Source organism: Bradyrhizobium sp., assembly GCF_016219575.1.
Classification (GTDB): domain Bacteria; phylum Pseudomonadota; class Alphaproteobacteria; order Rhizobiales; family Xanthobacteraceae; genus Bradyrhizobium.
On record NZ_JACRMG010000013.1, the window covers coordinates 55,014 to 112,409 of the forward strand.

General features: G+C 64.4%; 49 protein-coding genes (2 of these 49 running past the window's edge). 16 read left to right on the top strand and 33 right to left on the bottom strand.

The annotated features are described in order from the left end of the window. Nucleotides 1-347, bottom strand: partial view of an aminotransferase class IV gene (locus tag HZB49_RS13030; protein WP_291611903.1) — the 5' end (the start) only. It extends 598 nt beyond the left edge of the window; only the first 347 of its 945 coding nucleotides appear in the window; its start codon is at nt 345-347; its stop codon lies off the left edge, out of view. Nucleotides 348-457: 110 nt separating this feature from the next. After that, nucleotides 458-1,228, bottom strand: coding sequence for a glucose 1-dehydrogenase (locus HZB49_RS13035; RefSeq protein WP_291611906.1), 771 nt, complete (start codon nt 1,226-1,228; stop codon nt 458-460). Between the two features lie 375 nt (nt 1,229-1,603). Here HZB49_RS13035 and HZB49_RS13040 point away from each other — a divergent pair, with 375 nt between their 5' ends. Beyond that, nucleotides 1,604-2,791: an acetyl-CoA C-acetyltransferase gene (locus HZB49_RS13040; RefSeq protein WP_291611907.1), complete on the top strand. Its 1,188-nt coding sequence runs from the start codon at nt 1,604-1,606 to the stop codon at nt 2,789-2,791. Nucleotides 2,792-2,944: 153 nt separating this feature from the next. Next, nucleotides 2,945-4,702 (top strand): arsenical pump-driving ATPase, encoded by a 1,758-nt coding sequence (arsA, locus tag HZB49_RS13045; protein ID WP_291611909.1) that lies wholly within the window; start codon nt 2,945-2,947, stop codon nt 4,700-4,702. 89 nt (nt 4,703-4,791) lie between these two features. Here arsA and boxA read toward each other — a convergent pair whose 3' ends face one another. From boxA to HZB49_RS13075, 6 genes are all read right to left on the bottom strand, one after another. Continuing rightward, the gene (boxA, locus tag HZB49_RS13050; RefSeq protein ID WP_291611911.1) at nt 4,792-5,991 is read right to left on the bottom strand and encodes a benzoyl-CoA 2,3-epoxidase subunit BoxA; all 1,200 of its coding nucleotides are present in this window, start codon (nt 5,989-5,991) and stop codon (nt 4,792-4,794) included. A 22-nt stretch (nt 5,992-6,013) separates the two neighbouring features. Then, the gene (boxB, locus tag HZB49_RS13055) at nt 6,014-7,462 is read right to left on the bottom strand and encodes a benzoyl-CoA 2,3-epoxidase subunit BoxB (RefSeq protein WP_291611913.1); all 1,449 of its coding nucleotides are present in this window, start codon (nt 7,460-7,462) and stop codon (nt 6,014-6,016) included. Nucleotides 7,463-7,554: 92 nt separating this feature from the next. After that, nucleotides 7,555-9,243: a 2,3-epoxybenzoyl-CoA dihydrolase gene (gene boxC, locus HZB49_RS13060; RefSeq protein ID WP_291611915.1), complete on the bottom strand. Its 1,689-nt coding sequence runs from the start codon at nt 9,241-9,243 to the stop codon at nt 7,555-7,557. Between the two features lie 97 nt (nt 9,244-9,340). Beyond that, nucleotides 9,341-9,865 carry a DUF309 domain-containing protein gene (locus HZB49_RS13065; RefSeq protein WP_291611916.1) on the bottom strand — a complete coding sequence of 175 codons (525 nt, stop codon included), beginning with the start codon at nt 9,863-9,865 and terminating at the stop codon, nt 9,341-9,343. Nucleotides 9,866-9,886: 21 nt separating this feature from the next. Continuing rightward, nucleotides 9,887-10,699, bottom strand: a complete 813-nt coding sequence (locus HZB49_RS13070) for an alpha/beta hydrolase (protein WP_291611918.1) — start codon at nt 10,697-10,699, stop codon at nt 9,887-9,889. Nucleotides 10,700-11,018: 319 nt separating this feature from the next. Next, the gene (locus HZB49_RS13075; protein ID WP_291611920.1) at nt 11,019-12,560 is read right to left on the bottom strand and encodes a benzoate-CoA ligase family protein; all 1,542 of its coding nucleotides are present in this window, start codon (nt 12,558-12,560) and stop codon (nt 11,019-11,021) included. A gap of 121 nt (nt 12,561-12,681) precedes the next feature. On the opposite strand from HZB49_RS13075, the gene HZB49_RS13080 reads away from it, so the two are divergent. After that, nucleotides 12,682-13,590, top strand: a complete 909-nt coding sequence (locus HZB49_RS13080) for a helix-turn-helix transcriptional regulator (protein WP_291611923.1) — start codon at nt 12,682-12,684, stop codon at nt 13,588-13,590. Between the two features lie 6 nt (nt 13,591-13,596). Here the strand turns inward: HZB49_RS13080 and HZB49_RS13085 are convergent, their stop codons facing one another. Beyond that, nucleotides 13,597-14,382 carry an IclR family transcriptional regulator C-terminal domain-containing protein gene (locus tag HZB49_RS13085; protein ID WP_291611925.1) on the bottom strand — a complete coding sequence of 262 codons (786 nt, stop codon included), beginning with the start codon at nt 14,380-14,382 and terminating at the stop codon, nt 13,597-13,599. A gap of 124 nt (nt 14,383-14,506) precedes the next feature. Between HZB49_RS13085 and HZB49_RS13090 the strand changes: the two genes are divergently transcribed. Together HZB49_RS13090 and HZB49_RS13095 are read left to right on the top strand one after the other, a co-directional pair. Continuing rightward, nucleotides 14,507-15,865 (top strand): aromatic ring-hydroxylating dioxygenase subunit alpha, encoded by a 1,359-nt coding sequence (locus tag HZB49_RS13090; protein ID WP_291611926.1) that lies wholly within the window; start codon nt 14,507-14,509, stop codon nt 15,863-15,865. A 117-nt stretch (nt 15,866-15,982) separates the two neighbouring features. Beyond that, complete coding sequence (locus HZB49_RS13095; protein WP_291611928.1) at nt 15,983-17,419, top strand: glutamine synthetase family protein; 1,437 nt, start codon at nt 15,983-15,985, stop codon at nt 17,417-17,419. A 144-nt stretch (nt 17,420-17,563) separates the two neighbouring features. Here the strand turns inward: HZB49_RS13095 and HZB49_RS13100 are convergent, their stop codons facing one another. The 5 genes from HZB49_RS13100 to HZB49_RS13120 form a co-directional block, all read right to left on the bottom strand. After that, on the bottom strand, nt 17,564-18,277 hold the full coding sequence (locus HZB49_RS13100) for an ABC transporter ATP-binding protein (RefSeq protein WP_291611930.1): 714 nt from the start codon (nt 18,275-18,277) through the stop codon (nt 17,564-17,566). A 6-nt stretch (nt 18,278-18,283) separates the two neighbouring features. Continuing rightward, nucleotides 18,284-19,051, bottom strand: a complete 768-nt coding sequence (locus tag HZB49_RS13105) for an ABC transporter ATP-binding protein (RefSeq protein ID WP_291611932.1) — start codon at nt 19,049-19,051, stop codon at nt 18,284-18,286. Next, nucleotides 19,044-19,991, bottom strand: a complete 948-nt coding sequence (locus tag HZB49_RS13110) for a branched-chain amino acid ABC transporter permease (RefSeq protein WP_291611934.1) — start codon at nt 19,989-19,991, stop codon at nt 19,044-19,046. The genes HZB49_RS13105 and HZB49_RS13110 overlap by 8 nt, the downstream gene beginning before the upstream one ends. Next, nucleotides 19,988-20,905 carry a branched-chain amino acid ABC transporter permease gene (locus HZB49_RS13115; protein WP_291611936.1) on the bottom strand — a complete coding sequence of 306 codons (918 nt, stop codon included), beginning with the start codon at nt 20,903-20,905 and terminating at the stop codon, nt 19,988-19,990. Before HZB49_RS13115 ends, HZB49_RS13110 begins: the two co-directional genes overlap by 4 nt. Nucleotides 20,906-21,124: 219 nt before the next feature. Continuing rightward, nucleotides 21,125-22,297 (bottom strand): ABC transporter substrate-binding protein, encoded by a 1,173-nt coding sequence (locus tag HZB49_RS13120; RefSeq protein ID WP_291611938.1) that lies wholly within the window; start codon nt 22,295-22,297, stop codon nt 21,125-21,127. Between the two features lie 509 nt (nt 22,298-22,806). On the opposite strand from HZB49_RS13120, the gene HZB49_RS13125 reads away from it, so the two are divergent. From HZB49_RS13125 to HZB49_RS13135, 3 genes are all read left to right on the top strand, one after another. Then, the gene (locus HZB49_RS13125) at nt 22,807-23,046 is read left to right on the top strand and encodes a hypothetical protein (RefSeq protein WP_291611940.1); all 240 of its coding nucleotides are present in this window, start codon (nt 22,807-22,809) and stop codon (nt 23,044-23,046) included. Between the two features lie 220 nt (nt 23,047-23,266). Next, nucleotides 23,267-24,538, top strand: coding sequence for an NAD(P)/FAD-dependent oxidoreductase (locus HZB49_RS13130; RefSeq protein ID WP_291611942.1), 1,272 nt, complete (start codon nt 23,267-23,269; stop codon nt 24,536-24,538). A gap of 173 nt (nt 24,539-24,711) precedes the next feature. Beyond that, the gene (locus HZB49_RS13135; RefSeq protein WP_291612234.1) at nt 24,712-26,292 is read left to right on the top strand and encodes a tannase/feruloyl esterase family alpha/beta hydrolase; all 1,581 of its coding nucleotides are present in this window, start codon (nt 24,712-24,714) and stop codon (nt 26,290-26,292) included. Nucleotides 26,293-26,403: 111 nt separating this feature from the next. On the opposite strand, the gene HZB49_RS13140 is transcribed toward HZB49_RS13135, so the two are convergent. The 4 genes from HZB49_RS13140 to HZB49_RS13155 form a co-directional block, all read right to left on the bottom strand. Continuing rightward, nucleotides 26,404-26,823, bottom strand: coding sequence for a cytochrome c (locus HZB49_RS13140; RefSeq protein WP_291611944.1), 420 nt, complete (start codon nt 26,821-26,823; stop codon nt 26,404-26,406). Between the two features lie 169 nt (nt 26,824-26,992). Then, nucleotides 26,993-28,204, bottom strand: coding sequence for an ABC transporter substrate-binding protein (locus tag HZB49_RS13145; protein ID WP_291611946.1), 1,212 nt, complete (start codon nt 28,202-28,204; stop codon nt 26,993-26,995). 27 nt (nt 28,205-28,231) lie between these two features. Next, complete coding sequence (locus HZB49_RS13150) at nt 28,232-28,555, bottom strand: 2Fe-2S iron-sulfur cluster-binding protein (protein ID WP_291611948.1); 324 nt, start codon at nt 28,553-28,555, stop codon at nt 28,232-28,234. A 10-nt stretch (nt 28,556-28,565) separates the two neighbouring features. Then, nucleotides 28,566-29,789 carry a cytochrome P450 gene (locus HZB49_RS13155; RefSeq protein WP_291611950.1) on the bottom strand — a complete coding sequence of 408 codons (1,224 nt, stop codon included), beginning with the start codon at nt 29,787-29,789 and terminating at the stop codon, nt 28,566-28,568. A gap of 80 nt (nt 29,790-29,869) precedes the next feature. Here HZB49_RS13155 and HZB49_RS13160 point away from each other — a divergent pair, with 80 nt between their 5' ends. Further along, nucleotides 29,870-30,397 (top strand): MarR family transcriptional regulator, encoded by a 528-nt coding sequence (locus HZB49_RS13160; protein WP_291611952.1) that lies wholly within the window; start codon nt 29,870-29,872, stop codon nt 30,395-30,397. Between the two features lie 244 nt (nt 30,398-30,641). On the opposite strand, the gene HZB49_RS13165 is transcribed toward HZB49_RS13160, so the two are convergent. After that, nucleotides 30,642-31,832: an ABC transporter substrate-binding protein gene (locus tag HZB49_RS13165; protein ID WP_291612236.1), complete on the bottom strand. Its 1,191-nt coding sequence runs from the start codon at nt 31,830-31,832 to the stop codon at nt 30,642-30,644. 239 nt (nt 31,833-32,071) lie between these two features. Between HZB49_RS13165 and HZB49_RS13170 the strand changes: the two genes are divergently transcribed. Then, entirely contained in the window at nt 32,072-32,476 is a 405-nt protein-coding gene (locus HZB49_RS13170) for a MarR family transcriptional regulator (RefSeq protein ID WP_291611954.1), read from the top strand. A 9-nt stretch (nt 32,477-32,485) separates the two neighbouring features. On the opposite strand, the gene HZB49_RS13175 is transcribed toward HZB49_RS13170, so the two are convergent. Further along, entirely contained in the window at nt 32,486-34,339 is a 1,854-nt protein-coding gene (locus tag HZB49_RS13175; protein WP_291611956.1) for a feruloyl-CoA synthase, read from the bottom strand. A gap of 183 nt (nt 34,340-34,522) precedes the next feature. Here HZB49_RS13175 and HZB49_RS13180 point away from each other — a divergent pair, with 183 nt between their 5' ends. Next, nucleotides 34,523-35,002, top strand: coding sequence for a MarR family winged helix-turn-helix transcriptional regulator (locus tag HZB49_RS13180; RefSeq protein WP_291612238.1), 480 nt, complete (start codon nt 34,523-34,525; stop codon nt 35,000-35,002). Between the two features lie 132 nt (nt 35,003-35,134). Here HZB49_RS13180 and HZB49_RS13185 read toward each other — a convergent pair whose 3' ends face one another. Continuing rightward, nucleotides 35,135-36,277 carry a hypothetical protein gene (locus HZB49_RS13185; RefSeq protein WP_291611958.1) on the bottom strand — a complete coding sequence of 381 codons (1,143 nt, stop codon included), beginning with the start codon at nt 36,275-36,277 and terminating at the stop codon, nt 35,135-35,137. Nucleotides 36,278-36,632: 355 nt separating this feature from the next. On the opposite strand from HZB49_RS13185, the gene atzF reads away from it, so the two are divergent. Then, the gene (gene atzF / locus HZB49_RS13190; RefSeq protein WP_291611960.1) at nt 36,633-38,426 is read left to right on the top strand and encodes an allophanate hydrolase; all 1,794 of its coding nucleotides are present in this window, start codon (nt 36,633-36,635) and stop codon (nt 38,424-38,426) included. Nucleotides 38,427-38,529: 103 nt separating this feature from the next. Here the strand turns inward: atzF and HZB49_RS13195 are convergent, their stop codons facing one another. The 10 genes from HZB49_RS13195 to HZB49_RS13240 form a co-directional block, all read right to left on the bottom strand. Further along, on the bottom strand, nt 38,530-39,261 hold the full coding sequence (locus HZB49_RS13195) for a GntR family transcriptional regulator (protein ID WP_291611962.1): 732 nt from the start codon (nt 39,259-39,261) through the stop codon (nt 38,530-38,532). Then, nucleotides 39,258-39,659: an oxalurate catabolism protein HpxZ gene (gene hpxZ, locus HZB49_RS13200; protein ID WP_291611963.1), complete on the bottom strand. Its 402-nt coding sequence runs from the start codon at nt 39,657-39,659 to the stop codon at nt 39,258-39,260. Before hpxZ ends, HZB49_RS13195 begins: the two co-directional genes overlap by 4 nt. A 1-nt stretch (nt 39,660) precedes the next feature. Continuing rightward, nucleotides 39,661-41,058, bottom strand: a complete 1,398-nt coding sequence (locus tag HZB49_RS13205) for an AtzE family amidohydrolase (protein ID WP_291611965.1) — start codon at nt 41,056-41,058, stop codon at nt 39,661-39,663. A 7-nt stretch (nt 41,059-41,065) separates the two neighbouring features. Then, the gene (locus tag HZB49_RS13210; protein ID WP_291611967.1) at nt 41,066-41,248 is read right to left on the bottom strand and encodes a DUF4089 domain-containing protein; all 183 of its coding nucleotides are present in this window, start codon (nt 41,246-41,248) and stop codon (nt 41,066-41,068) included. A gap of 20 nt (nt 41,249-41,268) precedes the next feature. Beyond that, a complete protein-coding gene (locus HZB49_RS13215; RefSeq protein WP_291611970.1) occupies nt 41,269-43,083 on the bottom strand; it encodes an ABC transporter ATP-binding protein in 1,815 nt (604 codons plus the stop codon). A 300-nt stretch (nt 43,084-43,383) separates the two neighbouring features. Then, nucleotides 43,384-44,289, bottom strand: a complete 906-nt coding sequence (locus HZB49_RS13220) for an ABC transporter permease (RefSeq protein WP_291611972.1) — start codon at nt 44,287-44,289, stop codon at nt 43,384-43,386. Between the two features lie 9 nt (nt 44,290-44,298). Beyond that, nucleotides 44,299-45,312, bottom strand: a complete 1,014-nt coding sequence (locus HZB49_RS13225) for an ABC transporter permease (protein WP_291611975.1) — start codon at nt 45,310-45,312, stop codon at nt 44,299-44,301. Between the two features lie 248 nt (nt 45,313-45,560). After that, nucleotides 45,561-47,180, bottom strand: a complete 1,620-nt coding sequence (locus HZB49_RS13230; RefSeq protein WP_291611977.1) for an ABC transporter substrate-binding protein — start codon at nt 47,178-47,180, stop codon at nt 45,561-45,563. A 295-nt stretch (nt 47,181-47,475) separates the two neighbouring features. Further along, a complete protein-coding gene (locus HZB49_RS13235) occupies nt 47,476-49,269 on the bottom strand; it encodes an adenylate/guanylate cyclase domain-containing protein (RefSeq protein WP_291611978.1) in 1,794 nt (597 codons plus the stop codon). Between the two features lie 162 nt (nt 49,270-49,431). After that, nucleotides 49,432-50,850 carry a caspase family protein gene (locus tag HZB49_RS13240; protein ID WP_291611980.1) on the bottom strand — a complete coding sequence of 473 codons (1,419 nt, stop codon included), beginning with the start codon at nt 50,848-50,850 and terminating at the stop codon, nt 49,432-49,434. Between the two features lie 222 nt (nt 50,851-51,072). On the opposite strand from HZB49_RS13240, the gene HZB49_RS13245 reads away from it, so the two are divergent. The 3 genes from HZB49_RS13245 to HZB49_RS13255 all read left to right on the top strand — a co-directional run bounded on the left by HZB49_RS13245 (nt 51,073) and on the right by HZB49_RS13255 (nt 52,993). After that, entirely contained in the window at nt 51,073-51,618 is a 546-nt protein-coding gene (locus HZB49_RS13245) for a hypothetical protein (protein ID WP_291611983.1), read from the top strand. 95 nt (nt 51,619-51,713) lie between these two features. Beyond that, entirely contained in the window at nt 51,714-52,061 is a 348-nt protein-coding gene (locus HZB49_RS13250; RefSeq protein WP_291611984.1) for a hypothetical protein, read from the top strand. A gap of 212 nt (nt 52,062-52,273) precedes the next feature. Then, entirely contained in the window at nt 52,274-52,993 is a 720-nt protein-coding gene (locus HZB49_RS13255; RefSeq protein ID WP_291611986.1) for a hypothetical protein, read from the top strand. Here the strand turns inward: HZB49_RS13255 and HZB49_RS13260 are convergent. Both HZB49_RS13260 and HZB49_RS13265 read right to left on the bottom strand, forming a co-directional pair. Continuing rightward, complete coding sequence (locus tag HZB49_RS13260) at nt 52,990-53,646, bottom strand: tetratricopeptide repeat protein (RefSeq protein ID WP_291611988.1); 657 nt, start codon at nt 53,644-53,646, stop codon at nt 52,990-52,992. The genes HZB49_RS13255 and HZB49_RS13260 overlap by 4 nt on opposite strands. Next, nucleotides 53,636-55,429, bottom strand: a complete 1,794-nt coding sequence (locus HZB49_RS13265) for an ABC transporter ATP-binding protein/permease (protein WP_291611990.1) — start codon at nt 55,427-55,429, stop codon at nt 53,636-53,638. The genes HZB49_RS13260 and HZB49_RS13265 overlap by 11 nt, the downstream gene beginning before the upstream one ends. Before the next feature lie 527 nt (nt 55,430-55,956). Between HZB49_RS13265 and HZB49_RS13270 the strand changes: the two genes are divergently transcribed. Further along, a protein-coding gene (locus HZB49_RS13270; RefSeq protein WP_291611992.1) for a type 2 lanthipeptide synthetase LanM family protein crosses the window boundary here: on the top strand, nt 55,957-57,396 show its 5' portion. Its footprint extends 1,791 nt past the window's final position; 1,440 of the gene's 3,231 nt are visible here — the first part of the coding sequence; the start codon lies at nt 55,957-55,959; its stop codon lies off the right edge, out of view.

Genomic DNA, 57,396 nt, shown 5'->3' on the forward strand with positions numbered 1-57,396 from the left:
TTGGGAACGCCCCGGGTGCAGGTCATTTGCACATAGGCATTGCGCAAACCCGAGCGACGAACGCATTCGTGAAGGATGGCCTTCAGCTCATCCTTTGACTCCTTGATGGACATCCTGAAGCCCGCCATCGAGCGATGGAACCGGTCGATGTAGTTATCGAGACGGAAGAAGCGGCCGTTCCAGACATGGACGACATCATAGGTGGCGTCAGAACGGACAAATCCGCGGTCCGTCATTGGAATAGAGGCGTTCTTCAGAGGCAGGTATTCGCCGGCGATGTACGCCACGCCCTGCGAGAAGTCGGCCGCGTTGTAAAGTTGCGAGGCGGCGCTGGGGATGATGCTCATTCGAAGACCTCTGGTTCAATCCGCAACTCGTGGGTGATGGTGCTACGAGGCATCCACTGAAGCCGCCAATGGCGACAAAGCCGGCACGTTATCGGCTCTCCGAGACAGGCCTAGGCCGCGAAATATCCGCCGTCGACGACTTGCGAGGCGCCGGTCATGAACGACGCCTTGTCCGAGCACATCCAGACGACTGCTTCCGCTATCTCTTCAGGACTGCCCATTCGGTGCATCGGGACCTTCGCCAGTATTTCGTCGCCGCGCGCTTCCATCGTATCCTTTGTCATCGGTGTGGCGACATAGCCGGGATTGACGCAGTTCACCCTGATGCCGTCCTGCGCGTATTCCATTGCCGCAGTTTTCGTCAGACCCACCACGCCATGCTTGGCTGCGACGTAGTGGGCAGATGTGGGCAGACCTACCAGGCCCGCAATCGATGCAGTGTTGACGATTGCACCCCCGTTCCCCTGCGCGATCATCTGCCTGATCTCGTGCTTCAAACACAGGAACACGCCGGTGAGATTGACGGCCAGCATTGCGTCGAACGATGTCCGGCTCAGTTCATGTGTGCGCTGTCCTGCCGGGCCGACGGCGCGTCCACTGATTCCCGCATTGTTGAATGCACAGTTGATTTGTCCGAAGGCGGCGACCGCACGCGCAACCATCGCGGCCACGTCGTCCTCTCGGGTAACGTCGCCGCCCATGGCGATCGCCTGGCCGCCGGCCGCGTTGATCAGTTCGACAGTCGCCGATGCGCTCTCTTCGGCGCGGTCGGCTACCGCCAGGCGGGCGCCTTCCCGCGCCATGGCCAATGCCGTGGCTCGTCCGATCCCCGATGCACCACCCGTCACCAGCGCCACTTTTCCATTCAAGATGCCTGTCATACCAAAATACCCAATTTCAAAGTCACGCCGCGTCCTGCGGATCCCACCCGATGCTCTCGAACCAAGCGTAGGCGTTTTTCAAAGCCGATCAAGCAGCCAGGCTCTGCGCGGGCTGCCTGTGTCCGCTCTCCCCTTGATGCGACGTCGCGCATCTGGGTGGCTTCAGAGCCAAGGTCGCGAGCGACCGGACTCAAAGTGGACTTCTCGTGAGATCCGAAAAAGCTCCAAGAGCGGACCTTTTTCACCCCGTTTTTTGTTGCATTTGCAGGCCGTGTGTTGCCCAGGTCTATTGATCCATCGCAACAAAGCGTCCTGTCAGGGCTCTACTAACAACTCCCAATTGCCCACGATGCACGCCGCAAGGGAGAGATACTGATGGCCCACAACGAAGTCGTAATTTGTTCACCCGTGCGCACCGCGATCGGTACCTACGGCGGGACCTACAAGGAAATGCCTGCGACCGACCTTGGCGCTGCGGTTGTCAGGGGGACACTCGAGCGGGCGAGATTGCAGCCCGGCGAGGTTGGCGCTGTCGTCATGGGCAACGTGATTCAGGCGGGCAACAAGATGAATCCGGCCAGACAGGCTGCCATAAATGGTGGCGTCCCCGTCGAGGTGCCCGCGATGACAGTTAACCGTGTTTGCGGCTCAGGTGCGCAGGCTATCGCCAGTGCTGCGCAGGAAATTATGCTCGGTTTCATCAATAGCGCAGTTGCCGGCGGCATGGAGAACATGGATCGAGCGCCCTATCTGATGAACTCCGGGCGCTGGGGTTACCGCATGGGTGATGCGCAGATATTCGATTCGATGCTGATGGACGGGCTCAACGATGCCTTCTCAGGCCAGCACTCCGGCTGGCATACCGAGGACCTCGCACGATCCCATCAGATCACCCGAGAAGACCAGGACCGCTGGGCGGAGCGCTCACAGAAGCGGTTCTCAGCGGCTCAATCGGCGGGCAAATTTGCAGCGGAAATAGCGGCGGTCGAAGTGTTCTCACGAAAGGGTCCGGTAAAATTCGACAAGGATGAACACAACCGGCCCGAGACTACGTTAGATAGCCTGTCAAAGCTCAAGCCGGCTTTTCGCAAGGATGGGACCATCACAGCCGGCAACGCACCCGGACTCAATAGCGGAGCTGCGGCCATGGTCGTGGCCGACAGAACCTGGGCGGAGAAGAAAGGCCTGCAACCGACGGCGCGCCTTGCGGCCTACGGCATCGGCGCCGTCGAGCCCGGCATGTTCGGCCTTGGCCCCGTACCCGCAGTGAAACAGGCGCTCGACCGCGCCGGCTGGAAGATCGGCGATGTCGGTCGCATCGAGATCAATGAGGCATTTGCGGCCATCGCCCTCGCGGTCACGAAGGATCTTGGACTTTCCCCGGACGTGGTCAACGTGGAAGGTGGGGCGATCGCGCACGGTCACCCGATAGGCGCGTCAGGCGCGGTGCTGACGACGCGCTTACTGCATTCGATGAAGCGCGATGGTGTCAAGAAAGGCATCGTGACGCTCTGCATCGGCGGCGGCCAGGGAATCGCGCTTGCGCTCGAAACCTTAACCTGAGCGGCTTCTTGATTTGGCTTCTACATTAGCCGATTGGGCGCGCCAGTCCGTTGGCGCGCTCTGGTGAACTGGGTCGGAACCGTTTGCAGGACACGCCGGGGGTTTTCCAGGCGGTCATCTCGCATCGACGCGCCGGCATCAGGAAGGATATTGATGCTTCGCCTGCGCGCACTGGATGCTCCGACCCCATTTCTTTTTTTCACCGGCAAGGGCGGCGTCGGCAAGACATCGCTGGCTTGTGCCACCGCCCTCGGTCTTGCCGACCGCGGTTCGCGCGTCCTCCTCGTCAGTACCGACCCTGCGTCGAATCTCGACGAGATGCTGGAAGTCAGCCTGACCGACAGACCGGCGCCGGTGCCGAACGTGGCCGGGCTCTTCGCGATGAACATCGATCCGGAAGCAGCAGCCGAAAGCTATCGAACCCGCGTGCTCGAACAGCTTGGGCCTGCGGTTACGCCCGACGAGAAGTCGACCATACGCGAGCAACTTTCCGGCGCTTGCACCACCGAAATCGCCGCCTTCGACGAGTTCGTAGGACTACTGGATGGCGATATGGCAGGCTTCGACCATATCATCTTCGATACGGCGCCGACCGGCCACACGTTGCGGCTTCTCAGCCTGCCAAAGGCCTGGACAGGCTTTCTGAAGGACAACGACCGGGGGGCATCCTGCCTCGGTCCACATTCGGGTCTGAAGATGCAGGAGGACCGCTTTCGCAAGGCGCTTCAAGCGTTGGGCGATCCCAAGCGGACCACCATCATGTTGGTCACTCGCGCAGACCGGAGTGCGGTCCGCGAAGCGGCCAGGACTTCGGGCGAACTCGACGCACTCAATCTCTCGAACCAGACACTTGCCGTAAACGGGCGCTTTCGCGCCACGGACCCGACCGATGCCGTGGCAGTTGCCCTTGAGCGGGATCAGAACGAGGCGCTGGCCTCGATGCCAGCGTCGCTGACGAAACTGCCGCGAGACGAAATCCCATTGTTTGGCTTTGACATCGTCGGTCTCACGGCGCTCAGAGCGGTATTGTCGTCATCCAGCCCACCCCCTGCGAATGCAACCAGCGAACAAGTTGCCAAGCCGGCTGACTTGCCGGGCCTCGGCCGGTTGGTCGATGACATTGCCCAGGGCAAGCATGGCCTCATCATGGTGATGGGCAAGAGCGGCGTCGGAAAGACGACGATTGCCGCTGCCATTGCCGTGGGACTCGCCAAGCGCGGGCATGCCGTCCACCTCAGCACGACCGATCCCGCAGCCCACGTCAATTTCGTCGTCGATGGCGTGATGCCGGGCTTGACGGTGGACCGGATCGATCCCCGGCTCGAGACGGAACGTTACGTCGCGAAGATACTGGCGAGCCGTGGCCGAGACCTGGACGAGCAGGGCAAGGCGCTGCTGCTTGAGGACCTCGCTTCGCCATGCACCGAGGAGGTCGCCGTATTCCATGCCTTCTCGCACGTTGTCGCGGAAGCCCGAAGCGCCTTTGTGGTGCTCGATACGGCTCCGACGGGCCATACCCTGCTCCTGCTCGACGCGACCGGCGCTTATCATCGCCAGATGACGACCCAACTGAACCCCAGCGGACCGGGGCGCATCGTTACGCCGCTGATGAGGCTGCAAGACCCCACCCACACCCGGGTGATCCTGGTGACCCTGCCGGAGACAACACCGGTTTCAGAGGCCGCTGCTCTTCAGGAGGATTTGCGGCGCGCCGGCATCGAGCCCTTCGGCTGGGTCATCAACAAATGCCTCATCGCTTCGGGAACTCACGATCCCTTGCTGCGGTTGCGGCTCGAGCGAGAGAGGGCACAGATTGCTCGCGTACAGAACGGACTGGCAAAACGCGCATTTATGATCGGTTGGCGAAACAAGCCTCCGATCGGCGTGGGAGAGCTTCAGGCGCTATCTTGATCGAGCCCGATTCCCTGATGATGTCGGCATTGGATTATTGACGGCGATTTTGGCCTACGGCAGCGCCGCAGTACCGATAGCCCGCGATCTCAATACGTCTCGACGTGATAGCGGCCGTCTTCGCGCATCGCGGCCTTGAGCGGCGCCCAGTCGATCGCGGCGCCGCGGCAGACGTCGGCGAAGGCTTCGTCCACGCCGCTCTCCATGCCCTTCAGGCCGCAGATGTACACGTGCGTGCGCGGGTCGTTCATCAGCGCGGCGACGGTTGAGGCTTCCGAACGGATCCGGTCCTGCACGTAGACGCGGGGCTGGCCGGGCACGCGCGAATAGCAGAAATACTTGCCGAGCAGTTTCTCCGGCACCTTCTGCAACGGGCCGAAATAGGGCAGCTCCTCGGGGCGCCGTGCGCCGAAGAACAGCAGCAGCCGCCCCGGTGCATCCGGCATGGCGCGGCGGCGGCGCTCGGTGAAGCCGCGGAACGGCGCCGAGCCGGTGCCGGTGCAGATCATGATGATGTTGGCGGCGGGATCGTTCGGGTGCAGGAAGGTCGCGCCGAACGGGCCGGTGATCTCGACCCTGGCACCGCGCGGCAGGTCGCAGAGATAGTTGGAGCAGACGCCGCCGGGCTCGCGCTTGACGGTGAGCGCTAGATTGTGGGCGTTCGGCTTCTCGCCGTCGCGGGAGCTCGCCACCGAATAGAGCCGCACGTTATGCGGCTTGCCCTCGGCGGTGGTGCCGGGCGCGACGATGCCGATGCTCTGGCCTTCCAGCACCGGGAACGGCTGATCGCCGAAGTCGAGGATGATGTGGCGCACGTCGGCGTCGGCATCGGCATGCGTAAGGCGGAAGTTGCCGGTCACCGTCGCTTTCAGCGGCTTGCTGCGGTTGTAGAGATTGACGGTCGGCTTGCTGGCGGAGTGCGGCGCCACCGGCTTGCCGCCGAGACCCTTGCGGGCTTCCTCGAGCAGGCTGTCGATCTCGTTCTCCAGCGCCTCCACCGCGCCGGAGTCCGCGGCCGATATCTCCTGCTGCGGCGGCAATTCACTCCAGGAGAACTGCTCCTCGAGCGAGTAGGGTTTTGCCACAACGCGCCAGTTGTCGATCGAGCCGGTCGGGCACGGCGAAATGCAATCCATGCAGTTATTGCAGATCGCCGCATCGACCACGTAGTTGTTGCCGTCATGCGACACCGCATCGACCGGACATGTCTCTTCGCAGGTGTTGCAACGAATGCATATCTCGGGATCGATCAGGTGCTGCTTCAGCAACTCTCCAACCGGCGCGTTCATGAGCCTTGTGCCCTGACGAGGTTCAGCAGTTCTCGATCTTCACATATTCGAAGTCGCCGGGCTTGTTGTCGATACCGACCCTGGGCGGCGCGATCCAGCTGGCATACTGGCCGGGCTCGGACTGCGGCTGCATCAGCGAACTGATGAAGTCGCCGTCGGCGACGGAAGGCAGGTAGTTGTCGCGCTGCCTGCTCCATTCAGCATCGCTGATGATGACGCCCTTCGGCGTCGCCTGGATGTCCCTGAATTCGCCGATCTGACGGTGGAACGCGGTGTGCGGCAGGTCGAGGCGGAAGTTGACGCCGGTCTTTTCGATCACCTTGTTCCAGCGTTCGACGCCCTTGGCGCAGTCTTCGGAGTAGTCGTCGCGCAGGCGCATGTTGAGCGCGGTCAGCGCCGGCTCGTTCACCATGGTGATCTTGCCGTCAACCAGCTTGGCGACGGGATAGGTGGCGTTGGTGAGACGGTGATCGTCGTCGATCTTGGTTTCCATGAAACGGCCCTTGAGGCCGGCATTGTAGAAGTTGGCGGCGTTGGTCGAGATCTCCGAGCCGAACAGGTCCAGCGTCAGCGAATAGTGCATGTTCAGCTTCTTCTGCACGGTCGGCAGGTCGATGACGCCGAGCGCACGGATCTTCTCGATGTCGTTGGGATCCTCGATTCCCGCGGCCTTCATCGCCTCGCAGGTCCGCTGCAGCACGCGGCCGACGCCGGTCTCGCCGACGAACATGTGGTGGGCTTCCTCGGTCAGCATGAAGCGGCAGCTGCGCGACAGCGGGTCGAAGCCGGACTGCGCCAGGCTTTCCAGCTGCATCTTGCCGTCGCGATCGGTGAAGTAGGTGAACATGAAGAAGGACAGCCAGTCCGGCGTCTTCTCGTTGAAGGCACCGAGCATGCGCGGGCTATCCGCATCGCCCGAACGGCGGCGCAGCAACTCGTCGGCTTCCTCGCGGCCGTCGCGGCCGAAATATTTCTGCAGGAGATAGACCATCGCCCAGAGATGGCGGCCTTCCTCGACATTGACCTGGAACAGATTGCGCATGTCGTAGAGCGAGGGCGCGGTCTTGCCGAGATGGCGCTGCTGCTCCACCGAGGCGGGCTCGGTGTCGCCCTGGATCACCACGAGGCGGCGCAGCATCGCACGGTATTCGCCGGGGACTTCCTGCCAGGCCTTCTCGCCCTTGTGCTGGCCGAAATTCACCAGCCGGCCTTCTTCCTGCGGTGCAAGCAGGATGCCCCAGCGGTATTCGGGCATGCGAACATAGTCGAACTTGGCCCAGCCCTTGGGATCGACGCTGACGGCAGTGCGCAGGTAGACGAGCGACTCCTGGAAACCTTCCGGCCCCATGTCGTTCCACCAGTCCAGATAGCCGGGATGCCAGCCCTCCAGCGCCTTGAGCACCTGGCGGTCCTCGGTGAGATTCACGTTGTTGGGGATCTTGGTCGAGTAGTCGACGTTCATGTAATTCATGGTGTGCTCCTCGGCTTTGCGAATGGCGAGTAGCGAATAGCGAGTAGTGAATGGAATGAAGCCATTCGCTATTCGCCACTCACTATTCGCGCCTACACTCTCGTCATATCGAACTTTGCCTTCACGCCGGTGCCGTAGCGGCGCAGCGCGCCCTCTTCCCCAACCGCGTTGGGACGCTGGAAGATCCAGTTCTGCCAGGCGGTGAGGCGGGAAAAGATTTTCGATTCCATAGTCTCGGGCCCGACGAAGCGGAGGTTGGCTTCCATGCCGGTGAGGCCGTCGGGCGAGAACGACGTGCGCTCCTCGAAGAACACGCGCACCTCGTCGTCCCAGTCGACGTCGTCGAGCGCGAAGGTGACGAGGCCGAGTTCTTCGGCTTCCTCGGCGTCGACGGCCTCGCCGATCTTCGCCTTGGCGCGATCGAGATCGGCGGGATCGGCCTGGAAGCGCGATTCGAGGCGCGTCAGACCGTGGCTCATCGGATAGGGCCCGAAATTCATGGCCGACAGCGTGATCTGCGGCGCGGGACGGTTGTCGCCCCGGCGCGAGCCGATCAGCATGTAGGAGCGGTCGGCGGCGAATACGAGTTCGGCCAGCGTGCCGACGAAGCAGGAGCCGGGCTCGACCAGCGTCACCAGCGTGCGCGAGGTGACGTCGATGCGCTTGAGCACGCGCTTCCAGTAATGCCTGATCTCGTTGACCAACCAGTGCGACTTGTTGGCCTCGAGGAAGGCGTCGGCCGCCAGCACATTGGCGGCCTCGCCATGCGACTTGAACACCAGCATGGCGATTTCGAGCTCGTTGATGCGCAGATGCAGGATGGCATCGTCGAGCTCGCGCGCAACCTGCAGCGGCCAGAACGAAGCGCCCTGTGCCATCATGCCGTCGATATCGGTCGGCGGAGCCGCTTCGGGCGCCGCGATCGTGATGGTCGCGATGCGCTGCTCGCGGTTGATGTCGACGCCGACGAAGCCGTAGCGCAGGCCGTTGGCATCGACGGTCCGCTTCAGCGGGGAAAGCTGGATGCCCTTGCCATTGCCGTTGCGCGCTGACTTGGCGGCGAATTCTTTTGCGCGGTCGGCAATCCTGGCTTCCAGCTTGCTGTTCGGCGCGATCTCGTCGACCAGGCGCCATGCGACGGCGCGCTTGCCCTTGATGCCTTCCTCGATGGTGCAGAAGAAATCGGCGTGGTCGCGGCGCACCTTGCGCTTGTCGACGACGCGCGTCAGCCCGCCGGTGCCCGGCAGCACCGCGAGCAGCGGCACTTCAGGTAGCGAGACCGCGGCAGAACCGTCATCGGCCATGATGATGTGGTCGGTGGCGAGTGCCAGCTCATAGCCGCCGCCGGCCGCCGTGCCGTTGACCACGGTGATGAAGCGCTGGCCGGAATTCTCCGAGGAATCCTCGAGGCCGTTGCGGGTCTCGTTGGTGAATTTGCAGAAATTGACCTTGTGGGCGTGGGTGGAGCCCGCGAGCATGCGGATGTTGGCGCCGGCGCAGAACACGCGGTTCTTGCCCGAGCGCAGCACCACGACCTTGACCTCGGGATGCTCGAAGCGCAGCCGCTGCACGGCGTCCGCGAGCTCGATGTCGACGCCGAGATCGTAGGAATTGAGCTTGAGCTGGTAGCCCTCGAACAGGCCGCCATTCTCGTTGACGTCCATGGTGAGCGTGGCGACGTCGCCCTCGACGTCGAGCTTCCAGTGCTTGTAGCGCGACGGGTCGGTCTGAAAATCGATGAACTTCGCGCCGCCTGCGAGCACGCGGTCTTCGCCGGCCATGGGCCTCACCCCTAGTGCATTGTGTTAATGATTGGATGCACAATAGTGCATGTTCTGGGGCGCGTCTAGTGAAAAATTAGAAAATATGCACTTTGGTTCATGTTCGGCCGATAACCGAAAAGGCCACCCAATCGGCCTTGGTCAGCTCGGATTTGGCGGTTTTCGCCTTCAGGAGCGTGGCGAGCTCGACGGTCGGGAAGCCGTCGGCAAAGCCGTCGCCGGCCGCCGTCGCCTTGCGCGCGGAAAGCGTGTGGAGTTCGGCCAGCGCCTCGCTGAACAGCCGCCCCGCCGCGTGCGGCTTCTGCATGCGCAGGCGGAGATTGCCGTTGGCGATCTGGATGCAGGCGCGCAGCAGGATGCGCTCGCGCCCGCCTTGCGGCGCGGCGGCCCATACCGCTTCCAGCACCTCCTGCGCTTCCCAGAAATAGCCGCGGTCGTTCAGCGTCATGCCGTAGCGCAGCGCCGGATGGCGCGCCGGCACATAGTCGCGAAAGCGCGAGGGCACCAGCGACTTCGCCTTCCACAGCGTGTCGTGATCGGCGTCGTCCTCTTCCATCTCGCCGGGAATGTAGGCCCATTGCGGCAGCGGCAGATCAGGCGATTGATGCGACGGCGTGTTCATCGGCACGCGCCCGCGATTGAATCAGGCCGCCCGGCCCTGCGAGCCCTCGTCCTGCAATACAGCTCTTGCGAATCCCGTGATCGCATCAAGCGTCGCCTCTGGCGCTTCCCGATACGGCGAATGTCCCGCTGCGGGAATGATCGTCGCATCGACCGGACAATAACACTCTTCCTTCGCAATCTCGACCTGACGCATGGTGCCGTACTGGTCGCGCTCGCCCTGGACGATGGCAACCGGCACACGGATATAGGCGAGATACTCGGAAATATCCCAGTCGCGGAATTTCGGATCGAGCCAGGCGCCGTTCCAGCCATAAAAGGCGTTGTCCACATCCTTGTGCCAGCGCGCCAGCTTCGTCCTCAGCTCCGTGGTCTCGTAGGCCTGTTTGATCCCGGCAATGGACTTCACCGAGACATCCTCGACGACAAAGTGCGGTGCGATCAGCACGATACCCTTGACGCGGTGGTCCTGGCGCGAGCCGGCATAGATCGCCGCAATCGAGGCGCCGTCGGAATGGCCCAGCAATAGGCCTTGGCGGAATCCGATCGCATCGAGCACTGCCGGCAGCACGTCGGTGGCCTCGATGTGCATGTACTCCAGCGGGCGCGGCAGCGCCACCGGACTCGAATTGCCATAGCCCGCGCGCGAGAAGGCGAACACGCCGCAGCCGGTCGCGCCCTGCAGCCTGTCCGGAAAATCGCCCCACAGCCCGACCGAGCCGAGCCCTTCATGCAGCATCACGATGGTGGGCGCGGCATCGGGCGCCGGACCGATCATGCGGTATTCGAGATCGGCGGCGCCGATGCGCAGGAAGCCGGTGGGAGAGAGGGTCATGCGAGGCTTCGCGCTTCCAACGCTGCGCGTGATGTCGCGTTGGCTCTGTCACTGGTGAGGGACGCACCGGCGGAAGGGTTCCCTCCCCCCTTGCGGGGGAAGGTTAGGGAGAGGGGTACCGCTTGCTCCGCTGCGCGAGAGGGAGCGAAAGCAACGTTCTTCGAACTTACGTTTTCACGAGGTTCGTGGAAGTGGCGGCGACCTAGGTCTGACGTCAGCGCGCGGGGCTTACCCCTCTCCCCAACCCTCCCCCGCAAGGGGGGAGGGAGCCTGTCGAGCGTGCTCACCTGACGGAACTGCATGCGGCTTCTCACCGACCTCAGTGCTTCGCCTCGCCCTCGCGCAGCTTGTAGCGCTGGATCTTGCCGGTTGCGGTCTTCGGCAGGGAGTCCACCACGTCGATCCAGCGCGGATATTTCCACGGCCCGATCTTCTGCTTCACATGCTCCTTCAGCGCCTCGTAGAGATTGTCGGTCTGGCTGCCGGCGCGCAGCACCACGTAGGCCTTCGGCTTCAACAGGCCCTCCGGATCGGCTTCGGGCACGACGGCGGCTTCCAGCACAGCCGGGTGCGTGATCAGCGCGCTCTCGACCTCGAAGGGCGAGACCCAGATGCCGGACACCTTGAACATGTCGTCGGCGCGGCCGCAGAAGGTATAGCGGCCGTCGGCATCGCGAACGTATTTGTCGCCGGTGCGGGTCCAGTGTCCCTGGAAGGTGTGCCGGCTCTTGGCGCGCTGGTTCCAGTAGCCTTCGCCTGCCGAGGGCGCCTCGACCAGCAGTTCGCCGATCTCGCCGTCCGGCACGTCGGCGCCGTCATCGCTGACCAGCCGGACCTTGTAGCCGGGAACGGGACGGCCGGAGGTGCCGTACTTGATGTCGCTGGGCGAGTTCGACAGGAAGATATGCAACAGCTCGGTCGAACCGATGCCGTCGAGGATGTCGACGCCGAAGCGCGCCTTCCAGGCAAGGCCCACGGATTCCGGCAGCGCCTCGCCGGCGGACGTGCAGATGCGCAGTCTCGTCCCTGCCCGCTCGTTCTTCGACGCCTCGTCGTTCAGCATCGCCGCAAACAATGTCGGCGCGCCGTAGAAGATCGTCGGATTGTACTTGCTGAGCAGCGCAAACATCAGCGCCGGCGTCGGCCGCTCCGAATTCAGCACCGTGGTGGCGCCGACCGACATCGGGAAGGTCAGGGCGTTGCCGAGCCCATAAGCGAAGAACAGCTTTGCCGCCGAAAGGCAGACATCGTTCTCCTTGATGCCGAGCACCTGCTTTGCGTAGGTGTCGGCGGTGGCCTGCAGATTGGAGTGAACGTGGCGCACGCCCTTGGGCATGCCGGTCGAGCCCGAGGAATAGAGCCAGAAAGCCGGCTCCTCGGCATGGGTCTCCACCGTCGCAAAGGAATCGCTCTCCTTGGCCAGTTCCTCGGCGAGCAGCTTGTGGCCGAATGCATTCTTGCCGGCCACCACCACGCATTCGAGGTCCGGCAGGTGGCCGACGACGTCCTTCACCACCGGATACAGCGCCTCGGAGACGAACAGCACGCGGGCGCGGCTGTCGGAAAGCACATAGGCATATTGATCCGCCGTCAGCAGCGTGTTGAGCGGCACCGGCACCACGCCGGCGCGGATCGCGCCGAGAAACACGATCGGGAAATCGACGGTGTCGAGCATGATCATGGCGACGCGCTCCTCGCGGCGGACGCCGAGGCGGCGCAGCAGGTTGGCGGCGCGGCGGCTCTGCCGCTGCAATTCGCCATAGGTGAGCTCGGAAACGGTGTCGGTGAAGGCGAGCTTGGCGCCGCGGCCCTCGTCGACGTTGCGGTCGAGCAGCCAGGTCACCGCATTGTATGTGCTCATGCCGCGCTCCTGATGATCACGCGTGCCATGACGCTCCTCCCGGCTTGTTTGGAATTATAATGCACATAAAATCCACAGGGTCGCTTGCTGTCAACCCTTTTCGGCATTATGTTGCAGAAACATGGCCGAAAAACCCGATCCCGAAACCGGATTTCTCGAACAGCTCGGTCAGCGGGTCCGCACCACGCGCTCGCTGCGCGGCATGTCGCGCAAGGTGCTCGCCAAGGTCAGCGGTATTTCCGAGCGCTACATCGCGCAGCTCGAGAGCGGCAAGGGCAATGTCTCGATCGTGCTCTTGCGCCGCGTCTCGCAGGCGATGGGCGCGCATATCGAGGATCTCATTCCCGACGGCGAGCCCAGGCCCGACTGGCCGGTGATCCGCGATCTCCTGCGCAAGGCGACGCCTTCGCAGATCGCGCAGGCCAAGGACATTCTTTCAGGCTATGGCGCGAGCGTGCATCGCGCACCGGCTTTTGCCGGCATCGCGCTGATCGGCTTGCGCGGCGCCGGCAAGTCGACCCTCGGCAGGATCCTGGCAAAGAAACTCGGCTGGAGCTTCGTCGAGCTCAACAAGGAAGTCGAAACGCAGAACGGGCTTTCGGTCGCCGAGATCATCGCGCTCTACGGCCAGGAAGGTTTTCGCCGCATGGAGCAGGCCGCGCTGAAGCAACTGCTGGCGCGCAAGGAACTGATGGTGCTGGCGACCGGCGGCGGCATCGTCTCGGAGCCGCTCACCTTCGACCTGATCCTTTCGTCGTTCTACACGATCTGGATCAAGGCCGATCCGGAAGAGCACATGAGGCGCGTGCGCAAGCAGGGCGATCTCAGGCCGATGGCCGACGACCGCTCGGCGATGGCGGAGTTGCGCAACATCCTGGTCAGCCGCGAGCCGCTCTATTCGCGCGCCGCGGCGGTAGTGGACACCGCGGGCTTGTCGGTGGATGCCGCGGCGGCGCGGCTGGTCGATTCGGTGCGGCCGGTGCTGCAGAACGAGGCGCGGTCGTTCGGACTGCGCAGCGTCGCGGTCTGATAGCGCTCAGAGCAGCTTGTCCTTCACATCTTCAGCCCCCTCCCGCAGCAGGGGCAGGAAGCGATCGGTCAGTTCGCGCAGCGGTACACGGTCGACATGGGCGCCCATGTTGATGGCGGCGACGATCGTCCCGTCGTAGCGGCGGACCGGGACGGAGATCGAGCGGAAATGCGGCTCGGCTTCGCGGTCGACCAGCGAATAGCCTTTTGAGCGATCAGCCACGATTGTCTTCAGCAGCGCCTTGGGATCGGTGACCGTGTGCGGCGTCAGCGCCTCGCGGCGCATCGCTCTCAGTCGCCTGGCGAGTTCATGATCTTCGAACCGGCCGAGCATGGCGCGGCCGACCGAGGTGCAGAACGCCGGCAGGCGGTAGCCGATGTCGAGGCCGGTGGAGAAGACGCGCGCCGGGCTGCCGCGGGCGATGAAGACGACCTCGTCGCCGTCGAGCAGCGCGAGCGAGGATATTTCCTGTGCGGCGCTGGAGATGCGATCGAGCACCGGTTGCAGCACGGCGACGACCTGGTTCGAGCGCAAATAGGCGCCCGCGAGCGTCAGCACATGCGGCGTCAGCTTGAAGAGCTTGCCGTCGCTGGCAACAAAGCCGCCGCGCTCCAGCGTGAACAGGATGCGGCGCGCAGTGGCGCGCGGCAGCTCGGCAGCGCGGGCGACGTCGCTCAACGTCATCGGGCCGCTCAGATTGCCGAACGCCTGCAGCAGGCGCAGCCCGCGGTCGAGGCTCTCGACGAAATCGGTGGCGCGCTCCTCGCCCTCTTCGCGTTTCAGCTTTGGCATGTCGGTCCGTCGATGATGCCTGCAAACGGAAATATTGTGCTTGCGGCGTTGCCAACGCATGTCATAATTCGCCCAATTGTTCAATAGACGAACAACGTTCGAATGCTCGAAAGGGACCGCCGCCATGATGAGCCAGGAACAGAACGACCAGATCACCCGCATCGGTCCGAAAGATCCCTGCGGCAAGCTGATGCGGATGTACTGGCAGCCGGCGGCGCTGGTCGATGAACTGGAGGGACCGCGGCCGGTGCGGCCGGTCAAACTGCTCGGCGAAAACCTCGTGCTGTTCCGCGACGAGCAGGGCCGCTACGGCCTGATCGACCGGCACTGCGCGCATCGCGGCGCCGACCTTGCCTTCGGAAGGCTGGAGCAAGGAGGCTTGCGCTGCGCCTTTCACGGCTGGCTGTTCGACGCAACCGGCCAGTGCATCGAGACACCGGCGGAGCCCGTGGACTCGCAACTGTGCAAGGGTATCCGGCAGCGCTCCTATCCCGTGGTCGAGAAGGCCGGCATCCTCTGGGCCTATCTCGGCGAAGGCACTCCGCCGGCGTTTCCGGAGATCGACGCCTTCGTCGCGCCCGACAGCCACACCTTCGCCTTCAAGGGCCATTGGGGCTGCAACTGGCTGCAGGCTCTCGAAGTCGGCATCGACCCGTCGCACGCCTCCTACCTGCATCGCTTCTTCGAGGATGAAGATACGTCGACCGCCTACGGCAAGCAGTTCCGCGGCGCCTCTGCCGGCAGCGATCTGCCGATGACAAAAATCCTGCGCGAGTACGACCGGCCGATCATCAATGTCGAGCACACCGAATATGGCCTGCGCCTGATCACGCTGCGCGAGCTGGATGCGGAACACACCCATGTGCGCGTCACCAACCAGCTTTTCCCGCACGGCTTCGTCATTCCCATGAGCACGGAGATGACGATCACCCAGTGGCACGTGCCGGTCGATGACGAGAACTGCTACTGGTATGCGATCTTCACCAGCTACACGAGCCCGGTCGACAAGAAGAAGATGCGCGACCAGCGGCTCGAGATGTATGAATTGCCGGACTACAAGTCGCGCAAGAACAGGACGAACGACTACGGCTTCGATCCGCACGAGCAGCAGACCGCGACCTATACCGGCATGGGCAGCGACATCAACGTGCACGACCAGTGGGCGGTGGAATCGATGGGCGCGATCCAGGACCGCACCCGGGAGCATCTCGGCCAGGGCGACAAGGCCATCGTGCAGTATCGCCGCCTGCTGCGGCAGGAAATCGAAAAGGTCGCCGGCGGAGAGAAACCGATGCTGCATCTCGACGAGGCGCATGCCCGCGCGATCCAGGGTCCGGCGACCATGGACGGCATCGGGCCGACCACGGGCTGGGAAATCTACTGGATGGAAGTCGACGTGAAGCGACGGCGCGGCGCGCCCTGGGCGGCGCCGGTGCCGCGCGAGATCGCCGGCAAGGTGAAGCATCTTACGGCGGCGGAATAAATCTGGCACCGTCATTCCGGGGCGGCTCGCAGAGCCGAACCCGGAATCTCGAGATTCCGGGTCTGGTCCTTCGGACCATCCCGGAATGACAAAAATGGGCACTAGGGGAATACCGCGTTGAGTTTTGTCGAGCGCCACGGCCTGTGGTCGGCCGAGCAGAAGGAAGCCGCTGGCCGGTTGCGCCGCATTGTCGAGGAACGCGAGCTGGAGGTGATCCGCCTCGCCTTCCCGGACCAGCACGGCATCTTGCGCGGCAAGACGCTGGTGGCGGCGGATGCGCTGGCCACGCTGGAAAGCGGCTGCTCCATCACCACGACGATGCTCGCAAAGGACACCTCGCACCGCACGGTGTTTCCGGTGTTCACCGCCGGCGGCGGCTTCGGCATGAAGGAGATGGAAGGCGCGGCCGACGTGCTGATGGTCGCCGACCCCACCACCTTCCGCGTGCTGCCGTGGTCGCCGGCCACGGGCTGGCTGTTGTGCGACGTCTATTTCGCCGACGGCCGTCCAGTGCCGTTCGCGACGCGCAATCTCTATCGCGGCGTGATCGAGAAGCTGGCCGAGCGCGGCTATGATTTCGTCGCCGGCCTCGAGGTCGAATTTCACCTCTTCAAGCTCGACGACGCCAGGATGGCGCCGGAGGATGCCGGGCAACCCGGCAATCCGCCGTCCGTCAGCCTGCTCTCGCACGGCTATCAATACCTGACCGAGCAGCGCTACGACCAGATGGAGCCGGCGCTGGAGATCATCCGCCGCGACGTGCTGGCGCTGGGGCTGCCCTTGCGTTCGGTCGAGGTCGAGTTCGGACCCAGCCAGTGCGAATTCACCTTCCGACCCACCCTAGGTCTCGCGCCCGCCGACAACATGGTGCTGTTCCGCTCCGCCGTGAAGCAGATCGCGCGGCGGCACGGCTATCACGCCACCTTCATGTGCCGGCCGAAAGTGCCGAATGTTTTCGCCAGCGGCTGGCACCTGCACCAGTCGCTGGTGTCGCGCGCCACCGGTGAGAATGCGTTCATGGCGAAAGACAAGGGTGAGGCGCTGAGCGCCTTCGGCAAGCATTATCTCGCAGGCCTGCTCGAACACGCGCGCGCCTCGACCGTGTTCACGACGCCGACCATCAACGGCTACAAGCGCTACCGCTCCTATTCGCTGGCGCCGGACCGCGCGATCTGGGGCCGCGACAATCGCGGCGTGATGATCCGCGTGCTCGGCGGCACGGGCGATGCCGCGACAAGGCTGGAGAATCGGATCGGCGAGCCGGCTGCGAACCCGTATCTCTACATGGCCTCGCAGATTCTCTCAGGGCTCGACGGCGTCGACCGCAAGCTCGATCCCGGCCCGTCGGCCGACGCGCCCTACGAGACCAAGGCCACGCTGTTGCCGAAGAGCCTGCGCGAGGCGGTGTACGCGCTCCACGACGACCCCTTCTTCCGCGACGCGCTGGGCGCTGACTTCGTCGACTATTACGTCCACATCAAGAACGCCGAGATCGAGCGCTTCCAGGCCGAAGTGTCGGACTGGGAGCACCGCGAATATTTCGAGATGTTTTGAGACGCACCGTGGCCTCCATCCTTCGAGACGCCGCTGCGCGGCTCCTCAGGATGAGGGGATAACAACAACGCGGGGACGGACTTGATCCTCATGGTGAGGAGCGCGGCATGCCGCGCGTCTCGAACCATGAGGCCACGACGCGCGCTAGATCCCCAGATACCGGTGCTGCAGCTCCGGCTCGGCCAGGAGCTGCTCCGAGGTGCCGCTCCACATCGTGCGGCCGCGCTCGATGATGTAGTGGCGGTCGGCGATCCTGGCGAGGTTGCCGACATTCTTGTCGATCACCAGCACCGACTGGCCCTGGCTCTTCAGCATCGACAGGCAGCTCCAGATCTCCTCGCGGATCAGCGGCGCGAGTCCCTCGGTCGCCTCGTCGAGGATCAGCAACATCGGATTGGTCATCAGCGCACGGCCGATCGCCAGCATCTGCTGCTCGCCGCCGGACAGCGTGACGCCCATGTGGTGCGAGCGCTCGGCCAGGCGCGGAAACAGCGCGTGGATTTTTTCCAGAGTCCAGGGATCCCTGCTGCTCAGCCGATTGGCGGATGCCGCCACGAGATTTTCGCGGACGGTGAGGTTCGGGAAGATCTGCCTGCCTTCCGGCACGAGGCCGATGCCCTGCTGGGCAATCCTGTAGGAGGCCAGCTTGCGCACATCCTCGCCGGCGAAGCGGATCGCGCCCGATCGCGCCGGTGTCAGGCCCATGATGGAGCGGATGGTGGTGGTCTTGCCCATGCCGTTGCGGCCCATCAACGCGACCACCTCACCCGACTTGACGGACAGCGACAGGCCGAACAGCACCTGGCTCAGGCCGTAGCAGGTCTCGATACCTTCGATTTCGAGGAGAGTGTCAGCCATTGAAGTTCACCCCTGGCTCGTCACCGCATGCTGATCGCCGAGATAGGCGCGCTTGACTTCCTCATTGCTGCGAATCTCGTCCGGCTTGCCGCTGGCGATGACGCGGCCGTAGACCAGCACCGTGATGCGATCGGCCAGCGCGAACACCGCTTCCATGTCGTGCTCGACCAGCACGATGGTGACTTCCTTGCGCAACTCCTTCAGCAGCGCCACCATGCGCTGGGATTCGGTGATGCCGAGGCCAGCCATCGGCTCGTCCAGCAGCAGCAATTGCGGCTTTGTCGCCAGCGCGACCGCAAGCTCCAGCTCGCGCTGCTCGCCATGGCTCAGTTCGGAGACCGGCACGTCGGCGCGCTTATCCAGACCGACCCGCGCCAGCGCGGCGCGCGCCGCCTCGCGCAGCGGCTGTTCCTTGCGGGCGTCGGCCCAGAAGCGATAGGAGTGGCCGGCATGGGCTTGTGCCGCGAGGGCGACATTGTCGGCGGCGGTGAAATCGCGCAGCAGCGAGGTGATCTGGAAGGAGCGTGCGAGCCCGAGCCGGCTGCGCTCGTAGGGCGGCAGATTGGTGATGTCCCGGCCGGCGAAATAGATGGCGCCGGAATCCGGCACCAATTGTCCCGTCAACTGGCTGATCAGCGTGGTCTTGCCGGCGCCGTTGGGACCGATGATCGCATGCAGTTCGCCGGGCGTTACCTCCATGGAAAGCTTGTCGGTGGCGACGAGGCCGCCGAAGCGCTTGATCAGGTTTTCGACGCGCAGCAAGGGCTCAGCCACGGGAGAACCTCCCCAGCAGGCCCATGATGCCGCCGCGCGCGAACAGCACGATCAGCAACAACAGCGGCCCCATGATCATCGCCCAGTATTCGGTCACCTGTGACAGCAGCTCTTCCAGCAGAAGAAACACGATAGCGCCGATGACCGGGCCGAACAGCGTGCCCATGCCGCCGAGGATCACCATCACCATGAGGTCGCCGGAGCGGGTCCAGTACATCACGGCAGGGCTGACGAAATCGGTGTTGTTGGCAAGCAGCGCGCCGGCCAGGCCGCAGATGGTGCCTGAAATGACGAAGCAGACGAGGCGGTAGCGGTTGGCGTTGAAGCCGATCGCCTGCATGCGCTGCTCGTTGGAGCGCACGCCCTGCACCACGAGGCCGAAACGCGAATTGACGATGCGCCAGATCAGATAGGTGCCGCCGAGCAGGCAGGCGAGACAGACGTAATAGAACTGCGTGCGGTTGGAGAGATCGACCACTCCGCCGAAATTGCTGCGCTTGTAGATGGTGAGACCGTCGTCGGCGCCGTAGCGCGACAGCGAAGAGGCGATGTAATAGGCCATCTGCGCAAAGGCGAGCGTGATCATGATGAAATAGACGCCGCGGGTGCGCAAGGACAGCGCGCCGATCACGAGCGCAAACAGCGCCGAGGCCAGCAGCGCCACCGGCCACTGGATGAAGCCGGAGCCTGTGCCTTCGAAGGCGAGGATGCCGACGGCATAGCCGCCGATGCCGAGATAGGCGGCGTGGCCGAAGCTCATCATGCCGCCGTAACCCATGATGAGATTGAGCGATGCCGCCGCCAGCGCCAGGATGATGATGCGGGTGAACATCGTCAGGATGAACACCTTGCCCGTCAGCGCCGAATAGACCGGCAACAGCACCAGGCCGGCGATGACGAGCACGACGACGACGTTACGCAGATTGAGGGCAGACTTCATCGCTTGGCGGCCGGGAACAGCCCCTCCGGCCTCACGACCAGAACGATGGCCATCAGGAGATAAATCAGCATCGAGGACAGCGCGGGCGCGGCGGTGGATGCCGCGGTCGAACTCAAGACCTTGCGCAAGAGGTCGGGCAGGAAGGCGCGGCCCAGCGTGTCGATCATGCCGACGAAGATCGCGGCCATGAAGGCGCCGCGGATCGAGCCGATGCCGCCGATCACGATGATGACGAAGGCGAGGATCAGGATGTTTTCGCCCATGCCGATCTGCACGGTCAGGATCGGCGCCTGCATCAGCCCGGCGAGACCGGCGAGCGCAGCGCCCAGACCGAACACAAGGGTGAACAGCAGCTTGATGTTGATGCCGAGCGCGCCGATCATCTCGCGGTTGGAGGCGCCGGCCCGGATCAGCATGCCGATGCGGGTGCGCATGACCACGACATAGAGCAGCGCCGCGACCAGGAGCGCGACGGCGATGATCGAGAGCCGGTAGGCCGGATAATAGACGCCCGGCAGGAGCTGCACCGGCACCGTCAGCCAGGCCGGCAGCGGCAGCGCCAGGCCCGCCGGACCCCAGATCAGCCGCACCGCATCGTTGAAGAACAGGATCAGGCCGAAGGTCGCCAGCACATGGTCGAGATGGTCGCGACCGTAGAGGTGCCGCAGCGCCACGAATTCCAGGAGGATGCCGAGCAGGAGCGTGGCGCCCAGCGCCATGACCGCGCCGAGGATGAAATTGCCGGTCCAGGCCACGAAGGTCGCCGCGAAATAGGCGCCCATCATGTAGAGCGAGCCGTGGGCGAGATTGACAAAATCCATGATGCCGAACACCAGCGTCAATCCGGCCGCCAGCAGGAACAGCAGCAGGCCGAACTGCAGTCCGTTGAGAGATTGTTCGACGACGACGAGCATGGATCCCAATGCCTGAATGAACAGCCCTATTGTTTGAGCATGATCTCCGCGCAAACGCTACGCGTTTGTCGCGAGGGAAAACCGCTTCGCACTTCTCCGGATCACGCCCTAAAAAAGCAGCGGCAGCGCGAGGGCACTGCCGCTTATTGTCGTTGGGCGCTTCAACTTACGCAAGTCTGCTCGAGGCCGCGGAAGATCATGCGCCGACAGGACCCGATCCTACTTCATCGGGCACTTGTCGTGGAAGCGGTCCTGGTCGTCCTTGACGATGGTGGCCACCGTTTTCAGCGCGAGCTGGCCCTCGGCGTCCTTGACCACGTCCTGCAGGTAGAAATTCTGGATCGGGATGTGGTTCTTGCCGTACTTGTACGGACCGCGCACCGACTTGAAGTTGGCCTTCTCCATCTCGGCCTTCATCTCGTCCTTCTTGGCGGTGTCACCCTTGACCGCGACCACCGCGCTGTTGATGAGGCCGGCAGCGTCATAAGTCTGCGCACCGTAGAACGTCGGGCGCAGGCCGGGGTACTTCTTGCGATAGTCCGCGACGTAGCGCTTGTTCTCCTCGTTGGGGAGGTCGTTGACCCATTCCTGGGCGCCGGGCACGCCGAGCGCGTTTTCCTTCTGCAGTGCCAGCGTGATTTCGTCGATGGTGAAGGCGGTGTAGAGCGGCATCTGCTGCTTGATGCCGGCCTGGGCGTACTGGTTGAGGAACTGCACGCCGGCAGCACCTGGATAGAACACGAAGATCGCTTCCGCGCCCGAGTTCTTGGCCTTGGTCAGTTCGGCGGAGAAGTCGAGCTGGCTCGGCCAGACCGTGTATTCCTCGCCCTTGACCTCGCCCTTGAAGGTGCTCTTGACGCCCGCGAGCATGTCCTTGCCGGCCGCGTAGTTCGGGCCGATCAGGAACACCGACTTGACGCCCTTCTGGGTCATGTAGGTGCCCATGGCCTGCGGGGTCTGGTCGTTCTGCCAGGAGGTCGAGAACACGTAGGGCGAACAGAGCTCGCCGGCGAGCTGCGACGGGCCGGCGTTCGAGGTGATCAGGAAAGTCTTGGCATCAACCGCGGTCTTCAGCGAAGCCAGCAGCACGTTCGACCAGATATAGCCGACGATGAAATCGACCTTGTCGGACTGGATCAGCTTTTCGGTCTTCTGCTTGCCGACATCGGGCTTCTGGCCGTCGTCCTCGTAGATCACCTCGACCGGCTTGCCGCCCATCTTGCGGCCGAGATGGTCGAGCGCGAGCTCGAAGGAGTTGCGCATGTCATTGCCGATCGCGGCGGTGGGACCGCTGAAGGTCGAGACGAAGCCGATCTTGATGGTGTCTCCCGCCGCCGCGGGCTGCGTCAGCGCCAGGGCGGCAATGCCCGCCAGCCAGAGTGCCTTTTTCATAACAGTTTCCCCTCCTCGTTACCGTTGCAACGCTGTCCGCCCCGATGGCGGGACTGGTCGCGCAGGCCCTTTATAAAGAGACGTGTTTTGTGCGCAAAAGCGCAGGCCCGCAGCAAGCACGAACCGAAAGTCCCCTCTTAGAACCTTCGGCCTATGCCCCAGCAAGCTGCACCATAATTCAGGAAGCACAGAGAACGCAAGAATTATAGTGCCGGTTCTCGCGGGCGGGATTGTCGCAGCCGTGCCCATGGCGCCTCGCCGGCCGGCATCGAGGTTAGGATGCGGCACTCGAACGGGGCCGCAGACTCCGCGATGCGCGACCGTACCGCGTGAGACAGGCGTGAGGCCGGCGACCGCCAGTTCGTCGAACAGAAAAATCGCCGCACGGAGGAGAGCGAATTTCCAGCGGCGGCTTGCAGGGGCCGAACGGCTTCACCCCCGGTTAACGCATTTGCGGCACCTCGGTTTAACGTGTTTGCGGCCACATTCGCACGCGACGGAGGGCTCTCATGCTTATCAGCAACAAGGTCGCACGCACCAAATGGTGCCCTTTTGTGCGCATCGACAACAGCAACCGCCTACACAACACGATGACTGACGGATTCGCGAACTCGGAAAAAATGTATCACTGCATAGCAGGCGACTGCATGGGCTGGCGGCAGTTTCACCTGTCGCACATGAAGGGTGGCGCCGACGGGGTCGAGACCCACGGGTACTGCGGCTACGCCGGCAAGGTCGAGATCGAGTAGCTGCAGGCTTCAGCCAACCGGTTCATGCCGCCGCCGCGCGCATGGTCACATTTCGTCCCGGCATTCTGCATCATCGGCGCCACCGCGATTGCGGCCGGCACGAACCGTCGCCGCTCGCGGGCACGATAGCGCTCCGCTATCGCCCGATTGGCGAATGCGCCTTGGAAACGGCCGGCTCATGCGGGCATAATCGGACCCTGCGAAGCGGAGATCAGGCCCGATGAGCGAAGTGCCAAAGCCCCATCACGTGGCGATCGTTGGGGCCGGCTTCGGCGGGCTGGAGACCGCGTTCCGGCTTGCCGGCGCCCCCGTGCAGATCACCATGATCGACCGGCGCAACCATCACCTGTTCCAGCCCCTGCTCTACCAGGTCGCGACCGCCTCGCTCGCCACCTCCGAAATCGCCTGGCCGATCCGCTATCTCCTGCGCGACCGGCCGGAGGTGACCACCCTGTTTGCCAACGTCAACGGCGTGGATGCTGCGGGCAAGCGGGTGCTGCTCGAGGATGGCGGCGTCATTTCCTATGACACGCTGGTGCTCGCCACCGGCGCGCGCCACGCCTATTTCGGCCATGACGAATGGGAGCCGTTCGCGCCGGGGCTGAAGACACTGGAGGACGCCACCACCCTGCGGCGGCGCATCCTTGTCGCCTTCGAGCGCGCCGAGCGCGAGAGCGATCCCGACAAGCGAGCGGCGCTGCTCACCTTCGTCATCGTCGGCGCGGGACCCACCGGCGTCGAGATGGCCGGCACCATCGCCGACATGGCGCGCGACACGCTGCCGCGCGATTTTCGCAACATCGACACCCGCAAGGCGCGCGTCGTGCTGATCGAGGCGGGCCCGCGCGTGCTGGCGGGCTTCCCGGAGGATCTGTCGGCCTATGCGCAGCGCTCTCTGGAAAGGCTCGGCGTCGAAGTCATGCTGGGCGATGCCGTCACGGAATGCTCGGCCGAAGGCGTCGTTTATGGCGGCAAGCGGCTGGAAGCGCGCACGCTGATCTGGGCCGCGGGCGTGCGCGCCTCGCGCGCCGCCGAGTGGCTCAACGCGCCGCACGATCGCGCTTACCGATTGCAGGTCGAACCGGACCTGACGGTGCCCGGCCATCCCGAAATCTTTGCCATCGGCGACACCACGACCATCAAGGGTCCGGACGGCAATCCGGTGCCCGGCATCGCGCCGGCCGCGAAGCAGCAGGGGCGTTACGTCGCCGCCCTGATCAAGGCCCGTCTTGCCGGCAAGACGCTGCCGCCGTTTCGCTACAGGCACGCCGGCAGTCTGGCGCAAATCGGCAAGCGGCTCGCGGTGATCGATTTCGGCAGGTTCAGGCTGCGCGGCACCATCGCGTGGTGGATCTGGGGCATCGCCCACATCTACTTCCTGATCGGCTTGCGCCACCGCCTCGGTGTTGCGCTGAGCTGGCTGTGGATCTACCTGCGCGACCAGCGCCCCGCACGGCTGATCACGCAAGGCAGCAGCAAGGTGACGAGCTAGCCGCTTGACCTCCACATTGCGACTGCCATGCTGGTGAAGCCGCGAGACAATATGCGGAGCACCAACAGCGGGAGGAAGCGATGCAGGGATTGTCGATCGACGCGCGCGCATGGGCCATACTGGCTTCAATTGTCGCGATTGCGTTCCCCTCCGCCGAGGCGGCGGCTGCCAAAATGAAAGGCGATGCCGCAGCCACCTGCAGCGGACTTGCCGGCGCGGCGGAGAACGCGGTGCGGATCGACACTGCTGCGATGCAGGCGCCGTCGCCGATCGCGGTCGCCGAGAGGGGGCCGACGCCAGCGGCGCGCATCACCCCGGCGAACCCCGAATTCTGCAAGGTGATCGGCCGCATCGAGCCATCGGATCCCACGGCGCCGCCGATCCGCTTCCAGGTCAACCTGCCGGTGGAGTGGAACGGCCGCTCGCTGCAGTATGGCGGCGGCGGCTTCAACGGCGTACTCATCACCGGCCTTGCGCTGCCGCCGGCTTCGCCGTTCGGCGCGGCCGCGCCGCTGGCCCGCGGCTTTGTCACCTATGGCACCGATTCCGGCCATGAGACGAAACCCGGCGAGCCGCCGCAACTCTTTTCACTCAACGACGAGGCGTTCGAGAACTTTGCGCACAAGTCCTACAAGAAAGTGCGCGACGCCGCTGTGGCGGTGATGGTACGCGCCTACGGCAACCCGCCGGCGAAGCTGTACTTCATGGGATCGTCGGAAGGCGGCCGCGAAGGACTGACCATGGCGCAGCGCTACCCCGACGATTTCGACGGCATCTTTGCGCGCGTGCCCGTGATCAACTGGGTTGGCTTGCAGCATGCCGGCACAAAGGCGGGCCTGGCGACCATGGGCGATGGCTGGATTCGCCCGGCACAGATCGAGTTCGTTGCGAAAGCCGTGCTGGCCGCGTGCGACAAGGCCGACGGCTCCGAGGATTCGATTGTGCAGGACCCCGTCGGCTGCAAGGCGAAATTCCGGGCGGAGACGCTGCGCTGCGCCGCGGGCCAGAGTGGCGACGAATGCCTGACCGACGCGCAGATCGCGGCTGTCAACGCACTTCATTCGACCTACAAGTTCCCGTTCCCGCTCGCCAACGGCCTCGACGATTATCCGGGCTGGGGCGTGTCGGGCGAGAACATCCCGGCGTTCGGCCCGACCGGCGGCTGGAAATCCTGGTGGCTCGGCACGGCACCGCCCGCACAGCCACCGGCGCCAGGCAATGGCATTGCCTGGGTCTACGGTGCCGGAGGCATGGCCTATGTGTTCGCGCGTGATCCAAAACTCGATGTCACCAAGTACAAGCCGGAGGATTACAAGCAGCGCGTGCTCGAAGTCTCCCAGCTGATGGATTCGACCAACCCCGATCTCGGCCGCTTTGCCGCACGCGGCGGCAAACTCGTGATCCTTGAAAACATGGCCGATTACGCCCAGAGCCCCTACGCCGGTATCCGCTATTTCGAGAATGTGCAGCGCGCGCTCGGCAAGGAAAAAACGGCCGGGTTCGCACGCCTCTACACTGCCCCCGGCGTCGATCATGTCGGCTCGGGTGCGCCGGCCAATGTCGACATGCTCGACGTGCTGGTAGACTGGGTGGAGAACGGCAAGGCGCCCGGCAATCTCGAGGTGATCGAGCAGAAGGTCGAAGCGCCCGCCTTCGAAACCTTGCGCTCGCTGCCGCTCTGCCAGTGGCCGGCCTGGCCGCGTTACAAGGCAGGCCCGGCCACTCAAGCCGCGAGTTTCTCCTGCGCGCCGTGATGCGTGCAGCCGAGTGGTCCTTACGCTCGACGAGCGCTTCCATGAAGAGATAGCCGGCGAGCCGCACGCACTGGAAAATTTGGCCAGCGCTTCCGCGCCGAGAGCCGGAAGTTATTTCGGCTTGCGCGGTTCCTGGATTGACCTCATGTAGCTGAGCACCTCCTCCGCATCCTCCCTGCTGAAGCGGAAGGTCGGCATGATGGGATGGATGCTGGTGAGGCCGGTCAGCAGCCGTTGCTTGAGGTCGCTGTCGTAAAGTTTGGTTTCGCTAAAACTGCGAAAGGGCGGCGCCAGCTTGTTGGGGCTCGCGCCGGTCCTGCCAATGGAGTGACAGCTGGCGCAAAGCTTCTGCAACATCTCCTTGCCTTGCCGCTGCTCCCCAGTCCTGGCGTAGCCGAAGGTGCTCCACAAGAGAACTGTTGTTGCTGACAGTACCAGCACCGATCGCTTCATCGCATTCTTTCGTGCCGCGCAGTTCACCCCGATGCGCACGATGCCACGGTTTGCGAAAGCCGGTTTGATGCAGCTCAAAGGATGAGCTCGGTTAGCGCTAGGTTCAATGTGTCTCGCTCCGTTTTGCGAAGCGACCCTCTCCTCAAAAGGCAGGGCAAGCGCACCATGCGGATTGTCTTCATCGCCACGAACTCGTCATGCCCGGGCTTGTCCCGGCCATGACGATGTGGAAACGCGGTAGGAGGAACTACTTCACCAGCGAGCAGCCGCCGTCCGCGATTGGGCGGAATGCCTGCTCGGCGGGAATGGTCGAGATCAGCTTGTAATAGTCGTAGGGATATTTCGACTCCTCCGGCTTCTTCACCTCGAACAGGTACATCGGGTGGATGACGCGGCCGTCCTGGCGGATGGTGACATCGCCGAACAGCTTGTCCTTGCCCTTGAACTTCTTCATTTGCGGAACGACGCTCTTTGCGTCGTCGCTGCCGGTGGCGGCGACCGCGTTGAGGTAGGCAAGCGTCGAGGCATAGACGCCGGCCTGGTTGGCGCTCGGCATCTTGCCGTTCATGCCCGGCCGCGCCGCAAAGCGTTTCGCGAAGGCGCGGGTGTCGTCATCCATGTCCCAGTAGAAGGCTTCGAGAATCTGCAGGCCCTGTCCGACCTTCAACCCCATGCCGTGCACGTCGTTGACGAACAGCAGGAACGCCACCATGGTCTGGCCGCCCTGCTGCAGGCCGAACTCGGCGGCCTGCTTCACCGCGTTGACGGTGTCGCCGCCGGCATTGGCAAGCCCGATCACCTTTGCCTTCGAATTCTGCGCCTGCAGCAGCAGCGAGGCGAAGTCCGACGTGTTGAGCGGATGTTTCGCCGAACCCAGCACCTTGCCGCCGTGCTTCTCGATGTAATTGGTGGCCTCCGCCTCGATGCCCTGGCCGAGCGCGAAATTCACGGTGACGAAGAACCATTCCTTGCCGCCGCGCGCCATCATCGCCGCCGCCGTGGCGTTACCGGTGGCCCAGACGTCGTTGACCCACTGAATGGTGTTGGGCGAGCAAGCCTTGCCGGTGAGGTCGGAACTCGCGGTCGATGACGCCAGGAACGTCATCCTGGTATCGCGGACCAGTGAATTGATGGTGAGGCCGACGGCCGAGTTCGGCACGTCGACGATGGCGTCGACGCCGTCGACGTCGAGCCATTTGCGCGCGATCGCCGAGCCGACGTCGGCCTTGTTCTGGTGGTCGGCGTAGACGATCTCGACCTTGATGTTTTTGCCGCCGCCGTTGAAATCTTCCGCTGCCATGCGCGCGGCCTCGACCGAGCCCATCCCGTTGGTATCCTGGAAGATGCCTGAGATGTCGTTGAGCACGCCGACGCGCACGACGTCGCCGGAAATCTGCGCCTGCGCGACCGACGCAACGCATGACAGCGCCAGCGCGCTGCACAATCCGAGTGTCTTCATGGTTCCCTCCCCTCGAAAATGTTGACGTCAGGTCTGCCGTTCCGGCAGGTGCAGGATCAGGCCGTCGAGACCGGCCGAGAGCTTGATCTGGCAGGACAGGCGGCTTTCCGCGCGCCGCTCGGCTGCGGTGCCGTCGAGCAGCGCGTCCTCGTCACCGCCCATGGCAGGCAGGCGCGCGAGCCAGGCTGCATCGACATAGACATGGCAGGTCGCACACATGGCATTGCCGCCGCATTCGGCCAGGATGCCGTTGATGTCGTTACGCGTTGCGGCCTGCATGGCGCTTTCGCCGGCATCGGCGGCAATACGCTGCTCGCGGCCGTCGGGGTGAACGAAGGTAACGATCGTCATGGGCTGTCCGTCAGGCCGGCGTAATGGTGATCGGGAGGCTTTCGAGGCCGCGCAGGGTGTTGTTGTAGCGGCGCTTCACCTCGCCCGTGATCTCGATCGATCCGACCCTGCGCGCCAGCGCCGAGAGCATCACCTCGCCCTCGAGGCGCGCGACCAGCTGGCCGACGCACATATGGATGCCGGAGCCGAAGCCGACGTGGCCTGCGGTGCGGCGGGTGATGTCGTAGCGATCCGGGTTCTCCCAGCGCCGCGGATCGCGGTTGGCGGCGCCGAGGAACATCAGGATCTTTTCGCCTTCGCCGATGCTGTGGCCGCCGAGCTCGACCTCGCGCGTGGTGGTGCGGAAGAAGGTCTGCACCGGGCTTTCGAAGCGGACCGCCTCCTCGAAGGCGTTGCGCGCCAGCGTGGGATCGCTGCGCAGCTTCGCCAGCTGGTCAGGAAAACGCGCCAGGCAATAGACCGTGGCGCCGATGCCGTAGACGGTGGTATCGAGCCCCGCAGACAAAAGCGAACGCACCAGCAGCGGCGCCTCGTCATGGGTGATGTCGCCGGCATCGGCGCGGGCGTGGATACAGGCGCCGAAGCCGCCGGGGACGAGGTTCTCGCGCCGGCATTGCTCGGCGACATAGGCCTGGTGCGGCGCCGAACGTTCGATCGCCTCCTGGCGCAACCGGTTCGGCGGGCCGAACGAATTGAACACCAGGCTCGCATAGGGCAGCAAATGCTCGCGCCCCTCCTGCTGCAAGCCGAGCGCGTCGGGGAACACCGACAGCGGATAGGCTTCCGCGAGATCGGTAATCGCATCGAAGCTGCCGCGCGCCAGCAATTCATCGGCCTTGGCTTCGGCGCGCGCGGCAAAATGGCTGCGCAGTGGCTTCATCGCGGTCGCCGACAGAACCTGGCCCAATACCGCACGGGTGCGCGTATGGGCCGGAGGGTCGGCCTCCAGGATGATGCTTTGCGGTCGCCATGGCTTTTCCTTCGCGAAATCGCTCAGGCCGACGCCGCGACTGGAGCAGAATGTCAGGGGATCGTTGAGCACGGCATGCACTTCGGCGTAGCGCGCCACGCCATAGACACCATACGTGTCGAGATAGACGACCGGGCCCGCCTCGCGCAGCTCCTCGTGCGTCGCGAACGGATCGGCGAAGAACTCGATCGAGAAGGGATCGAAGTCGAGATGCGGCACGCCGGGTGCGGCGCCTTGCCCTGGGCTCGTTGCGGTCGCAGTCATCGGGGGCCTCCTGCATAATGTTCTTGCAGAGCGGTGCGGGGTGTCTCTATGTCTGAAGGCGCAGGAATCTCCGGAAGGCCATGAGCAGCAACAGACAGGCGCGCAATTTGCGGTCCCCCGCCGCGGGCAAGGACCCCAAGGTCGAACTGGTGCTCGACCTCGATTGCTACGTTCCGGCGCTGATAACTTTCATCGCCAACAAGCTGTCGCGCAGCGCGACCGTGCTCTACCAGAAGCGCTTCGCCGTGAACGTCACGGAGTGGCGCATCCTGGCGCTGCTGGCGATCGAACCGGAAATCTCGGCTGCGCGCATCTGCCACGTCATCGGGTTCGACAAGGGCCCGGTGAGCCGCACTCTGGCGGCGATGGAGGAGCGCGGGCTGGTCGCGATCAGGGCCGATCGCGAGGACGGCCGCACCTATTCGATCTCGCTGACGGCGAAAGGTGCGGCGACGCATGACAAGGTAATCGCTGTCGCGCTGGAGCGTGAGCGGCGCCTGCTGTCCTGCCTGAGCAAGGGCGAGCGCGAGAACCTGATCGCGCTGTTGCGCCGCGTGCACGGCAATCTCGACGCCGTGAAGGGCGCGGGCGAAATCGACCGAGACTGAGCGCGGCACGCCGGCGCCGGCGGCGAACCCTCGATCGCGATAGAAATGCGCGCGCGACATTGCTCTGTCACGCGGGCGATCCCGCCCGGACATTCCTTCCTCCCCTGAAACGACCTGACCCGTGATGATGGATTCTTCGGTTTCCGGTCGAAACGAACCCTCTCACAAATTAGTTGCTTTGGCAACCTAAATCGCAAACAAAAACGGCGGACCGCGAGAGAGGCGGCGCGATCCGCCGTTCCGCTCAATTCTTGACGAGCGGGCAGTTCCCTTCGCTCTCGGGACGGAAGGCCTGGTTGCCCGGAATCTTCGCGACCACCTTCAGCAGATCCCACTTCGATTTCGATTCGTCGGGCGATTTCACCTCGAGCAGATAAAGAGAATGCATCTTGCGCCCGTCGGCGCGGATCGTCCCCTTGCCGAACAGCGGATCGTCTGTCGGCATCTCCTTCATCGCTACGACCACGGCCTTGCCGTCGGTCGCGCCGCCGACCTTGTCGACGGCCTTCAGATAGTGCAGCACCGAGGCGTAGACGCCGGCTTGCATGTCGTTGGGATAGTTGTTCTGCGGGTGACGCTCGGCAAAGCGTTTGGCGAAGGCGCGCGTGCCGTCGTCCAGATCCCAATAATATGGATTCATGATCTGCGCGCCCTGCGCCGCCTTCAGCCCGAGCGCGGGAATGCCGTTCATGCCGAGAATGAGCCCGACCAGCTTCTGCTTGCGGGTGAGGCCGAATTCCGCGGCCTGCTTGATCGAGGTGATGGTGTCGTCGCCGGCGTTGGCAATGCCGACGATATCGGCGCCCGAAGCCTGCGCCTGCAGCAGGAACGAGGCGTAGTCGGCCGTGCCGAGCGGATGGCGCACTGCGCCGAGCACTTCACCGCCGGAGGCCTTGACGCCCTCTGCGGCCTGCTTCTCGAGGTCGTGGCCGAAAGCGTAGTCCGCGGTGATGAAGAACCACTTCTTGCCGCCCTGCGCGACCACCGCCTTGCCGAGGCCGCGCCCGTAGGCATAGGTGTCGTAGGTCCAGTGCACGGTGTTCGGCGTGCATTTCTCGCCGGTGAGCAGTGCGGTGCCGGCGCCCGAGCCGACGAAGACCTTGTTCTTCTGCGCGCTCATGCCGGCGACCGCGAGCGCGATCGCCGAATTCGGCAGGTCGAAGATGGCATCGACGCTCTCGGCGTCGTACCAGCGGCGCGCGATGCCGACGCCGACGTCGGTCTTGTTCTGGTGATCGGCTGTGATGACCTCGACCGGCTTGCCGGCGGCCTTGCTGCCATAGTCCTCGACCGCCATCTGTGCGGCAATCACCGAACCGATGCCCTGATAGGTCGAAAACACGCCGGACTGGTCGTTGAGCACGCCGATCCGGACCTTCTCCTGGGCCTCTGCGGCGCCGGCGTGCATTGCGCCGAGAGCCATTGCAGCCAGCATTCCCCTGCGAAACATCTGTCGCATGCTTTCCCTCCCGTATACAAAAAGGCGGCCTGCGGGCCGCTCCGAAATTACTTATAAAATATAAGTATTTTTCGGAAGTGTCAATTCATGCGATGAAGAGCGAGCGACCAGAGATGGGAAGAACCGCCAAGACGCTGACGCGAAAGGGAAACGAACCGGAACCGGGTTCGTCCCGTAAGCTCGATCTGAGCAGCTTGCGGCAGACCCCGGGCTTCATGATCCGGATTCTGCAACTGGAGAACTTCGAGGCGTTCTACCCGCATTTCCGCGAACTCAAGCTGTCGCCGGTGGAATACGCGATCCTGGTCACGCTTCGCGACAACAAGGCGGTGACGCAGAGCGAGCTTGCAGGCGTGCTGAAGATGCAGTTGCCCAATCTGGTGAAGATCCTGTCGCGCATGGAGGAGGCCGGCACCATCAAGCGCAAGCGGTCGGCGCGGGACAAGCGCGCCGTCGAGCTTTCGCTCAGCGCGGCCGGCGAGCGACGGGCCAACGAGGCCAGCCGCCTCGGCGTCAGCTTCAATGCACACACCCTCGCCCCGCTCGACAAACAGGAGCGAGCCGCCTTCCTGCAGATGCTGGTGCGGCTCTTCGACGGATACAGGAACGCCGCACCCTGACGGCCGGCCTTACGCGCAGCCGACCCAGGCGCGCGAAGCGTCGTCGTTCAGGACCACCACTGCCGCCGCCCGTCGCGTCAGTACTGCGCGCTGGTTGATATAGCCCTTGTCGGTGATCTCGCCGCCATCGACGGAGGCGGGCTCGGCCAGCAGCAGCGCGCGTGTGGCATGGCCGGAGGAGTTCGGGAACTGTGCCTTCAGCCTTGCCAGCCCCTGCCCGGTCGCCGCACGGACCTTGTCGTTGTCGATCACTTCGTCTGTGCTCGCCTGTTCCGGCAGTCCGGCATGGGCGCGGCAGGCGGGAATGTTTGGAAAGACCAGGAAGCGCACCTCGTCGCCATCATGCCCGGAGACGACGATGTCCTGCGCCAGCGGCGCAAGCGCGGCAATGCCCGCGACGCGCAGCGTGCCGACGCTGACCCAGGTCCCGGAATTGAGCTTGAAATCCTCGGCAACGCGGCCGTCGAAGAACAGCCCGAGTTCGGGATGCGCGGGATCGGCGAACTTGACGGCATCGCCGATCAGATAAAATCCCTCCTCGTCGAAGGCCTGCCTGGTCAGTTCCGGCGCCTTCCAGTAGCCGGGCGTGACATTGGGCCCACGCACGCGCACCTCGAGCTTGTCTCCTGACGGAACCAGCTTCAGCTCGGTGCCCGGGATCGGCACACCGATATTGCCGGAACGTTTCGCGAGGAAATGACAGTCGGTCGCCAGCGGCGAGGTTTCCGTCGAGCCCCAGGCAGACACCATCGGCAGCTTTCGGCCGACGGTCTGCAGCGAAAGCTCCTCAAGGGCGTCCCACAGGTTCTGCGGCAGCGCCGCACCGGCATAGAAAGCGAACTTCACCCCGCCGAAGAACTTCCTGCGCAACTCCTCATCGCCACGGAGCGCCGCGATCAGCATGTCGAAGCCGCGTGGCACGTTGAAATAGACCGTCGGCACCACGCTGCGCAGGTTCGAAAGCGACGTATTGAACACTCCCGGCGCCGGCTTGCCGCCGTCGACATAGAGCGTGCCGCCATTGCGCAGCACCAGGTTGAAATTGTGATTGGCGCCAAAGGTATGGCTCCACGGCAGCCAGTCGAGGATGACGAGGCCTTCGCCCGCGCCTTCGAGGAAGGTCCAGGTCTGCGCCTTGGCCTGCTGGCTCGAGGTCAGCATCCGCTGGGTATTGATGACGGCCTTCGGCGTGCCGGTCGAACCCGACGTGAAGAGGAATTTTGCCACCGTGTCCGGCGTCACCGCCGCGAATGCCCTTGCGACGTCGGGCGTCTCTGGCGTCGCCGCGACGTCACGGAAGGCAATTGCATCGCCATCGGCACTGCCGCTGATGATCGCGGCCTTGTGCAGCGGCCGTATGGCCGCAAGCGCCGCGGCAAAGGGCTTCGTTCCCGAGACATAGATCGCGCCGGGCTGCAGCAGCTCGATCATCCCCTTGAGCTTGTCGAAATCCCGCGACATCAGCGAGTAGGCCGGCGAGACCGCTGCGACCGGCACACCGGCATGCATCGCGCCGAGCGCGAGCAGCGCATGATCGACACTGTTGTCCGAGAGGACGGCAACGGGCCGTTCCGCACTCAGCCCCTGCGCCAGGATCCAGGCGGCAATGGAACGCACCTGTTTCAGTGCGGCGGCATAGGTCACTGTCGTCCACGGCGTATCGCCGGCACGCTCGCCGAGAAAGATGCGATCCGGCGCGGCGCGAGCCCAGTGCTCCAGCCAGTCGCCGACGCAGCGCGCGGCCGGCTTCAACGGCGTCGTCGATCGCACGATCGTGGAGCCGTCGGCACGGCGTTCGGCCACGATGGCGGGCGTCGCAAAGAGACTGTCGGGATTGTCACCGCGGATGGCGGCCATCGTCATGGGTTCCTCTCCTCGGCCCGCGGCGGGGCCTGCAGCCTCGTGGCCGGGCTGCTTGGCTATAATGTTGAGCAGAACAATTGTTGTCGTCAACAACAATCTTTCCCTTCGCCGCCCTCCGCGCTACAAGGGAAGCAACTCCGGAGGAAACAATTGTCCAGCCAAACCGTCCACCCGGGAACGGGAATTCCCGCCCGCAGGAAGCAATCTGCGAAAGGTTCGCAGCGGCACATCGACCCGGGCGCCGAGATCGGTCTCGACGCGCTCGCGGGGCATGCCGGTTACGCCGTGCGGCGCTTCCAGCTCTGGATCTTCCAGGATTTCATCAGGACGCTCGCCGCGGTCGACATCAAGCCGACGCAATATTCGGTCCTGACCGTGATCGGGGCCAATCCGGGACTCAGCCAGATGGCTGTTGCAAAGCGGCTCGGCATCGAGCGCGCGCGGCTCGTGCACCTGCTTGACAGCCTCGAACGGCGCAGGCTGGTCAAACGGGTGCAATCGGCCACCGACCGGCGATCCCACGCGCTGCACCTTACCGCGCAGGGCCAGGAATCGCTGCGCAAGTTCAAGCGGCTTGCGGCCGAGCATGAGCGGCACGTTTCGGACAAAATCGGCAAGGAGAACCGGGAGCGCCTGCTGCAGATCCTGTCCTGCTTCACCTGAGCGTCGAATCGAGTTTTCGTCATGGCCGGGCTCGTCCCGGCCATCCACGTCTTCCTTCCTCATGGCCCCAAAGACGTGGATGCCCGGCACAAGGCCGGGCATGACGAGTTGTTAAAGCCGCGACAGGCGAGATCACGCCGGCAGGATGTCCGAAATCACGGCGCGGCCCTTCTGCACGACCTGTGCAAGACGTTCCTTCAGCGAATGCGCCGGCCGCAAGCCGTCCGAGGCCAGCACATGCGTCAGGTTTCCGACATTGGTGCGGCTGCGCTCAACCTCGGCATCGAGCGCGGCCGCCACCGACGCCATCTGGTCGCGCAGCCGTTTGCCCCAGTCGGAATCGCCGAGATCGATCTGCGCCTTGAGCGCGCTCTCGATCGCATAGATCTCCTTGAGAATTCCCTTGGCGACCGTGACGCGGTTGCTCTTCAGCGCAACGGCCAGCAGCAGGCGCCGCTCGTCGATCTGGTCCAGCACCATCGAAACGGCGAGCGCATAGGGCGTGGCCGCGATCGCGGCGGGGACCTTGCTTTCCGCCACCTTGGTGGCGAGATGCAGCAACTGCCAGGGCATTGCCAGGCGTCTTACGACGATCGTCAGCGCGAAGGGAATGGCGTCGGCGTTCGCACCCTTTAGCGCCTTGAGCTGGCCGATCACCTTGGCAAGCGCCGGCCCTTCGAGCTTGGCGATTTTCGGCGCGAGGGTCTGCGCAAATTTGGTCAGCGCATCGCTGGCGCGAAATACCATGAACATCTTGGCGAGGTCGTCGAACACCGCGGAAGAACTCGTGTACATGCGAAGCGCGGCACGCACCATCGCGCTGCCGTCGGCCGAACGCATCGTGCCGTCAAGATAGCCCAGCGCTTTCTTCTGGAAACCGACCGCCAGCTTTTCCGCTTCCTTCGGATTGGCGGCGACCTTGCCGACATTCTCGACATACTCGCGCGCCATCGTCGTCAGCAGCTCGGTGGCCAGCAGGGTCCAGATCGGCACCAGCGAACCCCGTGCGATCTGGCCGCTGTTGGCGCGCTCGGGCGCGCCGTCGACCAGCACGGGCTCCAGCGGCTTGAAGAACAAACGCGCCGGCTCGCCGCGGCGTTCGGTCCCTTGCGGGAATTCGGCGCGCAACGACGCGATCAGCTCCTCCGTGCGAGGGATGGATTCGCCGAGTTCGAGCAGCCGCTCCAGTTCGCCAAGCAGCCGCCCGCGCACCTGCGGCGAAAGCTGCGCGAGATATTCCTTGAGCTGCTCACTTGCCCGGTCTGGCTGAGCCATTGATTGTTATCACCTTTTCCGAGTGCGCAAGACGCGCAGCCGAACGGAATTCCGGTTATTGAGTACCGCGGAAAGGTGAATTTCCGGCGAATATGCAACCGTCAGTTTGAGGGATCGCATATATCCGCAACCAAACGGGCTGGGAGTAACCCGCTTGGGATAGACTGCCTATTTTTTCAGCACACAGCGCATCCAGTATACAGCCCACGACCCGACGCGATATATCTAACTATATGATTTATCTGTCATATGTTGGCAGGACGCCCGAACCGCATTGTGTACACAATGGCACATCGCTTGCTTCGATCCCCTGGAAGGCGACTGGCGGACCCGGGGTGGATGAGGAGGCGTTGACGTGCCTGAGACGGTAGCTGCGATCGTGGCCGCGCATCGCGACGGATCGGCTTCGCCCGCGGACACCGTGGCGCGCAGCTACCGACGCATCCGCGAGCACAACGACCCCGCCATCTTCATCGCGCTCCGCGACGAGAACGATGCGATCGCCGAGGCCAAAGGCCTCGCGGGGAAAGATGCGGCCGGGCTTCCGCTGCTCGGCGTGCCGGTTGCGGTGAAGGACAATATCGACGCCGCCGGGATGCCGACCACTGCGGCCTGCCCGGCCTTCTCCTACCAACCGGCCCAGGATGCGACCGCGGTGGCGCGGCTGCGCGCCGCCGGCGCCATCGTCATCGGCAAGACCAATCTCGACCAGTTCGCGACCGGTCTGGTCGGCGTGCGCTCGCCCTACGGCATTCCCGTCAACCCGGTCCGCGGCGATCTCGTCCCGGGCGGATCGAGTTCGGGATCGGCGGTGGCGGTCGCGGCGGGACTGGTGCCACTCGCGCTCGGCACCGATACGGCCGGAAGCGGCCGGGTGCCGGCGATGCTCAACAATATCGTCGGACTGAAGCCGAGCCTTGGCCTCATCTCCACTGCCGGCGTGGTGCCGGCATGCCGCACGCTCGACTGCGTCTCCGTGTTCTCGCTGACCGTCGACGATGCGATTGCCGCGCTCAAGGTGATGGCCGCGCCCGATGCCGGCGATCCCTTTTCGCGCAACCGGCCGCTCGCCGGCATGACGGCATTTCCGGCAAAGCTCCGGCTCGGCATTCCCAGAGACGGGCAGCTGATCTTTTTCGGCGACCGGCATTCCGAGCAGGCCTATGGCGAGGCGTTGCAGCGCTGGAGGGCGCTCGGTGCGGAACTGGTCGAGTTCGATCTGGAGCCGTTCTACGAGACCGCACGACTGCTCTATGAGGGACCGTGGGTGGCCGAGCGCTATCTCGTCATCCGCAACCTGCTGGCGTCATCGCCCGACTCCATTCATCCGGTGACCCGCGAGATCACGGGAGCCGGCGCGCGCCTGAGCGCTGCCGAGACCTTCTCCGCGCTCTATCGCCTGCAGGCGTTGCGCGGCGTCGCGGCGCGCAGCTTCGCCGATCTCGACGCGATCGTGCTGCCGACCGCGCCGACCGCCTATTCGACCGCACAGGTGCTGGCCAACCCGATCGAACTGAACAGCCGGCTCGGCACCTACACCAACTTCGTCAACCTGCTCGATCTCTGCGGCCTGGCGTTGCCGTCGACCATGCGCTCCGACGGCATCCCGTTCGGCATCACCCTGCTCGCACCGGCCGGCAGGGACGCTTTCCTCGCCAGCATCGGGCGCGTGTTCCACGCCGACACCGGACTTGCCGTCGGCGCCAGGGGTGTGGCCCAACCGCCGCTCGCGCCGCTGCCCGCGGCGGACGGCGACGAGATCGCGATTGCCGTCGTCGGCGCGCATTTGTCCGGCATGGCGCTGAACGGCGAACTGCAGGCGCTGGGCGCACGGCTCCTGGAAGAAACCGTGACGGCGCGGGACTACAAGCTATATGCGCTCGACACCACGCCGCCGAAGCCCGGCATGCTGCGCGTCGAAGCCGGCGCAGGCAGCGCGATCAAGCTGGAGCTGTGGGCACTGTCGGCGGCCGCATTCGGCAAATTCGTCGCAGCAATTCCGCCGCCCCTGTCGATCGGCACGGTGCGCCTTGCCGACGGCCGCGGCGTGAAGGGATTCATCGTCGAGCCCGCCGCCGTAAGTGGGGCGCGTGACATCTCGTCGTTCGGCGGCTGGCGTGCGTTCGTGACGAGGCAGGCGACGGAGTAGTCTCAGCCGTCATTGCGAGGAGCGATAGCGACGAAGCAATCCAGCTTCTTCGCCGCGGAGACGAAGCTGGATTGCTTCGCTTCGCTCGCAATGACGGAACTACCTACACCGACACCGCGTAGACCTCGTATTCCCCGCGCACCAGCTCGATATGGGCGCGCATCGCGGCGGCGGCGCCGGTGCGGTCGCCGCGCAGGATGGCGACGACGACGCGGTCGTGCTCGGCATGGGATTTCGCGAGCCGGCCCAGATTGCGGAACTGGGCGCGGCGGAACGGCTGCACGCGCACGCGGGTGGCCAGCGTCATCTCCGCGATATAGCCGTTCTGCGAGCCGGCATAGATCGCGTTGTGAAAACGCTCGTTGACTTCGTGAAAGAGTTCGGGATTGCCGGCGTGGCTGAGCACGCGCAATTCCTCGTGGATGGCTTCCAGCCGCGCGCGCTCGGTCGGCGTCATCCGCTCGGCAGCCAGTCCTGCGCACAACGCTTCGAGCTCGGCCATCGCCTCGAACATGCCGTTGAGGCGCTCCAGCGTCGGCCGCGCCACCACGGCGCCGCGATGCGCGCGCGCCTCGATCAGGCCGCTTGCCGCGAGCTGCCGCAGCGCCTCGCGCACCGGCGTGCGCGACACGCTGAAGCGGCGCGCGATGTCGGTCTCGTCCAGCGGCGCGCCGGGCGCAAGCTGGCCGCGCACGATCTCGTCGGCGAGCTGCAGGCGAAGCTCCTCCGCGCGCGTGATCTTGGCCTGATGCGGCGCCGGCCGATCGACGCGGCGCACCACCGGATCCGAGTCGGGGTCGTGTTGCGCTCTCGTCGGCAGATCATCGAGGCTCATGTCTTCTGATCCTGCGGTTCGTCGATGATGCTGACATGCGCGGCGACGATTCGCCAACCTTCCGGAAAGCGAATCCACGTCTGCATCTGCCGTCCGACTCTTGGGCTGGTCCATGCGTCGCGATAGAACAATGTCGAGGCCACCGCGGTATCACGGCCATAGGTGGTGATGACGGTCTTGTCGGTCCTGCGGATCAGCCCGACCGGAGAGCGCGCGGCGCGGAACGCCATGATGGCGTCATAGCCGTAGAGGTTCTCGCCGATGCCGTAGCGCAGCGTGCGCCCGTCGTTGCGAAAGAGCTCGTCGAGCACGGCGACGTCGTTGCTGACCAACGCCTGCTCGTAGCGCTGGAACTGGGCGGTGACTTCGTCGAGCACGTCGGGAAGGTCGATCTCCATCTCAAATTCCTCGTGGGCCCGGCGCTGCGGCCACGCCCATCTTTTCCAGAGCGTGCGCCACCCGCAACGCGATGTCCTCGCGCCAGGGCGCAGCGATGACCTGCACGCCGATCGGCATCGGCTCCAGCGGCACGGGCACCGCGACCACGGGCAAGCCGATGAAGGAGATCGGCTGGGTATGGATGCCGATATTGGCGCGCACCGGCAGCTCCACACCATCCAGCACGAACGTCGCCTGCCCGAGCTTCGGCGCGACGCAGGGCGTGGCGGGCGCCAGGATCACGTCGACCGACTTGAACAGCTCCAGCACTTTCGCGCGATACCAGCGGCGGAATTTTTGCGCGCGATCGACCAGCACCGCCGGCACCATCGCGCCGGCAATGAGGCGGTCGCGCACCGCCGGATCGAAATCCCGTGGCCGCTTGCGCAGCCGGTCGAGATGCAGCGAAGCGCCTTCGGTGGTGGTGATGATATAGGCCGCGGCGCGGGCGCGAGCGGCTTCGGGGATGACGACGGTCTCGGTCGCACCGAGCGCTCCGGCAACGCGGGCGACGGCTTCCTGCGCCTCGGGAAACAAGTTGTTCTGGAAGTAGCCGCCGGCAATCGCGACCTTCAAGCCGCCGACGCCTTGCACGAGCTGCGCCGTCACCGGCTCGACCGGCCGCGTCGTGCAGGCGGCGTCATCGGCATCGCCACCCTGCATCGCGTCATAGGCGAGCGCGAGATCCCTGACATTGCGCGCGAACGGGCCGAGATGATCGAGACTTGCCACAAAGGGATAGGAGCGCGCGCGCGACAGCCGGCCGTAAGTCGGTTTCAGGCCGAAGATTCCGCAGAAGGACGACGGCACGCGGATCGAACCGTTGGTGTCTGATCCGAGTGCAAGCGGCACCAGTCCGCCGCCGACGGCGCTGCCCGAACCGCCGGAGGAGCCGCCGCTCATTCGCGTCGGATCGTGGGGATTGCGCGAGGGGCCGTCATGAACGTTCTCGCCGGTGAAATCGTAGGCGTATTCACCCATGTTGAGCGCGCCGACCAGCACCGCGCCTGACGCTTCCATGCGCTCGATCAGCGTGGCGTCGCGCGCGGCCGGCGGCAGGTCGCGGTTGATCTTCGATCCCGCGCGCGTGGAGAGGCCTTTGACGTCGAACAGGTTCTTCACCGCAAAGGGCACGCCGGCGAGCGGGCCGACGTTCTTGCCCGCGGCAATGGCGGCATCGACCTCGCGGGCCTTGGCCCGGGCGCGCTCGGCGGTGACGTCGGTGAAGGCATTCAGCAGCCCGTCGTGCTTCCGGATCCGCGCCAACGCGGCCTCGGTGACCTCGGCGGCCGACAATCTGCGCGCAGCGACCGCTAGCGCGATGTCGGAGGCGGACATGCCGTCGGATGATGCGGTCATCGCCATGTCAGGCTGAATAGACACTGGCTGGCTCGGTTTCGTCAGGCAGCGTGAACTCGTCGACCAGACGGCCGAGCCGCAGCGAGACCTCGAGATTGGCGCGCACCGACTGCCGCCAGGCTTCCTCGACGGTCAGGCCCAGCGCCTTCGCTGCGGAATCGATGTAATCGTCGAGCGGATCGGCAGCCATTGTTCCTCCCGTTGTTCTTGTCAGTGCACCGGCAGCGGCGGATGCGGGATCGCCTCCAGAAGCTCCCGCGTGTAGGCGTCCTGGGGATCGCCGAGCACCTTCTCCGAGGTGCCCTGCTCGACGACTCGCCCGGTCCGCATCACGATCACACGATCGCACAACAGCCGCACCACATTCAAATCATGGGAGACGAACAGATAACTCATGCCCATGGACTGCTTGAGGTCCTGCAGCAGGTTCAGCACCACCGCCTGCACGGAAACGTCGAGCGCTGCGGTCGGCTCGTCGAGGATGACGAGTTTCGGCTGCAGCGCAATCGCCCGGGCGATGCCGACGCGGGCCTTCTGGCCGCCGGAGAGCTGGTGCGGGAAGCGGTCGAGCAGATTGAGCGGCAGGCCGACGAGCCCAGCGAGTTCCTCGCAGCGGGCGCGCAACGCGTCGCGGCCCCTGATGTCGCCGAGTTGCATGATCGGGTCGGCGATGGCGCGCGCCGCGGTGAAGCGCGGATTGAGGCTGTCGGTCGGGTCCTGGAACACCATCTGGATGCTCTTGCGCAGCGGCAGCCGCGCAAAGGCATGCGGCATGATCGCGCCGATCTCGTCGCCGTCGAACACGATGCGGCCGGAGGTCTGGTCCAAGAGGCGCATCACCATCATCGACGTCGTCGACTTGCCGCAACCGGACTCGCCGACGAGGCCGACACTTTCGCCGTGGCCCACGGTAAAGCTGATGCCGTCGACGGCACGGAACACCTCCTGCTCGACCGGCGGCTTGCGGCCGAACAGCTTGCCGAGCACGGCGGTCGCGCCCTGGCGCGGATACTCTTTCACCAGCTTCTCGACGAGGAGGAGCGATGCCTTCTCCCTCTCCCCGCCCTTCGCGGGGAGAGGGTCAGGGTGAGGGGCTGCATCTGCGAGCGCAGCACGTGGAGAGTCCCCCTCACCCGGCGCGCTTTGCGCGCCGACCTCTCCCCGCAAGCGGGGCGAGGTTGAAGAGAGCGCGGCCGCCTCTTCCTCCGGCAGCAGATCGCGCAGGGACACGCCGACACGCGGCGTCGCGCGCATCAGCTTCTTGGTATAGGGGTGCTGGGGCCTGGCAAAGATGTCGGCCGACATGGCCGTCTCGACCACATGCCCCTTCTCCATCACCACCACGCGGTCGCAATAGGCCGCCGCTAGCCCGAGATCGTGCGTGATCAGGATGGTGGACATGCCGCGCTGCCGGGTCAGCTCCACGATCAGATCCATCACCGCCTTCTGCGTGGTGACGTCGAGGCCGGTGGTCGGCTCGTCGGCAATCAGCAGCCGCGGATTGCAGGCGAGCGCCAGTGCGATCACCACGCGCTGGCACATGCCGCCCGACAGCTCGAAGGGATAGGCGTGATAGCGCTCGCGCGGGCGGGCGATCTTGACCTGCTCCAGTGCCTCGATCGCCTTCTCGCCGCGATCGGCGACCTGGGACTGCTGCACATGCTGGCGCAGCACGTCCTCGATCTGGTCGCCCACTTTGCGGATCGGGTTGAGCGCCGCGCGCGGGTTCTGGAAGATCATGGAGATTTCGCGGCCGCGCAGATCGCGCATCTCGGCTTCGCTCGCGGCCTTGACGTCGACGCCCGAGAACATCACCGAGCCCTCGGCGATCCTGCCGGCGCGGTCGAGGATGCGCATCACCGCATAGGAAGTGACCGACTTGCCGGAGCCGGATTCGCCGACAATGCCGAGCGTCTCGCCCTTGCCGACGGCGATGTCGACATGCTGCACGGCCTTGACGATACCGCGCCGCGTGGTGAATTCGACGGTGAGATCCTGGACCTCGAGCAGCGGCTGCGCGGTCATGGGCGCCTCCGCTTTTGCGGCGCGTCAGCCAAAAACTCGCAAAACAACCCCATGCAAAGTAGCGGAGCGGTAACGCGGTATTGAGTCGCGACGGTCATCACGTCCTCCGCTGCGGCGCCCTATTCCCTCTCCCCGTCCTTACGGGGAGTGGGTCAGGGTGAGGGGCATCTATCAGCGCGCTCAACTGCGCGAGGAGTGTGTGGAGGCTCCCCCTCACCCGGATTGCGCAAGCGCGCAATCCGACCTCTCCCCGCGCGCGGGGAGAGGTGAAAACAGAACGCCGCACCGCCCTATCCATCATCACGTCCTCCGCTGCGGATCGACGATATCGCGCAGGCCGTCGCCGAGCAGGTTGAAGCAGAACACCGCGATCATCAGCGCAAGGCCCGGGAACAGCGCGATCCACCATTCGCCGGACACCATGAAGCCTGCGCCTTCGGCGACCATGATGCCCCACTCCGCCGTCGGCGGCCGGACACCGAGGCCGATGAAGGAGAGACCCGCGGCGTTGAGAATGGCGTAGCCCATGGTCAGCGACATCTGCACGATCATGATCGGCATGATGTTGGGCAGGATATGCACCAGCAGGATGCGGAATTCGCCATTGCCCGACAGCCGTGCCGCCTGCACGAAACCGGCGTTGCGGCGGACGTTGGCCTCGGCGCGCGCCACGCGGGCATAGAGCGGGAAGTTGACGATTGCCGTGGCGAGGATGATGTTCTGCACGGTGTTGCCCAGGGCTGCGACGATGCCCATCGCGAGCACGAACAGCGGGAAGGCCATGATGGTGTCGGCGATGCGGCCGACGACGCGGTCGGTCCAGCCGCCGAAATAACCGGCGGCGATGCCGGCAAGCCCGCCCATCAGGAACACCAGCGCGACCGAGCTCACGGCGATGAACGTATCGAGCCGCGTGGCGACCACGACACGGCTGAAGATGTCGCGGCCGAGCTGGTCGGTGCCGAACCAGTGCGCCGCCGACGGCGGCTTCAACGCCTGCGCCGTGTCGGACGCCAGCGGATCATAGGGCACGATGTAAGGGCCGAAGACCGCGGCGAACAGAATGACGACCAGCAGTCCGAAGGCGAACGCGGTGACCCTGTTCTCGCCGAGCACATATCGGGTGTGCTCGAACATCGAGACGAGGCCGGACTTGCGCTTCTCAGCCGGCTCGGCCGTAACGGAATCGGCGGTGACGCTACTCATGCTTCCTCCTCAGCCCTCGAGCCGGACGCGCGGATCGATCACGCCATAGAGAATGTCGATCAAGAGATTGAGCAGCACGTACATGACCGCCATGGTCAGCACGAAGCCCTGCACCGGCGCGAAGTCCGAGGCGATCAGCGCCTCCACCGCATAGGAGCCGATGCCGGGCCAGGCGAAGACTTTCTCCACCAGCACGTTGGCGCCGAGCAGGAAGGAGAACACCATCGAGAGCGTGGTGATGACGGGCAGCATGGCGTTGCGGAAAGCGTAGGTGACGACCACGGTGCCCGGCGACAATCCGCTGGCGCGCGCGGTGCGTACGAATTCGGAGGCCAGCACCGCCAGCATCGAAGCGCGGGTCATGCGCGCTATCGGCGCCAGCGAGAAGATCGCAAGCGTCGCCGCGGGCAGCACGAGCTGGCTCAGCGCCGAGCGGAACGCCTCGAAGTCGCGGGCGATCAGGGTATCGATCAGGTAGAAGCCGGTCACCGTCGGCGGCGCGCTGTAGAACACGTCGAGCCGGCCAAGCGGCGCCGGCGACCAGCCGAGGCGGAAATAGAAGACATAGACCAGCACGAGGCCGGTGAAAAATACCGGCAACGATACGCCGGCGGTCGTGGTGATGCGGCAGAGATGGTCGATCCACGACCCCGGCCGCGTCGCGGCCATCACACCGAGCGGCAGCGCGATCGAGATCGACAAGAACAGCCCGAGCAGCGTCAGCTCGGCGGAAGCCGGCAGGCGGTTGCGGATTTCGGTCGCCACCGGCTGGCCGGTCGTCAGCGAATTGCCGAAATCGCCATGGGCGAGATCGTTGGCGTAACGGACGAACTGCTCGACCAGCGGCTTGTCGAAGCCAAGCTTCTTCCTGATCTGCTCGATCGCTTCCTTGGTCGCGGCGGGCCCGGCGAAGTAGGCGGCGGGATCGCCCGGCAATGCACGCGTCAGCAGGAAGGTGACGATGACGACTCCGATCAGGCTCGGGATCGCAAACATCAGCCGCTTGCCGATCATGCTCAGCATGGAGATCTCGTTCGTTGCGCAACAAAGGGGCCGGATGGGCCTCCTTCCACCACATCGGGACTGAATGGGCTCCCTCCCCCCTTGCGGGGGAGGGTTGGGGAGAGGGGTACCAAGGAAAGACTGCCGATGACGCCACCCCTCTCCCTGCCCCTCCCCCGCAAGGGGGGAGGGAATGAGAGAGCTGTGGCTCCCTCACTCAAGGAAAGGAGAAAAGCGCGCGCTTCTGCGTCACGGACACCCATGGCGGCTTATGCCTTCACCAGCGCGCGGTAGTCGAGGCGACGGTGGAACCAGTACTGGTAGCCCGAGACGTTCTTCTGCATCGCGACGTTGACGAAGGGCTGGTACAGCGGGATGCGCGGCACCTCGGCGAAGGCGATGTCGACAAAGCCCTTGACGTCGGCATCGTACTTCGCCTTGTCGCCGATCGAAGCGGCGGTGCGCGCGCCGTCGATCATCTTGTCCATCTCCGGCGACTTGTAGCTCATCGTATTGAAGATGGAATTGTTGCCGTGATAGCACCAGTAGAAGAAGTATTCGGGATAATCGAGCCAGCCCGAGAACACGTTGGTGTAGAGCGGCAGCTCCTTCTTGGTGAGCTCGGTGCGCCAGTTGGCGCCGGGGATCTTGTTGATCGTGGTCTTGATGCCGAGCTGGGCCAGACTCTCCTGCACCAGGATGCAGAGCGGCTCGTTGACGTTGGCGAAGTTCAGGTCGAATGACAGCGTGGTCTCGAAGCCGTTGGCGTAACCGGCCTCCGCCAGCAGCGCCTTCGCCTTCGCCATGTCGGTGTTGAACTTGGTCGGCTGCGGCCACGCCACTTCGGTCGCCTTGTCCGCGGGCGCACCGAACATCGGATTGGCGAGGCCGAACAGCACGGCGTCGATGATCTTCTGGTACGGGATCGCATAGGCGATCGCCTGCCGCACCTTCGGATTGTCGAACGGCGGCTTGGTCACGTTCATGCCGATGTACTGGATGCCGTTGGAGAACGGCAGCGACACCACGTTGAGCTTGCCGTTGGCCTTCATCTCCTGGAAATCCTTGAACGGCAGCTCGTAGGAGATGTCGGCGTCGCCGCGCTCCAGCAGCGCGCGGCGGTTGCCGGCCTGCGGCACCATGCGCCAGATCACGCGCTTGATCTTCGGCAGGGGACCACCGACCCACTCGTCATTGCGCTCCATGATCACTTCGGTGCCGGCGGTCCACTTCGTCACCTTGTAGGCGCCGGAGCCCGCGGTCTGCTGCTTGGTGTATTCGAGACCCCACGGATCCTTCTCGCTGGCGTTCTTCTTCACCAGCTCCGAATTGACGATGCAGGGCACGATGACGGCGAGATCGGGAATGGTCAGGCGGTCCTTCTTGGCGAAGTCGACCCGCACCGTGTTGTCGTCGACGACGACGAACTGCTCTGTCTTGGTCAGCGAGCCCGCGCTCATCTGGAAGGTCGGAAAGCCGCCGACACTGACCGCGCGGTCGAGCGACCATTTGACGTCCCTGGCGGTGACCGGCGCGCCGTCGTGGAACTTGGCGTTCTTCTTCAGCTTGAAGGTCACCGACATGTCGTCGATCTTCATGTCGTCGGCGAGCTCGCCCTTGAACTTGTCGCGGTCGTAATAGGGCACCCCTCCCGGACCGCTCTTCATCTCGTGGCTGATCAGGCGGTCGTAGCAATTCCACGACACCTCATAGCCGGGCACGTTGGTGCCGATGCCGTGGATGTCGAGATTGTTGGGGCCGCCTTCGGAGACGATCAGGAGCGTCTCGGAGCGGGCATCGGCCTTGGCGGACGACCAGATCGCCGGTGCCGGCACCATGGCGCCTGCCGCCAGTCCCGAGACGGATTTGAGGAAATCGCGACGCTTCATGGGGTGCTCCAAGGGCTAGCTGTGGATTTGGCCTGGAGCGGGATTCGCAAGGATTATGCCAGAGCTTAATGAGAGACTAACGGTCGCCCAACCCATTGCTGTAACAGTGGAATTTCGCAGATACCGGGCCTGATCGCCCATTTGGCAGGCGCACAGGTTGCATACAAAGCGCTGCCTTTGCTCAAAATATAGGCTGAAAGATTGAACGGCCCGATCGTTGTGCGGCGCATTGCCCTAGGGCAAATGCGCGCCTCCTCCGTCTTCGGCGCAATAGCGGACAAGGGAGCGGCGGTCCTCACTCCGGCAAACCAGCCGCTCGCAACGCTTCGCCTAGTTTGGAGCTAAATTCTGGCTTGCGAAGCGGAAACAACTCAACAAGCGCCCGCTGTGTGCTGAAAGTGGGATCGAGCTTTTGCAGTTCGGACGCCGCTGCCCTGGCTACGTCCACCCGACCAGCCGCCACGCAATTCGCGATCAACGACCCAAAAATTTGAGCATTTGGGTAAACGGTCGCCACGCTTTTCGCAATTCCGTATCCCTCGTCGTACTGGCCCTGAAGCCAGTATGCCCAAGCCAGACCGGCGGAGGAATTCACTCTCATTGCGTCGAGCGGGCTGAAACGGATCATCGATTGAAAGCTCTCAATGGCCCGCTCAGGGTCGCACCCAACCACTGATATCCAGCCAAGTGAAAAGCGTGCGGTGGCAAGATTTGGATTGAGTGAGAGCGCCTTTTCGACCATCGCAGCACCGCGGTCGAATTCGTTTCCGAGAAACATGAGAGTATGGCCACATCGTGCGAGCACAAAGGCGTCTTCGCTGCCTATTTGAACGGCTGCATTCGCGAGCCTGATCGCTTCGGCGCGCATTTCGGGCGTCAAAGGGTGACTGCCCGCACCAACCTGTCCGTGAAACGTATGAGCCGCCATCGCGTACGCAGCTGCAAATTCCGGGTCCAGCTCAAAAGCCTTTTTGAAAAGTTCACGCGCCTCCGGCCATGCTCTATTATAGTGCTGAGCAAGGCCTCGCAGGTAGAAGTCATAGCTGTCCAATCGGTCCGTTGGTTTCTGCCTGGCACGCGCAATTTCGGCTTCTTCGATCTGGGGTGCGATCAGACCTACCACGGCACCTGTCAGACGATCTTGCAAGTCGAAAACGTCGTCGATTGGACCGTCGAATTTGTCCGCCCAGAGATGCCTATCTGTAGATGCCTCAATCAACTGCCCGGTTACACGAACGCGGTTTCCCGATCGTCTAACACTTCCTTCGAGGACGTACCGGACCCCCAACTCGCGCCCAACCTGCTTTATGTCGACGGCCTTGCCTTTGTAGGTGAAGCTCGAGTTACGCGCGATAACGAACAGCGATTTGAACCGTGAGAGCGCTGTGATGATGTCTTCCACCATGCCGTCTGCAAAGTATTCCTGTTCCGCATCACCTGACATGTTTTGGAACGGCAGAACCGCGATTGATGGCTTGTCAGGCAGCGGGAGCGGCACGGTGGTGACAAATTGCTGCGATGAGGCGCTCGGGGTGGTTTTTGGTCGCTGATCGTCTATCCTCACAGCGTAGGCGCGCACCGGACGAGCGATATTCTTCAAAGTCTTGTCGCCGAGATCGATGAACTCTAGCGCGACCTTGCCGCGCACCTGATCATAGGCAGACGCCGAGATACAGATGCCACCCGGCTCGGCGATGCCCTCCAGCCTAGCGGCGACGTTGACGCCGTCTCCGAGGATATCATCGCCCTCAATCAGGATGTCGCCGAGATTGACGCCGATCCTGAAAGCCATCCGGCGGTCCGGCGGGACCTGCTCATTGCGCTCGGCCATCACCGCCTGAACCGCCACAGCGCACTCGACGGCATCCACCACTGACGGAAATTCGAGCAGTACACCGTCGCCGGTGGTCTTCACGAGGCGCCCGCCGTGCTTGGCCACCAGAGCGTCGGTGACGGCTCGGTGTTCGCGGAGGGTCCGGGCTGTGCCGACCTCGTCGAGGCCCATGAGGCGGGAATAGCCGGCCACGTCGGCCGCGACGATTGCCGCTAACCGGCGCCCCACTCGAACCGGCTGATCCTGTCCAGGCAAGTGCCTGTCTCCCCCTTAACCGCCAGCTATTCTGTACGGAAGCCGAATAGGGAGACAAGGGGGCATGGGCCGTGCAGACATCGGGGACAGTCAAGGCCAAGCCTACCTGACCCCATGAGCGGCATACACCGTTCCGGCCGCGCGGTCATTGGCCGGGGAGCCTCAGGGGCAATAGTCCTCGCCATTGATGCGCAGGCAGCGCGGCGAGGCGACCATCTGCTGCCGGCCGCAGCCGTCTGGCGAAGCGATCTTCTTCAGCGCCCGCAGCGCGGCCATGGTCGGGCGGTACCAGAGGTAAGGCTCGTCCGACAGCAATGATGCGCGGCGCAGGCCCTGGACGGTCGGCGCCTCGAAGGCGCCATTGCGCTCGCCCTGCATGCAGCCGAGCCTGAGCAGCTGCTCCTGGATCATCTGCACCAGTTCGCGGCCTTCATAGGCGGGGCCGGCGCTGTCGAGCACGGTGATCTCGCGCAAGCGGATCGCGGCCGCGCGCGCCTCTTCCGCCTCCGGCGCATCGGGAAACAGCGCGGCGACGAGGTCGTAGGCTTCCGGCGCCTGCGTCTGGGCTCGCTTTGCGCGCGACAGCACCAAAGCCGCGGCCGACGAGGCCGTCGCAGGCTCGGCAGACGCCCCCTGCCTCAGCTTCGCAACGATGCCGCGGGCTTCAGCGGCTTCCGGGCTCGACGGGAAGCGCTCGATCAGGAGTTCGTAGAGCGCGAGGTTTCCCGTCTCCTTTGCGGCCGCGAAGAGCTGCTCCGATTGCGACGGCGGCGGCGCCGGCGGCACGAAATAGAAATCGAACTCCAGCGCGGTGGACTCCCAGGGAATCTGCTGCTCCCGGGTCGAGAGCCGCACGTGGCGGCGCACGCTCTTGAAGACGTCTTCCAGCTTTTCGCCGGGCGTGGCGATGGCTTCCGCCAGCGCCCGCGTATAGGGGCTGTGCCCGTCGTCGCCGTCAAAGGCGATCTTGCCCGAGCCGGTCGAGGACGCGATGAACACGCCATACACCGCTCCCATCGGCACCAGCCCCAGCGTGCCCGATGGCGCAATGCCTGCGGGAAACGGATTGTCGCGGCAGGCGTCGACAATGAGGATGTTGAGCTGGTTGCCGGCGGATGCCAGCCGGTCGGCGACGCGCTTGAGGCTGAGCGACTGGTGCGGAATGTCGGCGCGCTTCCTGATGTCGGCGTTGACGGGCACGAGGTAGTTGAGCGAGTCATTTTCGAGGCCGTGGCCGGCATAATAGAGCAGCGAGACCGTCTGCGGCCCACGCTGCTTCACCTTGCGCGAAAACTCCTCGACATCTGATGTCATAGACTTGAGGTCGCGGTCGGCAACCGCGGTCACCTCGAAGCCAAGTTGCCCGAGCTTTTCCGCCATCAGCGCCGCATCGCGGCCGGGGTTATCCAGCGTGCCGAGCTTTGGGTAATTGGCATTGCCGATCACCAGCGCCAGCCGCGGCGCCGACGACGCCACCGTCCTGCGTTCGCCCGGCTTCCTCTCGCTGGCAGCCAATGACGAGGCAACCACGAGCAGGGTCAGCAGCCCTGCAAGCACTGATCTCAGGAAGCCCTTTCGCATCGACAATGATTTCCCACCCCTCAACCTTTGCGCGATCCTAGGCGAAGGCACCTCGCCTGTCATGGCCCAGGCCCTGCCGTCAAATTGACGGTCACCGGCCAGTATGGTTGGATTTGAAAATTGATTTTCTGAATTGCCCGGCCAAGACGACCTCCTCCAGTAAAATCCCCGATCCCCCCGATGCACAAGGCCCATTCCCGAAAGCCAGCCGCGGTCGCGGTCATGGCGTTGGCATGTGCGATCGGCGCCCCGCCCGCTGTTGCCGGCGTACTGAGCGGACGCGAATTCCAGAACCTGCTGGCCGGCGGGCCGGAGGGCACCACGATCGTCTTCCAGGGCGGCACCGACAAAATCTTTTATTCGCCGACCCTGAAGAACAAGCTTCGGCTCAGTTCTGAACTCGGTCCCGGCTTCCTCAAGCAGAAGATCCTGCAGAATACCGTCACCGAGGGCGTGTTCATCGGCGCGACGATCGAGGGCGGCAAGTTGCGCACCATTTCCGGCATTGCCGGCATCGCCGCCGACAACGAGAGCGGCCACGGCGTGCTGACGCTGCTGCAGACCTTTCCCGAGGACACCAACATCAAGGCCTTCCAGAAGCGCGACCGGCTTTACTCGGTCGTCATCGTCGAGGACGCGCCGAGCGGGGTCGTGTGCCGCAGGTCACATTGGGAGAAGCTGTTCGCACTTAAAGGTGAACCCAAGCTGACGACGGTGCCGTGCGAATTCATCGTGGGCAACACCGTTGCGCCAGCGGGGTCGCAGTAGACGGATCCGAATTGGCGGATACCGCACTGCAAACAGGGGGAAGTCAAATGCAACTACAATTCCTAGCGCGTTATGCGCGAGCCGTCGCTCTATTGATGGCGGTCGTATTCGGTGCGCTTCTCGCAGGTCAAGGCACCGCAAGCGCAGCTTGCGACGCCCTGGCCGGCAAGGAGCTCTATAACTGTCTGGCCAACAAGCTGGACAAGACGAGCGTCTATACCGCCTACCGCTCGCCCGAGGCCCAGGCTGCGTTGCAGAAGGCCGCCTCGCAGCTGCGAGTCGCCACCAACAAGGCCCAGGCCCTTTCGGCCATTTCGCAGGCCCGGTCGGTGGTGGCCGGAATCATGCGGCGGATCGGATCGGCCGGTCAGGAGGGCTCGGACCTTGCCAAAGTCACCGGGGTGCTTGCCTACGCGGCGCGGCTGATCCAGCAGAAGGGGTAGCAAGCCGGGTTCAGCGGGGTAACGGTGTCGGGCGGAGCTCAGATGTCGTTACCCCGGCGCGGCCGCGCCGCGGCGCTGATCCAGCAGAAGGCATGAATCCACGGTCCAGGCGCGCGGGCAGCGCTGCGGCGCTGTAACATGCGCGCATATCGCAATTCAGCATTTCCGCACCGCACGGGCGTGCGCATCTGCTGGAAACACGGGTGGATTTCATGGACCAGGCCGATCAAGCGACCCTGATTTTTCGCTGTCCGCGCGAACTCGACGGTATCCTGCCGCGGCCGATCCCGGCCGTGCACGGCCTGCCCGACTGGTTCAAGGCCCTGCCGCAAAAGGCGTTCAACCCGACCATGGGCGCCGAAGCCCAGACGGTGAAGAAATGCCCGCCCTTCATCGATGCCATGACGCACGGGTTCCTGATTCCGTTGCCGGTCGACCTCGAGGTGCGGGACGGCGAATTTTCCTGGAAGTTCGATGTCCCCGATGGATTCTTCAGCGAATATTCGCATTCGCCGATCGGGTTTCACGATTCCAGCCAGATCGCCGGCACGCCGTTTTTCGACGAGGACCGCTTCATCATCAAGTTCAACAATTTCTGGACCATCGAGGCGCCGGCGGGCTACTCGATCTTCTTCACCCACCCGGTCAACCGCGCCGACCTGCCGTTCACGACACTGACCGGCCTGGTCGATTGCGACAGTTTTCACGACAGCCCCGTCAATTTTCCGGCGCGCTGGCACGATGCCGCCTTCAACGGAATCCTCCCGAAAGGCACGCCGGTGGCGCAATGCCTGCCGATCAGGCGCGAGAGCTGGACCGGCCGGTTCGAAACTTTTTCCACGGAAGAAACCGAGCAGATGATCCGGACGCGCGAGGCGATCGGACAGGACGCCGACGTGTATCGCCGGCGTTTTCGGACGCCGAAGCGCTAATCCTCGGCTTCAGGCATTCGCAGAAATCGCGCGGCGTCGCTCGGTCTCAGCCAAAACCGGCCGCGCGAGGCCGCCGAGAGCGAGGTCAGCGCGGTGCCGTAGCGCGCGGCATCACCGCGCGCCGCCATGCGGAAACACTCGTAGCCGGCATCGAGCTGGCCGAGCTCCAGCAGGCAATGGCCGAGATTGAGCCAGGCCCCCGCATCGTTCGGGCGGATGGCGAGATAGCGCCGAAAGCCTTCGGCGGCCGGTTCATTCTCGCCGAGTTCCTGATGCGCCTTGGCAAGGCCGAACAGGGCGGTGTGAGAATGCGGGGAAATGTCGAGCGCCCGCGCGAAGGCGACCATGGCGCCGGTGCAGTCCCGGCGGGAGAGCCGGGCATAACCGAGCTGGATGGAGATTTCCGGTCTCGACGGCGCGACCTCGACACCGCGCCCGAGCACGTCGACCGCCTCGTCGTAGCGGCCCTGCACGGTCAAGGCGTAACCCAGGACGTATAGCGCGCCGGCATGGCGCGGATCGGCTTCGAGCACCTCGGCCGCCAACCGCGCTGCGTCACCGGCACGGCCCTCGTCCAGCGCAAGCATGGCTTGCGCCGGCAAATCGTCGGGGCCGCTGCCGACATTGCCCGTGTCAGAACGTTCATCCGCCATCGCCGGCCTCGCTCTGATGACGCCACATGCCGGCATAAAGTCCGCCTTTCGCCAGCAAGGCCTGGTGCGTGCCGCGCTCGGCGACCACCCCTCGATCGAGAACGATGATCTCGTCGGCGCCAACGACGGTAGAAAGCCGGTGGGCGATGATCAAGGCGGTCCGGTTGCGCGAGACCGTTTCCAGCGCGCCCTGGATTTCCTTCTCCGTCCTGGTATCGAGTGCGGACGTTGCCTCGTCGAGCACGAGTATGCGCGGATTCTTCAGAATCGTGCGCGCGATGGCGACGCGCTGCTTTTCGCCGCCCGACAGTTTCAGGCCCCGCTCGCCGACCTCGGTCTCGTAGCCGTCGGGCGCAGCGCGAATGAGCCCGTCGAGTTGCGCATGCCGGGCGGCGTCCTCGACCTCCGCGTCGGTTGCCGACATGCGGCCATAGCGGATGTTTTCGCGCAGGGTGTCGTTGAACAGCACGGTGTCCTGCGGCACGATGCCGATCGCCGCGCGCAGGGAAGCCTGCGTCACCTCGCCGACATCCTGTCCGTCGATCTGTACCCGGCCCGAAGTCGCGTCGTACAGGCGAAAGAGCAGCCGTGCGATGGTCGATTTGCCCGACCCGGACGGACCGACGACGGCGAGAGACTTGCCCGACGGCACGTCGAAGCTGACGCCGTTGAGGATTGTGCGCCCCGGCTCATAGGCGAACACCACATTGTCAAAGCGGATCACGCCGCTTCCGGCCTTCAGGGGTTGCGCCGTAGCGCGGTCCTCGATCTCGGGTTCCTCCGCCAGCACCGACCGCATCGCCTCGATATCGGTCGCCGCCTGCTTGACCTCGCGATAGGCGAGGCCGACGAAATACAGCGGCTGATAGAGCTGGAGCATCATGGCATTGATCAGCACGAAGTCGCCGACCGTCTTGGTGCCGGCCTTGACCTCGAGCACGCACATCACCATGGCGACGCCGAGACCCGCGGTGAACAGGATGGTGTTCGCCGTGTTCGTCATCGACAGCGACGTGATCGCCTTGACGCTCGCATCCTCGTAACGCTGCATCATGGAATCGTAGCGCCGGATCTCGCGGTCCTCGTTGCCGAAATATTTCACCGCTTCATAGTTGATCAGCGCATCGACCGCCCGCGAATTCGCTTCCGTGTCGGCGCTGTTGACGATGCGGCGGATGCCGAGCCGGGTTTCGGTCAACCGCCAGGTCAGGACGACGTAGCCTATGACGGTGAGCAGGACAGTGACGACATAGCGCCAGTCGAACTGCCACATCATATAACCGGCGATCAGCAGCAGTTCGACGAAGGTCGGCAGCAACTGCATCGCGACCAGCCGGACGATGATCTCGACGCCGTTGCGGCCGCGCTCGAGCACCTGGCTCAGGCCGCCGATCTTGCGCTCGAGATGGAAGCGCAGCGACAATTCATGCAGATGGGCGAAGGTCTTCACCGCCATGCGCCGCACCGCATGCATCGTGACCCTGCCGAACAGGCCGTCGCGCAACTGCGTCAGCGCCGATTCCAGAACGCGGGCGATGCAATACGCAGCGACCAGCGCCGCCGGCGCACCCAGCAGCCATAGCGTCCACTGCGACCCCGCCATCGGCGGCTTTTCCAGATCACCGACCAGCGCGTCGGTGATCAGCTTGAAAAGCAGGGGAATGGAAAGCGTCGCCAGCTTCGTCGCCAGCAGCAGCAGCAATGCTACGACCACCCGCAACTGCAGATCGGGCCGGTCGCGGGGCCAGATATAGGGCAGCAGCGGGACGATCATGGATGACATCGCCCGCCGCCCCCGGGGCGGAGCAGGCATGCCGTCACCATCGCTTTCGCTCTCAGCGGTCATTAGTCCCCGTGCCGGAATTGACAGCGAGCGGTCGCAGTCTAGACTGGTTCCGGCCCCATTGACGAACGAGGGTGACGCCTTCTTGGGGGCTGGCCGTTACCCGTCAAGGTAAGGACATCTCGATGCCTGGCTCTGAAAAGAACCGCGAGGTTGGCGTTCGTACGTTTGTTCTGCCGCCGCTGCTGACGCAGCACGCGCTTCCCGCGGACATCGAGGCGGCGAGGCGTCCGGCCGCCCGGATGGAGGGGTCGTGCAAGAATTCGACGCCAAAGACCCTGAATAACTGCTTTTATCGGGCTCGCGGGGCGTTGGCTCCGGAATAGCGCGAAACTGGCTGACGGTGCGATCGACTTGCGCTCCGCCTGCGGGGTTACTTCAGGCGGAGCAATGTTGCGCTTGTCGCTGGCCGATGGAGACCAGCTCTCCCGCCCAAGGCGATCGAACCCATAGGGGAGCCCGGGCCTTTGCTCTCGCCAGATCGGTTCGCACGAATCGCCATCAACTCCCTGTCGATCCGGGAACGGATCGCAGCCGGCCTCGGCGCGGAGGGTTTGACCGAGCCGCCAGAGGTCGCCGCCAGGCTCAGGGAATGGCGAGGCGCCGCCGCCGAGGGTGATGAGGCCCTCTTCCTCGCGCGGCTCGCGCGAGACGGGCTGGACCTTGCCGGCGCCCGATCCCTGTTGGCACGACCCGAAATCCCTGCGGACTTCGCGCTGCCCGAATGGTGCCATGTCCTCGGCCGGGTGCTGGACGCGACGCCGCGATTGCGCGACGCCGCGCTGGCGCCGGACGCGGCACTGACTTTCCGCTATCTGCGGCCACACGAGCCGCTGCCGTTCGAAGAACTGTTCGTGCCGTTTGTCGAAACGGCGCGCGCCCTGCTGTCCGAACGCGGGGCGAGCGCCCTTCCCGCCGGCGTGCTGGACATTTTCGCGCGCGACCTGGTGCAAGGGCTTGTCGAGATCGCCGCGCGGGTACTCGCCGTGGAATTTCGCACCTTTCTGGCGAGCCTCCAGTTCGACGATGACGGCGATACGGATGTCGCACCGGGCCCGGAGTCGCGCGAGCAATACCGCCGCTTCGTCGCGGCAACCTACCGGGATGGCTGGTATCAGCTGTTCGAGGAAAACTGCGTCATGGCCCGGCTGCTGGCGACTGCGCTTTCGCAATGGGTCCGCAACGTCGGCGAATTCGATAAAAGGCTGTTCGAGGATCTCCCCGAAATCGAACGAGCATTCGGCCGGCAAAAGCCGTCGGGTCGGCTCATCGCAGTGGAGACCGGTCTTTCCGATCCGCATGACGGCGGCCGCACGGTCGTCTCGGTCGAATTTTCGTCCGGACTCAGGATCATCTACAAGCCGCGGAGTCTCGGCGTCGAGCGCGCGTATTTCGATTTCGCCGCCGCGATCAACCGCCTCGACGTCCTGCTGCCGTTTCGGATCCTGACAATTCTCGATCGCGGCGATTATGGCTGGGTCGAGTTTGTCGAACACCGGTCATGCGCCAGCGAGGAGGAAGTCCGCCGTTACTACCGGCGGTCGGGAAATCTGCTCTGCCTGGTCTATGCTCTCAATGGCAGCGACTTCCATTTCGAAAACCTGATCGCCGCCGGTGAGCATCCCGTGCCGATCGATCTGGAGACGATCTGTCATCACCGGATGGAAATCGGCGGCGGCGACGACGTCGACGAGATGACGGAGCGGTTGCGCCTCTCGGTGCTGGCGACGGACCTGCTGCCCGATCCCGTCAAGCTGGATCACCAGTATTTCGATATTTCCGCGTTTGCGCATTCCGACGCGGAAGAAGGCGAAGCCGACGTCGTGATCTGGAAGCGCGTCAACACCGACGGCATGGACTATGTCTGCGAAAGGCAGCCGCCACGACCCGCCCGCAATCTGCCGAAG

Bases quoted from the DNA above. Each gene is read 5' to 3' on its own strand.
- HZB49_RS13035 (WP_291611906.1), bottom strand. From the start codon at position 1,228: ATGACAGGCATCTTGAATGGAAAAGTGGCGCTGGTGACGGGTGGTGCA.
- HZB49_RS13040 (WP_291611907.1), top strand. From the start codon at position 1,604: ATGGCCCACAACGAAGTCGTAATTTGTTCACCCGTGCGCACCGCGATC.
- arsA (WP_291611909.1), top strand. From the start codon at position 2,945: ATGCTTCGCCTGCGCGCACTGGATGCTCCGACCCCATTTCTTTTTTTC.
- boxA (WP_291611911.1), bottom strand. From the start codon at position 5,991: ATGAACGCGCCGGTTGGAGAGTTGCTGAAGCAGCACCTGATCGATCCC.
- boxB (WP_291611913.1), bottom strand. From the start codon at position 7,462: ATGAATTACATGAACGTCGACTACTCGACCAAGATCCCCAACAACGTG.
- boxC (WP_291611915.1), bottom strand. From the start codon at position 9,243: ATGGCCGGCGAAGACCGCGTGCTCGCAGGCGGCGCGAAGTTCATCGAT.
- HZB49_RS13065 (WP_291611916.1), bottom strand. From the start codon at position 9,865: ATGAACACGCCGTCGCATCAATCGCCTGATCTGCCGCTGCCGCAATGG.
- HZB49_RS13070 (WP_291611918.1), bottom strand. From the start codon at position 10,699: ATGACCCTCTCTCCCACCGGCTTCCTGCGCATCGGCGCCGCCGATCTC.
- HZB49_RS13075 (WP_291611920.1), bottom strand. From the start codon at position 12,560: ATGAGCACATACAATGCGGTGACCTGGCTGCTCGACCGCAACGTCGAC.
- HZB49_RS13080 (WP_291611923.1), top strand. From the start codon at position 12,682: ATGGCCGAAAAACCCGATCCCGAAACCGGATTTCTCGAACAGCTCGGT.
- HZB49_RS13085 (WP_291611925.1), bottom strand. From the start codon at position 14,382: ATGCCAAAGCTGAAACGCGAAGAGGGCGAGGAGCGCGCCACCGATTTC.
- HZB49_RS13090 (WP_291611926.1), top strand. From the start codon at position 14,507: ATGATGAGCCAGGAACAGAACGACCAGATCACCCGCATCGGTCCGAAA.
- HZB49_RS13100 (WP_291611930.1), bottom strand. From the start codon at position 18,277: ATGGCTGACACTCTCCTCGAAATCGAAGGTATCGAGACCTGCTACGGC.
- HZB49_RS13110 (WP_291611934.1), bottom strand. From the start codon at position 19,991: ATGAAGTCTGCCCTCAATCTGCGTAACGTCGTCGTCGTGCTCGTCATC.
- HZB49_RS13115 (WP_291611936.1), bottom strand. From the start codon at position 20,905: ATGCTCGTCGTCGTCGAACAATCTCTCAACGGACTGCAGTTCGGCCTG.
- HZB49_RS13120 (WP_291611938.1), bottom strand. From the start codon at position 22,297: ATGAAAAAGGCACTCTGGCTGGCGGGCATTGCCGCCCTGGCGCTGACG.
- HZB49_RS13125 (WP_291611940.1), top strand. From the start codon at position 22,807: ATGCTTATCAGCAACAAGGTCGCACGCACCAAATGGTGCCCTTTTGTG.
- HZB49_RS13130 (WP_291611942.1), top strand. From the start codon at position 23,267: ATGAGCGAAGTGCCAAAGCCCCATCACGTGGCGATCGTTGGGGCCGGC.
- HZB49_RS13135 (WP_291612234.1), top strand. From the start codon at position 24,712: ATGAAAGGCGATGCCGCAGCCACCTGCAGCGGACTTGCCGGCGCGGCG.
- HZB49_RS13145 (WP_291611946.1), bottom strand. From the start codon at position 28,204: ATGAAGACACTCGGATTGTGCAGCGCGCTGGCGCTGTCATGCGTTGCG.
- HZB49_RS13150 (WP_291611948.1), bottom strand. From the start codon at position 28,555: ATGACGATCGTTACCTTCGTTCACCCCGACGGCCGCGAGCAGCGTATT.
- HZB49_RS13155 (WP_291611950.1), bottom strand. From the start codon at position 29,789: ATGACTGCGACCGCAACGAGCCCAGGGCAAGGCGCCGCACCCGGCGTG.
- HZB49_RS13160 (WP_291611952.1), top strand. From the start codon at position 29,870: ATGAGCAGCAACAGACAGGCGCGCAATTTGCGGTCCCCCGCCGCGGGC.
- HZB49_RS13165 (WP_291612236.1), bottom strand. From the start codon at position 31,832: ATGCTGGCTGCAATGGCTCTCGGCGCAATGCACGCCGGCGCCGCAGAG.
- HZB49_RS13170 (WP_291611954.1), top strand. From the start codon at position 32,072: ATGATCCGGATTCTGCAACTGGAGAACTTCGAGGCGTTCTACCCGCAT.
- HZB49_RS13175 (WP_291611956.1), bottom strand. From the start codon at position 34,339: ATGACGATGGCCGCCATCCGCGGTGACAATCCCGACAGTCTCTTTGCG.
- HZB49_RS13185 (WP_291611958.1), bottom strand. From the start codon at position 36,277: ATGGCTCAGCCAGACCGGGCAAGTGAGCAGCTCAAGGAATATCTCGCG.
- HZB49_RS13195 (WP_291611962.1), bottom strand. From the start codon at position 39,261: ATGAGCCTCGATGATCTGCCGACGAGAGCGCAACACGACCCCGACTCG.
- hpxZ (WP_291611963.1), bottom strand. From the start codon at position 39,659: ATGGAGATCGACCTTCCCGACGTGCTCGACGAAGTCACCGCCCAGTTC.
- HZB49_RS13205 (WP_291611965.1), bottom strand. From the start codon at position 41,058: ATGACCGCATCATCCGACGGCATGTCCGCCTCCGACATCGCGCTAGCG.
- HZB49_RS13210 (WP_291611967.1), bottom strand. From the start codon at position 41,248: ATGGCTGCCGATCCGCTCGACGATTACATCGATTCCGCAGCGAAGGCG.
- HZB49_RS13215 (WP_291611970.1), bottom strand. From the start codon at position 43,083: ATGACCGCGCAGCCGCTGCTCGAGGTCCAGGATCTCACCGTCGAATTC.
- HZB49_RS13220 (WP_291611972.1), bottom strand. From the start codon at position 44,289: ATGAGTAGCGTCACCGCCGATTCCGTTACGGCCGAGCCGGCTGAGAAG.
- HZB49_RS13225 (WP_291611975.1), bottom strand. From the start codon at position 45,312: ATGCTGAGCATGATCGGCAAGCGGCTGATGTTTGCGATCCCGAGCCTG.
- HZB49_RS13230 (WP_291611977.1), bottom strand. From the start codon at position 47,180: ATGAAGCGTCGCGATTTCCTCAAATCCGTCTCGGGACTGGCGGCAGGC.
- HZB49_RS13240 (WP_291611980.1), bottom strand. From the start codon at position 50,850: ATGCGAAAGGGCTTCCTGAGATCAGTGCTTGCAGGGCTGCTGACCCTG.
- HZB49_RS13245 (WP_291611983.1), top strand. From the start codon at position 51,073: ATGGCGTTGGCATGTGCGATCGGCGCCCCGCCCGCTGTTGCCGGCGTA.
- HZB49_RS13250 (WP_291611984.1), top strand. From the start codon at position 51,714: ATGGCGGTCGTATTCGGTGCGCTTCTCGCAGGTCAAGGCACCGCAAGC.
- HZB49_RS13255 (WP_291611986.1), top strand. From the start codon at position 52,274: ATGGACCAGGCCGATCAAGCGACCCTGATTTTTCGCTGTCCGCGCGAA.
- HZB49_RS13260 (WP_291611988.1), bottom strand. From the start codon at position 53,646: ATGGCGGATGAACGTTCTGACACGGGCAATGTCGGCAGCGGCCCCGAC.
- HZB49_RS13265 (WP_291611990.1), bottom strand. From the start codon at position 55,429: ATGTCATCCATGATCGTCCCGCTGCTGCCCTATATCTGGCCCCGCGAC.